The sequence below is a fragment of the Streptomyces sp. NPDC001153 genome, from assembly GCF_053598315.1.
This window is the reverse complement of sequence record NZ_JBSFJZ010000037.1, coordinates 1-56999: the sequence shown is the minus strand read 5'-3', so window position 1 is coordinate 56999 and position 56999 is coordinate 1. Positions and strand designations below refer to the sequence as shown.

Here is a 56999-nt window from a genome sequence, read left to right as displayed (position 1 = left end):
TGACGACCCCGGACCACGACGAGGAGATACCCGCGCCCGTGCCGGTGACCGAGCGCCGGCTGCACCCGGTCACGCCGTTCCGCCGGGCCTGGGCGCCGGTCGCCGTACTCTCCGGATGGGCGGTGCACGACCCGAACGGGACGCAGCAGCAGCTGGCGCGGCTGACCGCCACCGCGCTGCTGCTGGGGCTCGCGGTGCTGGTGCCAGTGGCCGGCCTCTACGGCTTTCTGTCCTGGTGGTTCACGCACTTCGCGGTCACCGACACCGAACTGCGCATCCGCACCGGCCTGTTGTTCCGGCGCACCGCGCACATCCGGCTGGAGCGCATCCAGGCCGTAGACGTCTCCCGTCCCCTCCTCGCGCGCGTGGCGGGCGTCGCCAAGCTGCGAATCGACGTCGTCGGCGCCGACGACAAGGACGAGCTGGCCTTTCTCGGCGAGCAGGAGGCGCGCGCCCTGCGCGCGGAGCTGCTGGCGCGCGCCGCGGGCTTCGCTCCCGAGACGGCGCGCGAAGTCGGCGAGGCTCCGGCGCACGAACTGCTGCGCGTGCCCCCTCGCGCGCTGGCGCTCTCCCTGGTACTGACGGGCGCCACCTGGGTCTCGCTGTGCGCCGCGCTCGTCATGCCGACCGTGCTCTGGCTCACCACCCACAACCTGTGGACGGTCCTCGCCACCGCCCTGCCGCTGTTCGGCGCGGCCGGCGCGCGCAGCGCGGGACGGTTCGCCGGCGAGTTCGACTGGAAGGTGAGCGAGTCGCCGGACGGGCTGCGCATCGACCACGGGCTGCTCGACCGTACGCACGAGACGGTCCCGCCGGGCCGGGTGCAGACCGTGCGGATCGTGCAGCCCCTGCTGTGGCGGCGGCTCGGCTGGGTGCGGGTGGAACTGGACGTGGCCGGGTCCGCCAACTCGGTGCTGGTGCCGGTCGCCCCACGCCCGATCGCCGAGTCGGTCGTCGCGCGCGTGCTGCCCGGTGTGACGGTGCCTCAGGAGCTGTCGCGGCCGCCGCGGCGGGCCCGCTGGTACGTGCCGGTGTGGTGGCGCGGCCACCGCCTCGCGGTCACCGGGGCGGTGTTCGCCACCCGGCGCGGTCTGCTGCGGCGCCGGCTCTCGCTGGTCCCGCACGCCAAGGTGCAGAGCGTGCGGCTGAGCCAGGGACCCTGGCAGCGCCTCTGGCGGCTCGCCGACGTCCACGTGGACACCGGGGCCGGCAAGACCGTGACAGCCCGTCTGCGGGACGCCCAGGAGGCCGCGCGGCTTCTGCACGCCCAGGCGGAGCGGTCCCGTACGGGGCGCCGGGACGCCCGTCCCGACCGCTGGATGACCGGATGACACCAGGCCCGGCTTCCCACGGGGGGAGCCGGGCCTGGTGTCCGGTACCTGTACGGTCTCAGGAAGCCGCGCTGCGCAGCCTCTGGACGTCGATCTGCTCGGTCTCGTCGTGCGCGGTCAGGTCGATGACCTGGCCGACGCCCTCCGACCGCGCGTCGGCGTCCTTGAACTCGGCCTCGGTCTCCGCCTTGTGCACGGCGAGGGCCTCCTGGCCGACGACGTCGGCGAGATCCTCGTTCTGCACGGACTCCAGCGCGGCCTTCGGCGCGTCCTTCTGGGTGCCGAAGAAGTCGAAACCGCCCTCGACCACCGGGCGCCGCGCGGGCGCGGCCGGTACGACGGCCACCGCGGTCGGCACCGTGAAGTGACCGGCGGGCGGCCGGCCCACGGGCTGGGCGGCCTCGGCCGGTGCCATGGGGGCGGCGGCCGCGCGCGCGTGCCCGCCGGCCGCCGGGGACTGCCCCTCCGCCTCGTCCTCCTGGCCGGCCGGCGCACCGGCCTCGCCCGCGGAGGCGCCGGCGCCGTTCGTCACGCCTTCCGCCGCGTCATCGGCCTGCGCGGCGGAGTCGGCCTCGCCCGCGTCGGCCTTGCGGACATCGGCCCTGCCCGTCGGAACAGCGCCCGCCTCGGACTCGCCCGCGGCGGACTCACCCGCCTCGGAGGCCGGCGCCTTCGGAGCCGTATCCACGGAAGCCGCCGCCTCGGAAGCCGCGGGCACGGCCGTGTCGCCGTCGCCGGACGCCGCGGTGTCCGTCGCGGAGTCGCTCGTTGCCTCGCCGTCGAACCGGGCCAGGGCCGTCAGGGCCCGCTGGTACAGCCGTGCGCCCTCGGACGAGAACACCGCGTGCGCCTTCGGCTCGTCCTCGGAGTCCGCCCCGGCCTCAGCGGCGTCGGCGGCGGGTTCCTCGGCCGCCTTCGCTTCGGTCGGCTGCGGCTCCAGCTCGGCGCGGCGCGCGGGCGGCAGCGCCGGCGAGGGCACGGCCGCCTCGATCTCCAGCAGCCGGCGCCCCTCCAGGGCGCTCGCGCGCTCGGTCTCCGCCGTGGCGTACCGGCGCAGCAGGGCCGCGTGCTCGTTGCGCAGGCCGGCCAGCTCCGCGCGCTTGGCGCGCAGCCGCTGCTCCAGCTTCGTGCGCAGCTCGCGCGACTCCTCCAGGTCGGTCTCCAGTTCGGCGACCCGCTCCTCGTACCGCCACTCGTCGCCGGCACGCGCGCGTGTGAGCTCGGCGACCCGCTTGCCCGCCTGTGTGTCCCAGCGGCGCATCACGACCGCTCCGACGACCGCCGTCGCCGCGGCGGCCGCTGCCAGGGCGCGCAGAATCATGGCCTCGGAGAACACCCAGGGACCCAGCGCGCAGACGACGGAGACGGCGGCGATCGCCGACGGAGGCAACAGCCGGTGCAAAGGCGGTGAATGGCGGTGGCGTCCACGTGGCATGGCCAGAAACTTACCGCGCGTAGGCGAATCGTGGGCCCCCGCCCCGTAAAAACACGGCCACAACACCGGCTTCACGAGAAGTCAGGATCAGGGATCAGTGCGCGACCAGCCGCGTGCTGATCCACTGCAGCATCCCCGGGATCTCCCGCTTCCAGGTGTTGAAGTTGTGTCCGCCGCTCGGAAGGATGATCGACGAAACCCTGGTCACGTTGGTGTCCTGCACGCTCTTGATGAACTTGAGCGTGTCCTTGTAGTTGTGCTCACCGACCTTGCTCGAGGTGACGAGCAGCGAGGTCTCGGGCGCGGGCAGGTGCTTGAGCACCCAGAAAAGATCGGCGCGATTGCGCAGGTTCTTGTTGCCGTGGAAGAGGTCACCGGTGGTGGGGTCGATCGGCGCCCTGTAGTACGGCGACAGACCGGCAGCGGCCGCGTACGCCTTCGGGTAGTGCATGGCGATCTTCAGCGCGCAGTAGCCGCCGGTCGAGTCGCCGACGATGCCCCAGCTGGCGGGCGTCTTGTCCACCCGGTAGTGGGCCATCACCGAGTCCCGCAGATCCTTGGCGAAGAACGTCTCGGTCTGCGGGCCGCCGGGAACGTCCACGCATTCCGTGTCCCGCGGCGGCGCCACGGCCGGCCGCAGCATCACCAGAATCATCGGCTGCATCTTCCCCGCCTTGGCCAGCTGCTGCGCCGTGCTCGGATAGTGCAGTTTGTCCACCAGCGCCTGGGCCGTACCGGGGTAACCCGTGAGGACGACGGACACCGGGAACTTGCGCGCACGGTTCTGCGGCTGGAAGTACTCCGGGGGCAGGTACACGAACGCAGGTGCCGCGATATGGGTCGTACGTCCGAGGATATCCACCTTCTGAACCTGCCCCGCCACCTGCGGCAGCCCGCTGCCCGCTCCGATGACCCGGGACGTGGAGACCACCTGGATCGGGCCGGTGCTGCCGCCCGCTATGTGGTCGACGACGACGCCCTGGTCTGTCTCCTGGCCGAACAGGTCGGCCCAGCTGGCGTAGAAGCCGAAGGCCTGGTTGGCGGCGAGGCCCATCGAGGCGACGAGCGCCAGCTGCGTGCTGAGCAGCAGACCGACCCGCCCGCTGACGGCCCGCCAGCTCCGCCGGGCCAGCCGCGGCCACAGCCACACCGTGCCGACGAACAGCATGACGGAGAGGACGATCGCCAGCACCAGCACTTTGTTGCTCGTGAGACCCATGGGCTGTTACCTGCCTGCGCTTTCTGCCCGATGTCAGCCCACGCTTCGTTGCGAGGACTTGCCCGGGGCTTTCCTTGGCCTTTGACCCGACTTTCCGGTGGGGAGTGAACCTCCCTCCCCCAGACACCGTCCTAGAGGGCGCAATGTCGCCGGATGCCCGATCGGGCCCGGGTCCAAGGTCTCTCGCAGAACTACGGGATGCGATGTCTGTCAGGATAGATGGGGAAATGTCGGACGGGGTTCCGAGCCGATCCAGCCGGGCGCGGCGCATACTGCGCGGCCCGCGCCCCGAGGCCGTCCCCGTCCTCGTCGGCAGGGCGGCCGCCCTCGTGGGCGTTCTGGACATTGCCGCGGGTGTGTTCCCGCGCTTCCGTCACAGCCGTATGCACGCCATCGCCGAGGTGCTGCCGGGCTCGTTCGGCCCCTTCGCGGCCGCGCTCTCGGTGAGCGCCGGCGTGCTGTTGCTCCTGCTCGCTCACGGGCTCAAACGGTGCAAGCGCCGGGCCTGGCGGGCCGCGGTCGCACTGCTGCCGGCGGGCGCGGCGGCGCAGTTCGCGTACCGGCACTCGTTCGTCGGCGTGCTCATCGCCGTGGCACTGCTCGTGCCGCTGCTGATCCACCGGGACGAGTTCGCGGCGCTGCCCGATCCGCGCAGCAGGTGGCGGGCGCTCGCGAACTTCGTCCTCATGAGCGCCAGTTCCCTCGCCCTCGGACTCATCATCGTAAGCGTTCACCCGCACCGGACGATCGGCGACCCGAGCCTGGCCGACCGGCTGACCCACGTCGTCTACGGCCTGTTCGGCTTCGAGGGCCCGGTCGACTACCAGGGCAACACGTCCTGGACCGTCGCCTTCTCCCTCGGCGCCCTCGGCTGGATCACCGCCGTCACCACCATCTACCTGGCCTTCCGCCCCGAGCACCCGGCCGCCCGCCTCACCGAGGAGGACGAGTCCCGCCTGCGGGCCCTGCTGGAGAAGCACGGCCGGCGTGACTCGCTCGGCCACTTCGCGCTGCGCCGCGACAAGGCCGTCGTCTTCTCCCCCAGCGGCAAGGCCGCGGTCACCTACCGCGTCGTCTCCGGTGTGATGCTCGCCAGCGGCGACCCCATCGGCGACGTCGAGGCCTGGCCGGGTGCCATCGAGCGCTTCATGGACGAGGCCAAGGCGCACTCCTGGACGCCCGCCGTCATGGGCTGCTCGGAGACGGGCGGCGAGGTGTGGACCCGTGAGACCGGCCTGGACGCCCTGGAACTGGGCGACGAGGCGGTGGTGGACGTCGCGGATTTCTCGCTCGCCGGACGCGCGATGCGCAACGTACGGCAAATGGTCAAGCGCATCGAGCGAGCCGGCTACGAAACCCGGGTACGGCGTATCCGTGACCTCGGCGTCGCCGAACTGGAGCGGATCCGCCGGGCGGCGGAGGACTGGCGCGGCACCGACACCGAACGCGGCTTCTCCATGGCGCTCGGCCGGATCGGCGACCCCGCCGACGGCGACTGCCTGATCGCCACCGCCCACAAGCAGGACGACGAGCCCGGCGAGTACGGCGACCTGAAAGCGGTCCTGCACTTCGTGCCCTGGGGCAAGGACGGCGTCTCGCTGGACCTGATGCGCCGCGACCGCAGCGCGGATCCCGGCATGAACGAGCTGCTGATCGTCGCCGCCCTCCAGGCCGCGCCGAAGTTCGGCATCACCCGGGTCTCGCTGAACTTCGCGATGTTCCGCTCCGCCCTCGCGCGCGGCGAGAAGATCGGCGCGGGTCCGGTCCTGCGCGCCTGGCGCGGGCTGCTGGTGTTCCTCTCGCGCTGGTTCCAGATCGAGTCGCTGTACAAGTTCAACGCCAAGTTCCAGCCGCGCTGGGAACCCCGCTTCGTGGTCTACCGGAACAACGCCGACCTGCCCCGCATCGGCTTCGCCGCCATGCAGGCGGAGGGCTTCGTCGAGTTCGCCCTGCCGATCCCGCGCTTCCTGCGCCGGCGCAAGGCGGCCGCCGAGCGCCCCTGCGCGCACACCGTGGCGGAACGGGACGTGCGCGCGGCCTGAGCGCCCGCGCGGCCTGAGCGTCCGGGCGGGCGCTCAGGGCAGCAGGACCGAGCGGTACGGCCGGAACGGGCCCGGGCGGGCGCCCCACCCCCTCCAGCAGGGGCTTCCGCCCGGGCCGCCGCGCGTTCCGGGCGACGTCCTGGGCCTACGCTGAACGTATGAAGAACCTCAGCGGGCGCGGCCGGGTGGCCGGCCTTCCGGTATGGGACCGGTGCGCGGTCATGGGTGTCGTCAACGTGACCCCCGATTCCTTCTCCGACGGCGGCCGCTGGTTCGACACGACCGCCGCCGTCAAGCACGGCCTCGACCTCGTCGCCGAGGGTGCGGACCTGGTGGACGTGGGCGGCGAGTCCACCCGCCCCGGCGCCACCCGGGTGGACGAGGCCGAGGAACTCAGGCGCGTCATCCCGGTCGTCCGGGGCCTCGCCTCCGAAGGCGTCGTCGTCTCCGTCGACACCATGCGCGCCTCCGTCGCCGAACAGTCCCTCGCGGCCGGGGCCGCCCTCGTCAACGACGTCAGCGGCGGCCTCGCCGACCCCGCGATGATCCCGGTGGTCGCCGCCGCGGGCGCCCCGTTCGTCGTCATGCACTGGCGCGGCTTCCTGCAGGGCGGCAACGTCAAGGGTGCCTACGACGACGTCGTCACCGAAGTCGTGGAGGAACTGCACGCGCGCGTGGAGGCCGTTCTGGCCGGCGGCATCGCCCATGACCGCATCGTCGTCGACCCCGGCCTCGGCTTCTCCAAGGAGGCCGAGCACGACCTCAGCCTCCTCGCCGGCCTCGACCGTCTGCGCGCCCTCGGCCACCCCCTGCTCGTGGCCGCCTCCCGCAAGCGGTTCCTCGGCCGTGTCCTGGCCGGGCCGGAAGGGGCTCCCCCGCCGGCCCGGGAGCGCGACGCCGCCACGGCCGCCGTCTCCGCGCTCGCGGCGCACTACGGCGCGTGGGCCGTGCGCGTGCACGAGGTACGCGCCACCGCGGACGCGGTACGGGTCGCGCGCGCCGTGGAGGGGGCGCGTAAGGCAGGCTCGGCGCCGGAGTCGACAAGTGAGCGCGGGGCGCGTGAAGCGGGCAACACGCCGAGCGCCGAGCACGAGCCCGGGGCGTGCGGAAGTGGGCGCGCGCCTGGTGTCAGTGGTGAGCAAGGGGCGGAAGGAGCCCGGTGAGCGCCCCTCATACCGATGTCGAGCAGGTGGAGGCCGCCAACACCGCCTTTTACGAGGCAATGGAACGCGGTGACTTCGATGAGCTGTCCTCCCTCTGGCTCACCCCCGCCGACCTGGGCGTGGACGAGGAGTACCACGACCCGGCGGACACCGGGGTGATCTCCTGCGTGCATCCCGGCTGGCCGGTGCTCACCGGCCGCGGCGAGGTCCTCAGGTCGTACGCCCTGATCATGGCGAACACCGACTACATCCAGTTCTTCCTCACCGACGTGCACGTCTCCGTCACCGGCGACACCGCGCTCGTCACCTGCACCGAGAACATTCTCAGCGGCGGCCCCGCCCCCGAGGACGGCGCGGAACTGGGACCGCTCGTCGGCCAGCTCGTCGTCGCCACGAATGTGTTCCGGCGCACACCCGCCGGCTGGAAGCTGTGGTCGCACCACGCCTCCCCCGTCCTGGCGGAGAGCGCCGACGACGAGGATCCCGGCGTCGACGAGGTCGAACCGGACGAGGGCCCCCTCGCCTGAGCGGGTAGACGGTCCACAGGAAGCAGAGCAAGAGGGACCAAGAAGTGGTTGGAATCACCTACCCCGGGGTAGAAGCCGCTTCCAGCCCATGACACGGCCGGGTTTCCCTGGGGAAACGCGAGATGAACCCTCGTGGTCCCGGCCGGGCCCGCGCCCCGCGGCCCGGCTTTGTCAGTGCCCGCAGGTAGATTCGTCTGAGGCCGGTGTGCCGCCCGCACGTGGTACGTACCGGTCCTTCCCGACGATTGCAGGAGTGATTCGCGTGGATCGTGTCGCGCTGCGCGGCCTCAGGGCCCGCGGGCACCACGGTGTGTTCCCCCGGGAGCGCGAGGAGGGCCAGACCTTCATCGTCGACCTCGTCCTGGGGCTGGACACCCGGCCGGCGGCGGCCGACGACGACCTGGCGAAGACCGTGCACTACGGCATCGTGGCCGAGGAGGTCGTGGCCGTGGTCGAGGGTGAGCCGGTGGACCTCATCGAGACCCTCGCCGAGCGGATCGCGCAGACCTGTCTGAAGCACGAAGGGGTCAAGGAGGTGGAGGTCTGTGTTCACAAGCCGGACGCACCGATCACCGTCCCCTTCGACGACGTGACCGTCACCATCACCCGGAGCCGAGTATGACCCGACCTTTCCTCCAGGGTCACAGCGACCCGACCGTCCAGCCGGTGCCCGCCTCGGTCGTCGAGAAGGTCGACGCCGCCGACACGACCCTGCAGAACCCGAAGTGGGCCGTCATCTCCATCGGCGCCAACCTCGGCAACCGCCTGGAGACCCTCCAGGGCGCCGTCGACGCGCTCGAGGACACCCCGGGTGTCCGCGTGAAGGCCGTCTCCCCGGTGTACGAGACCGAGCCCTGGGGCGTGGAGCCGGGCAGCCAGCCGTCGTACTTCAACGCGGTCGTGGTCCTCAAGACCACCCTGCCCCCGGCCTCCCTCCTGGAGCGGGCCCACGCCATCGAGGAGGCGTACAAACGCGTCCGCGACGAGCACTGGGGCCCGCGCACCCTGGACGTCGACATCGTCGCCTACGCGGACGTCACCTCCGACGACCCGCAGCTCACCCTGCCCCACCCGCGCGCCCACGAGCGCGCCTTCGTGCTCGCGCCCTGGCACGACGTGGACCCGCAGGCTCAGCTGCCCGGCCGCGGTCCGGTGGCCGAACTGCTGTCGGCCGTCACCCGTGCGGGCGTCGAACCCCGCGAGGACCTGGAACTCCGACTGCCCGAATAGTCGTTAAGGTCAAGACGACTCAAACGACAAGGTCGAGACGACCGCAGTCCGGACCGGTCCGGGGGAGCTGAAGGGACACCGTGAGAGAGCTGCGCATCAGGGTGCTGGCGGGCGTGTTCGTCGTGGCCGGCATCCTGTCCTGGGCGGGCGCCCGCCTCTGGAACTCGACCGGGACCCTCCCCAGCGTCCCCCTGGCCGCCCCCATCGTGCTCGCCCTGATCGCGGTGGTGCTGCTGTCGACGGCGCTCTCGCTGCGCGCCCGTCTCAAGGCCCAGCGCGAGCGCCGCCCCGGTGCCAAGGGCGTCGACCCCCTGATGGCCGCCCGCGCGGTCGTCTTCGGCCAGGCCAGCGCCCTGGTCGCCGCCCTCGTCGCCGGCATGTACGGCGGCACGGGTGTCTTCCTGCTGGAACTCCTCGACATCCCCGCCCGCCGGGACCAGGCGTTCTACGCCGGCTTCTCGGTGGTGGCCGGCATCGGTGTCATAGCGGCGGCCCTGTTCCTGGAGCGGGTGTGCAGGCTGCCGGAGGACGACGACCAGAACCCCCCGGGAGCGGAACCGGCGGCGTGACCGCCGGTTTCCCCAGGCACCGGTTCAGCGCGCCATGATCAGGCTCATGGCCTCGTTCCGCGTCGCCGCATCCCGCAGCTGACCGCGCACGGCGGACGTTATGGTCTTCGCGCCCGGCTTGCGGATGCCGCGCATGGACATGCACATGTGCTCGCACTCGACGACCACGATGACGCCCCGCGGCTCCAGGATCTCCATCAGGGAGTCCGCGATCTGCGTGGTGAGTCGTTCCTGCACCTGCGGCCGACGGGCGTAGACGTCGACCAGGCGGGCCAGCTTGGACAGGCCGGTGATCTTTCCGGTGACGGACGGGATGTAGCCGACGTGGGCGAGCCCCCGGAACGGGACCAGATGATGCTCACACGTGCTGTACACCTCGATGTCCTTCACGAGCACCATCTCGTCGTGCCCCAGGTCGAACGTCGTGGTGAGCACGTCCTCGGGCCGCTGCCACAGGCCGGCGAAGATCTCCTTGTAGGCCCGCGCCACCCGCGCCGGTGTCTCCCTCAGACCCTCCCGGTCCGGGTCCTCGCCGACCGCGATCAGCAGTTCCCGTACGGCATTCTCGGCGCGCTTCTCGTCGAAGTCACCGATGCGGCCCTCGCCGTCCAGCGTCACCGGGTCGGTCATGTGCTTCCTCGTTCCTGTACCTCTTCCGCGCGGCGGCGGCCACGCGTCTGACTGCGGACATACGAACGCCGCGCCCCCAGGCTAAAACCTGGTGGACGCGGCGTTCATTCCAGGCCGGTTGGCCGAAACGCGGTCAGCTCTCCGGGCGGTCCTCCGGCGTCTGGTCCGTCACCGGGGCCGACTCCGCGGCGGTGGACTTGACCGTGCTGATCGCGGCCGTCGCGCCGTTGGCGCCGTTCGTCAGTGCCAGCTCCTTCGGGGAGAGCACCGGCGGACGGGTGGACGGGGTGCGACGGGAGGAGCCGGTCCAGGCGGGCCGCGGGGGGCGCTTGACGATCGGGGCGAAGATCTCGGCGATCTCCTCCTTGCCCAGGGTCTCCTTCTCCAGCAGGTGAAGGACGAGCTGGTCGAGCACGTCACGGTTCTCGACCAGGATCTCCCAGGCCTCGTTGTGCGCGGTCTCGATGAGCTTCTTGACCTCTTCGTCGACCAGCGCGGCGACCTCTTCCGAGTAGTCGCGCTGGTGAGCCATCTCACGTCCGAGGAAGGGCTCGCTGTTGTCGCCGCCGAACTTGATGGCGCCGAGCCGCTCGGTCATGCCGTACTGGGTGACCATCGCGCGGGCCAGGTTGGTGGCCTTCTCGATGTCGTTGGCGGCGCCGGTGGTCGGGTCGTGGAAGACCAGTTCCTCGGCGGCGCGGCCGCCCAGCATGTAGGCCAGCTGGTCGAGCATCTCGTTGCGCGTGGTCGAGTACTTGTCCTCGTCGGGCAGGACCATCGTGTAACCGAGGGCACGGCCGCGGGACAGGATCGTGATCTTGTGGACCGGGTCGGAGTTCGGCGAGGCCGCCGCGACCAGGGCGTGACCGCCCTCGTGGTACGCGGTGATCTTCTTCTCCTTGTCCGACATGATCCGGGTCCGCTTCTGCGGGCCCGCGACCACGCGGTCGATCGCCTCGTCCAGCGCCCGGTTGTCGATCAGCTTCTGGTCGCCTCGGGCGGTGAGCAGCGCGGCCTCGTTCAGCACGTTCGCGAGGTCGGCGCCGGTCATGCCGGGGGTGCGGCGGGCGACGGCGGCCAGGTCGACGTCGGGCGCGACCGGCTTGCCCTTCTGGTGGACCTTGAGGATCTCCAGGCGGCCCTGCAGGTCCGGCGGGTCGACCGCGATCTGGCGGTCGAAGCGGCCGGGGCGGAGCAGTGCCGGGTCGAGGATGTCCGGGCGGTTCGTGGCGGCGATGAGGATCACGCCGCCCTTGACGTCGAAGCCGTCCATCTCGACGAGCAGCTGGTTCAGGGTCTGCTCGCGCTCGTCGTGACCACCGCCGAGGCCGGCGCCGCGATGGCGGCCGACCGCGTCGATCTCGTCGACGAAGACGATCGCCGGGGCGTTCGCCTTGGCCTGCTCGAACAGGTCACGCACTCGGGAGGCACCGACACCGACGAACATCTCGACGAAGTCGGAACCGGAGATCGAGTAGAACGGCACCCCGGCCTCGCCGGCCACGGCGCGCGCGAGCAGCGTCTTACCGGTACCGGGGCGGCCGTAGAGCAGCACGCCCTTGGGGATCTTGGCGCCGACGGCCTGGAACTTGGCCGGCTCCTGCAGGAACTCCTTGATCTCGTGGAGCTCCTCGACGGCCTCGTCGCAGCCGGCGACATCGGAGAAGGTCGTCTTCGGGGTGTCCTTGGTGATGAGCTTGGCCTTGGACTTGCCGAAGTTCATCACCCGGGAGCCGCCGCCCTGCATCTGGTTCATCAGGAACAGGAAGACGACCACGATCAGCACGAAGGGCAGCAGGGAGAGCAGGACGCCGACGAACGGGTTCTGCTTGGACGGCGAGACCGTGTAGCCGTCCGGGATCTGCTTGCTCTCGTACTTGGTCTGAAGGTTGGTGGCGAGCTGGGTGCCCTGCTGGTCGCCGATGTAGCTCGCCTGGATCTTCGAGCTGCCGTCGACCTTCTGGCCGTCCTTGAGGGTGACCTTGATGGTCTGCTCGTCGCCGGTGGTGAGCTTGGCCGACTGGACCCTGTTGTCATTGATCGCCGCGACGACCTGGCCGGTGTCCACCGTCTTGTAGCCGCCGGACGAGCCGACGACCTGCATCAACACGACCACGGCAAGGACGGCCAGCACGATCCACATGACCGGCCCACGGAAGTATCGCTTCACGTCCATCCATACGGAGCGGTGCCGCCCCGTCCCTCCTGCCATAGTGAGTTTGATAAGACAGTTCTTCTGACGGTACCCCAGCGCGGTGGCCCGAAGCCGCACGAAGTTCGCTTCGGACCGCCGGGGAGCCCGTCTCTGCACGCTTCAACGGCCCGGAACCCGCCGGGGTTCCCGATCGTCCTACAAGGCTTGAGCCGAGTGGCTCACACCACGCGGTGCGGCTCAGCCGCCGTAGACGTGAGGCGCGAGCGTACCGACGAACGGCAGGTTCCGGTACTTCTCGGCGTAGTCGAGGCCGTACCCGACGACGAACTCGTTCGGGATGTCGAAGCCGACCCACTCGACGTCGATGGCGACCTTGGCGGCGTCCGGCTTGCGCAGCAGCGTGCACACCTTCAGCGAGGCGGGCTCGCGGGAGCCGAGGTTGTTGATCAGCCAGGACAGGGTCAGGCCGGAGTCGATGATGTCCTCGACGATCAGGACGTGCTTGCCCTTGATGTCGGTGTCGAGGTCCTTGAGGATCCGCACGACACCGGAGGACTGGGTGCCCGCGCCGTAGGAGGACACGGCCATCCAGTCCATGGTGACGGGGGTGGACAGCGCCCGGGCGAGGTCGGCCATGACCATCACCGCGCCCTTGAGGACGCCGACGATCAGCAGGTCCTTGCCCGCGTACTCCGCGTCGATCTTCGCGGCCAGCTCGGCCAGCTTCGCGTCGATCTCTTCCTTGGTGATGAGCACCTGCTGGAGGTCGGCACCCATGTCTTTCGCGTCCACCCGCATCACTTTCGGTCGTCCCGCACTTACGGCCGTAGGTCACGGCCACCGGCTGCCCGGACCGGCCGCCGGAGGGTCGCTCCGCGGGGCCTGGATTCAGCCTTGCCGAATCACCAGTCTGCCACCCTGCCGCTGGGCGACGACTTTGCCCGGGAGATTGATGGCTCCCTGACCGCGCCAGCCGGTGATCAGCCGGTCGACTTCCTCGATGTGGCGGGCGAACAGTGAACCGGCCGGGGCACCGGCCTCGATGGCGGCGCGGCGCAGGATGCGGCGGCGTACGGCGGGCGGGAGGGCGTAGAGCTTGGCGCACTCCAGCAGGCCTGCGGCGTCGCGTACGGAGGCCTCGGCGCGGCTGGCCCAGGCGTCGAGGGCGTCGGCGTCGTCGCGGGAGAGCTGGGCGGTGCGGGCGAGCGCCTCCACGACGCCTTTGCCGAGGGCCTTCTCCAGGGCGGGCAGGCCTTCGTGCCGCAGCCGGGAGCGGGTGTAGGAGGGGTCGGCGTTGTGAGGATCGTCCCAGACGGGGAGGGACTGGACCATGCAGGCCTTGCGGGCGGTCTGCCGGTCGAGCTCCAGGAAGGGGCGCCGGTAACGGCCGCCGGCCCCCGAGACCGCGGCCATGCCGGACAGGGAGCGGATGCCGGAGCCGCGGGCGAGGCCGAGCAGGACGGTTTCGGCCTGGTCGTCGCGGGTGTGGCCGAGCAGGACGGCGGTGGCGCCGTGGCGTTCGGCGACGGCGTCGAGGGCGGCGTAGCGGGCGTCGCGGGCGGCGGCTTCGGGTCCGCCGTCGCGGCCCACGGTCACGACGACGGACTCGACCGGGTCGAGGCCCAGTTCGCGCAGGCGCAGGACGACCTCGTCGGCGCGGAGGCCGGAGCCGGGCTGGAGGCCGTGGTCGACGGTGACGCCCCCGGCGCGGATGCCGAGCTTGGGCGCTTCGAAGGCGAGGGCGGAGGCGAGGGCCATGGAGTCGGCGCCGCCGGAGCACGCGACGAGCACGAGCGGGGAGGGGAGCCGCTCGGCTGTCCGGTCCGGGTGCGTGGCGACGGCCTGCCGGCCGGGCTCGCCGGAGGTCTGCCGGCCGAGCTCGCCGTAGGGCTGCCGGCCGAGCTCGCCGTAGGGCTGCCGGCCCGGGCCGCCGGAGGTGTGGTGGTCGTTGAGGATGTCGTGGAGGACGCGGCGGACCGCCAGGCGTATCGCCGCGACCGCAGGATGGGGACCCATGTCCGGTTCCCTTCATGAAGTTTTCGGGGGTGAGCCCGAGTCGGTCACTCAGAGTGTGTAGATGGTGACAGAAGCGGGCGGTTCCCCGAGCATTGCACGCCTACGCATGCCCCACGGTCCCTCGGACGGGTGATTGGAGGGGCGTTCGCCTGCCGTCGGCCGGATTCTGTTCACGACGTGTCCATGCCGTTCACGACTCGGCCTTGCGGTGCACCCGCGCGACCCAGTCCGCCGGTTTGGCGATCTCCGCCTTGGTGGGCAGGGTGTTGGGCGAGGTCCACACGCGGTTGAAGCCGTCGATGCCGACCTGCTCGACGACGGCCCGGACGAACCGTTCGCCGTCCCGGTACTGCCTCAGTTTGGCATCCAGACCGAGCAGCTTGCGCAGGGCGAGGTCGAGGCGGGAGGCACCCTTGGCGCGGCGCTGCTGGAACTTCTCGCGGATCTCCGCCACGGTCGGTACGACGCTGGGGCCGACACCGTCCATGACGTAGTCGGCGTGGCCCTCCAGCAGGGACATCACGGCGGTGAGGCGGGCGAGGATCTCGCGCTGGGCGGGGGTCTGCACCAGCTCCACGAAGGAGCGGCCGCCGTCCTCCTCCTCGCCCTCGGGGCGGCCTCCGGCGAGAGACTGGGCGGCTTCCCTGATGCGCTCCAGGAAGGTCATCGGGTCGACGTCGGTCTCCGCCAAGAACGACTGGATTTCGCCCTCCAGATGGTCGCGCAGCCAGGGCACGGCCGTGAACTGGGTGCGGTGCGTCTCCTCGTGCAGGCACACCCACAGGCGGAAGTCATGCGGCTGGACGTCGAGTTCGCGCTCGACGTGGACGATGTTCGGCGCGACGAGGAGGAGCCGGCCGCCGCCGTTCTCGCCGGCCGGGAGGTCGCGGGTGGCGGGGGCGAAGGTCTCGTACTGGCCTAGGACGCGCGAGGACAGGAACGACAGCAGCATGCCCAGTTCCACGCCGGTGACCTTGCCGCCGACGGTGCCGAGGACCGCGCTGCCGGGGCTGCCGGCGCGCCGTTCCTGCATCTTTTCCAGCAGCGGCCTGAGGATCTCGCGGAAACCGGCGACGTTGGCGCGGACCCATCCGGGGCGGTCGACCACCAGGACGGGGGTGTCGTGGACCTCGTCGAGGCCCATACGAGTGAAGCCCCGGACGTGTTCCTCCGAGGCTTTGGCGTGCCGGCGCAGCTCCGCGACGACGGCGCGGGCCTCGTCGCGGCTGACGTCGGGGCCCGGTCGTACGAGCCGTGTCGCGGTCGCCACCGCGAGGTTCCAGTCGACCATCCCGGGAGATGCTGTGCCACCGAAGCCAGTCATGCCGTCAACCGTACGGGACCGCTCCCGCTTGGGGCAGGCCGTGACGGGCTGGCGGGGGCCGGGGCGTTGAGCGGGCACCCGATGGTGTCGGCGCGTACGACGGTGCGGCCGGCCGGGTGTGGGTACGGCGGCGCGGCCGGGCCCACGGCAGTCGGCAGGAGTCACCGGCAACCGCAGGCCGCCAGCGCCGTGGCCGTTTTGTCCAGGGCCGATTCGGCCTCCACGGGGTCCGTCGTGCCGGAGGCCATGAAGGCGAAGGCCAGCAGGCGGCCGTCGGCGTCGACGACCGTGCCGGCGAGGGTGTTCACGCCGGTCAGGGTGCCGGTCTTGGCGCGTACGACGCCTGCCGCGCTGTCGGTGTAGCGGTCGGCCAGGGTGCCGGTGAAGCCGGCCACGGGCAGGCCGGTGAGGACGGGGCGCAGGCCGGGGCGGCCGGGGTCGCCGGCCGTGACCAGGAGGGCGGTGAGGAGGTCGGCGGTGAGCCGGTCGTCGCGGTCGAGTCCGCTGCCGTCGTGGAAGGAGGCGCCGGACATCGGCAGGCCGAGCTTGGTCAGCCGGGCGGAGATCGCCTTGGCGCCGCCGTCGAAGCTGCCGGGTTCGCCGCTTGTGAGGGCGGTCTGGCGGGCCAGGGCCTCGGCGATGTCGTTGTCGCTGTTGGTCAGCATGCGCTCGACCACGTCGGACAGCGGGGGCGAGGAGACCGTGGCGAGGGTCTGCGCGCGCGTGCTGGCCTTGGAGGGGCCGGGGGACGTGGTGGTGATGCCGGCGTCCTTCAGGAAGCCCGCGAACTTGCCCGCCGCGTCCTTCGCCGGATCGCTCACGCGGGGCGCCGGGCCGCTGCTGGAACCGTCGGTGCGGCCTTCGTCGGCGATCAGGGCGCTGACCGGCGCGAGGTTGTCGTTGACGCCGATGGGGTGCAGGGCGGGGCCGGAGTACAGGGTCGTGTCGTAGGAGAGCGTGACCTTGCGGATGCCGCGCTTGTGGAGCGCCTCGGCGGTGTTCACCGCCAGCTCGCGCAGGTCGGCCCAGCCTCCCGCGGCCTTCCCGCGGGCGGTGAGGGTGGGGTCGCCGCCGCCGACCAGGACGAGTTCGCCGGTGTCGGGTTCGAGGGCGGCGCGGGTGGTGAAGCGGTGGTCGGGACCCAGGGCGGACAGGGCTGCGACGGCGGTGGCGATCTTGGTGGTGGAGGCGGGGGTGAGGGCCTTGCCGGCGTCGGTGCCGTACAGGCGCTTGCCGCTGGCCACGTCGACGACGGCGGCCGCGTGGGTGCCGCCCAGCGCGGAGGCGCCCAGGAGGGGCTTCAGGACGTCGGAGAGCGCCTTTCCATCCGGTGCGGCCTTCTTGGTGTCGACGGCGCTCGTCGTGCCGTCCAGGCCCACCAGGACGGGTTCGGCGCTGGGCGCGGGCCGGGGCAGCCCCGCCGTCGTATCCGACCGGCCGTGATCTGCGCCACCTGTCCGCTCCAGGGCGGCGGCCCGGTCCCGCTCGGCCGTACGCTGACCGTTGGCGTCCCAGGGGCCGGCCGCGGTCACCACGCCGGCGGCCAGCACCAGGCCGGCGGTGGCGGCGCCCGCGGTGTACTGCCAGGTCTGCACGGCCCGTGGCCGCGGCAGGTGCAGGGCCAGGGCCCGTGTCAACCGCGCGACCCGCGGCCTCGCGGCCGCCCCGGCCCGCTCCAGACGCGGTCGTACGGCGTTCGCGATCCGCTCCACCCGCGGTCTCGCGGCCCGCCAAGGCCTCAGCTCTGGCACGACCACCAGCCCCTTTCGCGATCACACACCTGCGTGAGGGACACTTAATCACCAGAACTATGTGCTGATCATGGAGGAGCCACCGGTGGAGTTCGACGTCACGATCGAGATCCCGAAGGGTTCGCGCAACAAGTACGAGGTGGACCACGAGACCGGTCGGATCCGCCTGGACCGTCGCCTCTTCACCTCGACCGCCTACCCGACCGACTACGGCTTCGTCGAGAACACCCTCGGCGAGGACGGCGACCCGCTGGACGCGCTGGTCATCCTGGACGAGCCGACCTTCCCGGGCTGCCTCATCCGCTGCCGCGCGATCGGCATGTTCCGCATGACGGACGAGGCGGGCGGCGACGACAAGCTGCTGTGCGTTCCGGCCACCGACCCGCGCGTGGAGCACCTGCGGGACATTCACCACGTGTCGGAGTTCGACCGCCTGGAGATCCAGCACTTCTTCGAGGTGTACAAGGACCTGGAGCCCGGCAAGTCCGTCGAGGGTGCCAACTGGGTGGGCCGCACGGACGCCGAGGTGGAGATCGAGCGGTCGTACAAGCGCTTCAAGGAGCAGGGCGGCCACTGAGCCCTGAGCCCCTTTCTTCTCGCTGACGGGCCGTACGCGCACGCGTGCGGCCTGTTCGCGTCCACGCACGCGTACGGACCGCCGGGGCACCTGTGCGCATACTGAGCCGTACGGAAGGTGTCGTTCAGGGAGCGGTGCGAGGTGTCGGAGGCGGAGGACCGCAAGCCCCGGTCGGACGAGGCGCGGTACGACCCGGAGATCACGTCCGAGTTCGCCATTCCGGAGGGCATCGAGGTCTCCGAGGGCGGTGGTGAGCCGGAGACCACCTCGGAGTTCGTCCTGCCGAAGGGCCTGGAGACACCGCAGTCGCCGAGTGCCGAGCCGGAGGGGTCGGCGTTCAGCACACCAAGCGCCTACAGCGCCAAGGACGCCCTGACGGCGTTCACCCCGGCCGCCGGCGTTCCGCTGGTCAGTCTGGTCAAGGACGCGCCCTGGCAGGACCGGATGCGCACGATGCTGCGCATGCCGGTGGCCGAGCGGCCCGCGCCGGAGCCGGTGCAGCGCGCCGAGGAGGAGGGCCCGGCCGTCCCCCGCGTGCTGGACCTGACCCTGCGCATCGGTGAGCTGCTGCTGGCCGGCGGCGAGGGGGCGGAGGACGTGGAGGCCGCGATGTTCGCGGTGTGCCGCTCCTACGGCCTGGACCGCTGCGAGCCGAACGTCACCTTCACGCTGCTGTCGATCTCGCACCAGCCGTCGCTGGTGGATGACCCGGTGACGGCCTCGCGGACCGTACGGCGGCGGGGCACGGACTACACCCGGCTCGCGGCCGTGTTCCGGCTGGTGGACGACCTGACCGACCCGGAGACCCATGTCTCCCTGGAGGAGGCCTACCGGCGGCTGGCGGAGATCCGCCGCAACCGGCACCCCTACCCCGGCTGGGCGCTGACCCTGGCCAGCGGGCTGCTGGCGGGTGCGGCGTCCGTGCTGGTCGGCGGTGACCTCATCGTGTTCGTCGCGGCGGCCGTCGGCGCGATGCTCGGCGACCGGCTGGCCTGGCTGTGCGCGGGGCGCGGGCTGCCGGAGTTCTACCAGTTCACGGTGGCCGCGATGCCGCCCGCGGCGATCGGGGTCGCGTTCGCGCTCGCGCACGCCGACGTGAAGGCGTCCGCCGTCGTCACCGGTGGACTGTTCGCGCTGCTGCCCGGGCGGGCGCTGGTGGCGGGCGTGCAGGACGGTCTGACCGGCTTCTACATCACCGCGTCGGCCCGTCTGCTGGAGGTCCTGTACTTCTTCGTGGGCATCGTCGCCGGTGTGCTGGTCGTCCTGTACTTCGGGGTGAAGCTCGGCGGCAAGCTCAACCCGGACGCGGCGCTCGTCATCGACGAACGGCCGCTGATCCAGATCGCGGCCTCCATGCTGCTGTCGCTGACCTTCGCGGTGCTGCTCCAGCAGGAACGGTCCACCGTGCTGTGGGTGACCCTCAACGGAGGCGTGGCCTGGACCGTGTACGGCGCGATGCACTACGTCGCCGGCATCTCGCCGGTGGCGTCCACGGCCGTGGCGGCGGGGCTGGTGGGCCTGTTCGGACAGCTGCTGTCGCGCTACCGGTTCGCGTCGGCGCTGCCCTATACGACGGCGGCGATCGGCCCATTGCTGCCTGGCTCCGCCACGTATTTCGGGCTGCTGAACATGGCCCAGAACGAGGTGAACAAGGGGCTGGTGTCGCTGGCCAACGCGGCGTCGCTGGCCATGGCCATCGCCATCGGGGTCAATCTGGGCTCGGAGGTCTTCCGGTTGTTCCTGAGGGTGGGGTCGGTCGGGAAGCGGCGGGCCGCGAAGAGGACCAGGGGGTTCTGAGCGGCCGCTTCTACTGCGGGCGGTAGTCGTACGGGTACTGGTGCTGCTGCTGGTACTGGTGCTGCTGCGGGTCGTACTGCTGCTGCGGGTACTGCTGCTGGTCGTAGCCCTGGTTCCAGTACTGCTCCTGCTGGTTCCAGTCCTGCTGCTGGGGCTGCTGGTACGGCTGCTGCTCGTACTGGTTGCCGTAGTGCTGCTCGTACGGCTGGTCCGGCTCGATGCGGCGCAGCTGGGTCGTCGCGGTGTCCATGGCCGGCGGAGCCGGGCGGGACGCCTCCGGTGTCGCCTGCGCGGCCTTCTTCCCCTTGCCGCGGGCCCGGAGGAACTCGATCGCGATCGGGACCACGGAGACGAGGACGATCAGGATGAGGATCGCCTCGATGTTGTTCTTGACGAAGCCGATGTTGCCGAGCCAGGAGCCGAGCAGGGTGACGCCCGCTCCCCACAGGGTGCCGCCGATGACGTTGAAGATGAGGAACGAGCGGTACTTCATGCCGCTGACGCCGGCGATGATCGGCGTGAACGTGCGCACGATCGGTACGAAGCGGGCCAGGACCAGCGACTTCGGGCCGTACTTCTCGAAGAACTCGTGCGCCTTGGTGACGTTCTCCTGCTTGAACAGGCGGGAGTCCGGGCGGTTGAACAGGGACGGGCCGACCTTCTTGCCGAACATGTAGCCCGCCTGGTCGCCGAGGATCGCGGCGAGGCAGATCAGGCCGATCGCACCCCACAGCGGGAAGTCCAGCTGGTTCGACGTGATCAGCAGGCCGCAGGTGAACAGCAGCGAATCACCCGGCAGGAAGAAGCCGATGAGCAGGCCGGACTCGGCGAAGACGACGAGCAGCAGGCCCCAGATGCCGTAGGTGCCCAGCAGATGGTTGGGATCGAGCCAGCTCGGGCCGAGGGCGAGTGTCATCACGGGTCCGGGCTCCTGAGGGGGTGAAGGCGGCTACGGCTGCTGGTCTTCGGCGAAGTGCCGCACAAAGCGAAGTGCCGCACAACGCTATCAACGTGATGTGACCGCCCCAGGTTCCAGCGGTGTCCCCGGGATGCACTGTGGGATGACTGGGAGAAAGCTGTGACTCATGGGACTCGATGACTACGGCGGCGGCCAGGGGCCCCAGCCGGACGTGCTGGTCGTGACGACGAACGACGTGCCCGGATACCGGGTGCAGCAGGTGATCGGCGAGGTCTTCGGACTCACCGTGCGCTCGCGGCACCTCGGCAGCCAGATCGGCGCCGGACTGAAGTCGATGATCGGCGGCGAGCTGAGGGGGCTCACCAAGACGCTCGTGCAGACCCGCAACCAGGCCATGGAGCGCCTGGTGGAGCAGGCACGCGCGCGTGGCGCCAATGCCGTGCTGGCGTTCCGGTTCGACGTGACCGAGGCCGCGGACGTGGGCACCGAGGTGTGCGCCTACGGCACGGCGGTGGTCCTGGCCCGGGAGTGAACCCCGCGCACTCCCGGGCCGGGCGCGGTCAGGAGGTCCGACGGTCGGCGTTGGCGAGGATCGCGTCGCGCAGGTGCTCGGCGACACCGGGTCCCATGGCGTCGTAGTACGCCTTGAAGCGCTCGTCGGAGACGTACATCTGCCCGAAGCACCGGTGCATCTCGTACGGGACCTCGAAGTACCACCTGTTCATGTGCTGGCGGTGCTCCTCCGCCATGTCCATGGCGGTCTCGTCGGACGGCTGCTCGCCCGCGGCGACCAGGGCGGCGTACCGCTCCTGCCAGTCGTCGACCTCGGCCTTGATCCGCTTCCAGTCCTCCTTGGTGTAGCGCGCGGCGCGGCGCTGGGACTCGGCCCAGGCCTCGGTGTTGCCCCAGCGCTGCTCCGCCTCCTCGGCGTACTCCTCGTTGAAGGGGTCCTTGTCCCCGAACACCTCGAACCGTTCCTCCGGGGTGAGGTTGATGCCCATCTTGCGTGCCTCCATGGCGTGCTCCACGGCCGCGGCCATCCTCTGGAGCTTCTCGATCCGGGCGGTCAGCAGTTCGTGCCGGCGGCGCAGGTGCGCGCGCGGGTCCACGTCCGGGTCGTCGAGCAGGACCGCGACCTCGTCGAGCGGGAAGCCGAGCTCCCGGTAGAACAGGATCTGCTGGAGCCGGTCGAGGTCGGCGTCGGTGTAGCGCCGGTGGCCGGCGTACGTGCGCTCGCCGGGCACCAGCAGGCCGATCTCGTCGTAGTGGTGCAGGGTGCGCACCGTGACTCCGGCGAACCCCGCGACCTGTCCCACGGAGTAGCTCACTTTTCCGCTCCTTCGGTCGGTACGCCGTCCACGCTGAGGCCTCACGCCACGTGAGGTGCAAGCCGGATTTCCTTCGGGATGTTGTGTCTGTTTTGTCCGTTTATGGTGAGCCCGTGGCCCAGGAGACCGCGCAGCAGGCGCCGACGACCGCTCACACGGCCCCGGCACGGGCCCTGCTGCCGCTCATCCTGCCCGCCGCGGCCGTGGGCGTCGTGGCCAGCCTGGTCTACGTCGGCGTGAGCGTGGCGGCCGAGCAGCTCCAGCGCGTGCTGTGGGGGCCCCTTCCGGACGCGCTCGGGGTGGGCCGGTACTCGGTGCTGTGGATGTTCGTCATGCTCGTGGCGACCGGCATCGCCGTCGGGCTGGTGGTCTGGAAGGTCCCCGGCCACGCCGGTCCCGACCCGGCCACGCTCGGCCTGGACGCCCCGGTGCTGCCGCCCGTCGTGCTGCCGGGTCTGGTGCTGGCGACCGGCCTGATGCTGGCCGGCGGCCCGAGCCTCGGCCCGGAGAACCCGATCATCGCCGCGAACGTGGGCCTCGCGGCCTGGCTCGGCGGGCGCTTTCTGCCCCGGGCGCCGGGCACCCTGTGGCCGGCGCTGGCCGAGGCGGCGACGATCGGCGCGCTGTTCGGTACGCCGGTGGCGGCCGCGCTGGTCATCTCGGAGGCCATGGCCGGACGGCCGATGCGCGGCCGGCTGTGGGACAACGTGTTCGCCCCGCTGACCGCCGGCGCGTTCGGGGCCCTGACGACCACCCTGGTGTTCCATCCGACCTTCGACCTGGGCCTGCCGCCCATGGGGCACCCGCACGCGAAGGACCTCCTGGCGGCGCTCGTGATCGCCTCGGGGGCAGCCGTGCTCGGCATGAGCGCCGTGTACGCCTTCCCCTACGTCCACAAGGCCTTCCGGCGGCTGCGGCATCCGATGCTGATGCTTCCGGCCGGCGGGGTCGTCCTGGGCGCTCTCGCGGCCGTGGGCGGGCATCTGACGCTCTTCAAGGGGCTGGCCGAGATCGCGGAGCTGGCGCACGGCCCGGAGGGCTGGTCGGCCGGGCAGTTCGCCACGATGGCGGTCGTGAAGCTGGCCGCGCTGCTCGTCGCCGCGTCCTGCGGCTTCCGCGGCGGCCGTATCTTCCCGGCCGTGTTCGTCGGCACCGCCCTGGGACTGTGCGCCCACGCGGTCGTTCCGGCCGTGCACCCGGCGCTGGGCGTGGCGACGGCCGTCCTGGGCATCCTTCTGGCGATCACCCGGCAGGGCTGGGTGAGCCTGTTCACCGCTGCCGTCCTAGTCGCGTCGCCCGACATCCTCGCCGTGCTGTGCATCGCCTCGCTGCCGGCCTGGCTGCTGGTCACCGGGCGACCGCAGATGCAACTCCGGGACGACAGCACCCCGATCCGCTGAGTCGCCGAGCACTACCTGGAGGCACGTTCATGGCCCTGCACAAAGGTCCCGAGAAGCAGCACCAGCAGCGAGTGATGTCGGTCAACCCGTTCTACGGCGAGGCCAATCCGGTCGGCGGCATGACCGAGGCCCCGCCGACCCACCGGCTCCCGGACGCGCCGCTGGCCCCGTCCACGGCGTACCAGCTGGTGCACGACGAGCTGATGCTGGACGGCAACTCCCGGCTGAATCTCGCCACGTTCGTCACCACCTGGATGGAGCCGCAGGCCGGGGTGCTGATGGCGGAGTGCCGGGACAAGAACATGATCGACAAGGACGAGTACCCGCGCACCGCCGAGCTGGAACGGCGCTGTGTGGCCATGCTCGCCGACCTGTGGAACGCGCCGGATCCGGCTGCCGCGGTGGGCTGTTCGACGACCGGGTCGAGCGAGGCCTGCATGCTCGCCGGGATGGCCCTCAAGCGACGGTGGGCCAGGCGCAACGCCGACCGGTACCCGGGCGCCCGCCCCAACCTGGTGATGGGCATCAACGTCCAGGTGTGCTGGGAGAAGTTCTGCAACTTCTGGGAGGTGGAGGCCCGGCTCGTACCCATGGAGGGCGACCGCTTCCACCTGGACCCGCAGGCCGCCGTCGAGCTGTGCGACGAGAACACCATCGGCGTCGTCGGCATCCTCGGCTCGACGTTCGACGGCTCCTACGAGCCGATCGCCGACCTGTGCGCCGCCCTGGACGGCCTCCAGGAGCGCACCGGGCTGGACGTCCCGGTGCACGTGGACGGCGCGTCCGGCGCCATGGTGGCGCCCTTCCTGGACCCGGACCTGGAGTGGGACTTCCGTCTCCCGCGCGTGGCGTCCATCAACACCTCCGGGCACAAGTACGGGCTGGTGTACCCGGGCGTCGGCTGGGCACTGTGGCGGGACGCGGAGGCGCTGCCCGAGGAGCTCGTCTTCCGGGTCAACTACCTGGGCGGCGACATGCCGACCTTCGCGCTGAACTTCTCCCGGCCCGGCGCGCAGGTGGTCGCGCAGTACTACAGCTTCCTGCGTTTGGGCCGCGAGGGGTACCGCGCGGTGCAGCAGTCGACGCGGGACGTGGCGACCTCGCTGGCGGACGGGATCGCGGAGCTCGGCGACTTCCGGCTGCTCACACGCGGCGACCAGCTGCCGGTGTTCGCCCTGACCACGGCCGACGACGTCACGTCCTACGACGTCTTCGACGTCTCCCGGCGGCTGCGCGAGGGCGGCTGGCTGGTGCCCGCGTACACCTTCCCGGCGAACCGGGAGGACCTGTCCGTGCTGCGGGTCGTGTGCCGCAACGGCTTCTCCCGCGACCTGGCCGACCTGTTCCTGGACGACCTGACCCGCCTGCTGCCCGAACTGCGCCGGCAGCCGCATCCGCTGACCCGGGACAAGGAGGCGGCCACCGGTTTCCACCACTGACGGAAGCGGTGCGCGCTGACGTCCCAGGCGCGCGAACCTCCGTACCGCCGACGGGAAGAGGACCGCCGGCAGGGCGAGGGGCCGGAGCACGCCCGGCCAGATGTGGCCCGGTTCGCCGCCGGGGCTGCCCAGGAGGTCGCGTACGGCCGTCGCCGTCTGGGACAGGGGTCCCTGCACGGCCGTGCCGAGGGCTGACATGCGGTCCAGGTCGTTGCCGTACGACCGACCGCCCCGCCGTCACCCCCAGGAGCCGCCCTGCTCCTGGGCCACCAGCTCGAAGGCCGTCCTGCCGTCCAGGGACTCGCGGATGATGTCGGCGTGGCCCGCGTGCCGGGCCGTCTCGCGGATCAGGTGCAGACACAGCCAGCGCAGCGAGACCCGGCCCTGCGGCGGGAACCAGGGGTCCGGCGGCAGCGGGAAGGTGTCGTCCAGGCTCGGCACGGAGCGGATGTACTTCTCCGTCTCGGCGGCGACCTGCTCCCAGTACGCCAGCTGCGAGGCGACCGTCTCCTCGCCGACCAGCTGGAAGCTCTCGTGCCAGTTCGACTCGTCGCGCGTGACGGCCGGGGGTTCCTGCTTGGCCCGTGCGATCCAGATCTGCTCGACCTCGGCGACGTGCTTGAGCAGGCCGCCGAGCGACAGCTCGCTGGCGCTGGGCTGGGAGCGGGCCTGCTCCTCGGTCAGCCCGAGCAGGGCCCGGCGGATCCCGCCGCGCTGCTCCTCGATGAACGCGAGCAGCGCCCCGCGCTCGTCGCCCTGCGCCTCCGCCGGTACGTGCCTGACCATGGCCGGCCGCCTTTCATCACCGTCGCCGGGGCCCTTCGCCCCCTGACACCGATGACGCTACGGGCCATTGCGGTCAGATGCTGTCCGCAATGGCCCGCCCGTCACGAAAAGCTGGGCCGGAAAAAGGCCGGCCGGAGAAAGGCCGACTAGAACGGGAAGCCGCTGCGGCCGTGCTGGACCGAGATCCACTTGACGGTCGTGAACGCCTCCATCGTCGTCTCGCCGTTGAGGCGGCCGATGCCGGAGTGCTTCTCGCCGCCGAACGGCACGATCGGCTCGTCGTGGACCGTGCCGTCGTTCACATGGAACATGCCGGTGTCGATCTGCTTGGCGAAGGCCACACCCCGCTCGATGTCACCCGTGTGGACGGCGCCGCTGAGGCCGTACGGGGTGTCGTTGACGATGCGCAGCGCCTCCTCCTCGCCGTCGAACGGGATGAGGAAGGCGACCGGGCCGAACACCTCCTGCTGGAGCAGCGCGGAGTCGGCGGGGAGGCCGGTGAGCACGCTCGGCTCGACCAGGTTGCCGGAGGTCGTGCCGCGCACGAGCGCGGTGGCACCCTCGGCGACCGCCTGCTCGACGGCGCCGGAGATCGCGTTCGCCTGCTGGGAGTTGATCACCGGGCCGATGACGGTCTGCGGGTCGCGCGGGTCGCCGACCTTCAGCGACTTCACCTTGGCGACGAACTTCGCGGTGAACTCCTCGGCGACGGACGCGTCCACGAGGACCCGGTTGGCGGCCATGCAGACCTGGCCCTGGTGGACGAACCGGCTGAAGACCGCCGCGTCCACGGCGTAGTCGATGTCGGCGTCGTCCAGGACCACCAGCGCGCTGTTGCCGCCGAGTTCGAGCACCGAGCGCTTGAAGTTCGCGGCGCAGACGGTCGCCACGTGCCGGCCGACCTTGTCGGAGCCGGTGAAGGAGATGACCTTCGGCACCGGGTGCTCGATGAACGCGTCGCCGATCTCGGCGATGTCGGTGACCACGACGTTGAGCAGGCCGCCGGGCAGCCCGGCCTCCTCGAAGAGCTTCGCGATCAGAGTGCCGCCGGTGATCGGGGTGTTCTGGTGCGGCTTGAGGACGACGGCGTTGCCGAGCGCGAGCGCCGGGGCGACCGACTTGATCGACAGCAGGAAGGGGAAGTTGAAGGGGCTGATCACGCCCACGACGCCGACCGGCACCCGGTAGACGCGGTTCTCCTTGCCGTCGGCCGGGGAGGGCAGGATCTTGCCCTCGGGGCGCAGCGCCAGGTGGATCGACTCGCGCAGGAACTCCTTGGCGAGGTGCAGCTCGAAACCGGCCTTCACGCGCGTGCCGCCGAGTTCCGCGATGATCAGGTCGGCTATCTCCTGCTCACGGTCCTCTATGAGCCGAAGCACCCGCTCGAAGACCGCGCGGCGGGCATAGGGGTTGGTCTCGGCCCACTTCTTCTGGGCACGTGCGGCGGCCCGGTAGGCCTGGTCGACCTCGTCCACCGTGGCCACCGTGATCGAGGCCAGCTTCTCGTCGTCGTAGGGATTGAAGTCGATGACGTCCCAGGAGCCGCTGCCCGGTCGCCATTCTCCGTCGATGTACTGCTGGGCCAGATCGCTGAAGTAGGACGACATGTGATCCCTCAATCACTAGCGGAGCCAGATCCTGGTCACGGTCTGATCGCACGTCATCGTACTTGCGTTTCAAGCGAGTTGGAGGGGGGTCCTCAGGACAGCTGAAGCAGTCCCCGGAGCAGATCCCGGCTCTCGTCGGCACCCGGGCTGTCCTGCTGCAGCTCCTTCAGGGCCTGCTCGTACTGGGCGACGTCCTCGCGCTTGTCGAGATACAGGGCGCTGGTCAGCTGCTCCATGTAGACGACGTCGGACAGATCGGCGTCGGGGAAGCTGAGGATGGTGAAGGCGCCGCTCTCACCGGAGTGCCCGCCGAAGCCGAACGGCATGACCTGCAGCCGCACGTTGGGCCGCTCGGAGATCTCGATCAGGTGCTGGAGCTGACCGCGCATCACGTCGCGGCCGCCGTAGGGGCGGCGCAGGGCGGCCTCGTCGAGGACGAAGTGGAACTCGGGGGCGCGGTCCGCGAGCAGGTGCTTCTGCCGCTCCAGGCGCAGGGCGACCCGGCGTTCGACGTCGGCGGGGCTCGCGCCCTTCATGCCGCGCCGGACCACCGCGCGGGCATAGTCCTCTGTCTGGAGCAGGCCGTGGACGAACTGCACCTCGTAGACACGGATGAGGGACGCGGCGCCCTCCAGGCCCACATAGGTGGGGAACCAGGTGGGCAGGACGTCGGTGTAACTGTGCCACCAGCCGGCCACGTTGGCCTCCCGGGCGAGGGAGAGCAACGACTCGCGCTCCACCTCGTCCGTGATGCCGTACAGCGTCAGCAGGTCTTCCACGTCCCTGGTCTTGAAGCTCACCCGGCCCAGCTCCATCCGGCTGATCTTCGACTCGGAGGCGCGGATGGAGTACCCCGCCGCCTCGCGTGTGATGCCGCGCGCTTCCCGCAGTCGCCTGAGTTGCGAGCCGAGCAGCATCCGCCGCACCACCGATCCGGGCTCTCCCGCGCTCACGTTCGCCAGCCTCCCCAACCGTCCTCAGGGCCCGCAGTCTGCCACTAAAACACTTCGAGCAGTACTCGTCCGGTTACGGAAACGGAAAGAGGCGGGCCGTTTCCGCCTGCGTGTGACCGGGAAGAGGTCAGGACCTCTGAAGACAACCGCTGGAAGATGGCGGAAAAAATGGCCAAGAAGCGGTACGGTCAGGGCCATTTCGGTCGCGTGCACGTGCATCTGCCCTTGCATCTGCTCTGCGCATCCGAAACCATGGTGCCGCGCCACCGCTGCATCGCAACGACCGCGAATTCCCGGGAGTGCCTCGCATGGGAACGAATGGATCGACCATGCTCAAGCCGTTACGGCAGGGCCTTCCGCCGCTGGATCCCGCGGCCGTGTCCGATGCCGCCTCCTGCGCCCTGCCCGCCCGCTACGAGGCGGTGCGCGAGGCCAGGCGCTTCACCCGGGGCACCCTCGACCAGTGGGACGTCGGCGAGCGCTTCGACGACATATGCCTCGTCGTCTCCGAACTCGTCACCAACGCCCTGCGCCACGCCCTGCCGTCCGACCCGGGGTGCATCGAGCACCAGCCCTCGGTACGGCTGCACCTGATGCGCTGGACCGAGCGGCTGGTGTGCGCGGTGCGCGACCCGAGCCATGAGTCCCCGACGCCGCGCGACTCGGACGACTTCTCCGCCGAGTCCGGGCGCGGGCTGTTCCTGGTCGACTCCTTCGCCGACAGCTGGGGCTGGCACCCGCTCGCGGGGACGCTCGAGGGCAAGGTGGTCTGGGCGCTGTTCCGGCTCCAGCCGGCCGGCTGACGCGGTACGGCACCTACGGACGCGCGGTTTCTACGCGCGTCGCGCTCCGTCCACGACCCCGTCCGACATCGTTGCCAGGGGGCCACCGAGGGGCGCCTCCCGCCGCCTCGCGCTCTCAGCTCACTATCAGGTGGTCGAACTCGCCGTCCTTGACGCCGAGGAGCATGGCCTCGATCTCCGCGCGCGTGTAGACGAGCGCCGGGCCGTCCGGGAAACGCGAGTTGCGTACGGCGACGTCACCGCCGGGCAACCGCGCGAACTCCACGCAGGAACCCTGCGAGTTGCTGTGCCGGCTCTTCTGCCAGGCCACTCCGTCCAGCTGCGCGGCAGCCATGCCGTTGTACACGTCGTACCCCCCGTACACGCCGTCAACGTCGCGGTCCACAGGTCGCTCCCCGGTGGTGCACTGGCTGTGTGGCCATAGATGCTGTAGTCAACTGACCCGGATCATAACCCTGTTCACATGCAGATGCATGAGCAAATGCACGTGCACGGGCAGTGTTCCCGTGATTACAGGCTTGACGTTCGCTTTACCCACCCGGGAGGCGCCTGTGTCAGCCAAGCTGTTCCAGCGCCTGCCCCAGAGCAGGCAGGACATGCCCCCGCCAACCCCCGTCCATGATCTTGCGTGCCATCAGCTGAGCCGGATCGTCCGGATCGAAACCTTCGTGCACCAGAAAGAGACGCGTACCGCGCCCTTCCTGTTCCAGGGTCCAGGTGATGGTCCAGTCCGCGGGATTGGCCGGATCGGCGTCGGCCCAGCGGACGGACAGCATCCGTTCGATGTCGTAGGCCAGCACCCGCACCTCCACGACCCCGGAGAAGCGGGCGTTGGGCCGCGGGACCGAGGTCATCCGGTACCGGTGACCGACCTCCAGCCGGAAGCCCTCCGCGCCGGGCATCTGCCACTGGGCGAGCAGTCCGGGGTCGGTCAGCGCGCGCCAGACCTTGGCGGGCGGGTGCGGGAAGAACTGGTCGACGCGGATGGTGGTCAGATCGTCCGCGTCGTGGTCACTGCCGGGTTCGGTGCTCATGGCTGGTCATCGTCGGGCAGACGGTCGAGCAGGTCGCCCAGGCCCTTCAGCCGGTCGCGCCAGAACCGCTCGTACGGGTGGAGCCAGTCCTGCACGTCGGCGAGGGGAGCCGCCTCGAGGCGGTAGATGCGCTGCCGCCCTGAGCGCTGTTCGGAGACGAGGCCGGCCTCCCGGAGCACCTTGAGGTGTTCCGAGAGGCTCGGGCGGCGCATGTCGAAGTGGTCGGCCAGGGCCTGGACGGGCTGTGGTCCGCGCTCACGCAGCAGCCGCAGCACCTCGCGGCGCGTGGCGTTGGCGAGCGCGGCGAAGACGCGGTCCTCGGCGGCCGTGCCCGTCCCGGTCCCAGTGCTCATGGTGCGCTCAGAAGCCTTCCTTCTCCGTCAGCAGCATCAGACCGTTGCCGTCGGGGTCCGCGAAGGAGGCCATGCGCCCCCACGGGTACTCCTCCGGACCCTGCACCTCGATGCCCGCCCCGGCGAGCCGCGCGCAGTCGGCGTCGACATCGGTCGTCACCAACATGATCCCCCGTGCCGAACCGGGCTCGAAACCGCCCATGCCGGGCCCCGAGAGCGTGAAGACGGTCTGCGCACCCTTCGGCGCGACCTGGAGCCAGCGCCCGGGCGGCATCTGCAGATCGGCGGTGACCTCGAAACCGAGGACGTCCCGGTAGAAGCGCAGGGCACGGTCCTGGTCGGCGACGGGGAGGGTGACGAAGGCGGCGTGAGTGATGTTCATGGCAACGACAATAGGTAGGTGATTCCCTACTAGTCAAGCGTAGGAAATCTCCTACCTGTGTGGCATGAGCAGGCTCACAACGGATTCCTGTGCGGCGTCCGGAAGTCCGCCCGGTCACTGCTGGTAGCTTGCTGCGGGCCGTCCGGCCGAGGACGGCCGGCCGCTAACAGCTTGGGAGCTTTCCGGTGACTACTGCGACTGGTGCGACTGGTGCTGCGACTGCCCTGCCTGCAAGGGTGCGGACCGCGATCGTGGCAGCAGGTCTGGCGGGCGCGCTCGCGGCGCTGACCGCGTGCAGCGGGGGCGGGGGCGACGGCGACAAGACCGCCGCCAAGACGACGCCGAGCGCGACCGCGTCGCCCTCCTCGTCGGCCTCCTCCTCGGCCGCCGGAGCGGAGGCCGGGGCCTCCGGCAAGCTCCAGGGCAGCTGGATCACCACGAGCGGCGGCAAGATCGTGGCCCTGGTGATCACCGGCAAGAAGGCCGGGCTCTTCGTGACCGGCCGGAAGGCCTGGTGCCAGGGTGCCGCGGGCAAGGAGTCCGGGATGCAGATGATCCATCTGACCTGCCCCGACGGCAACACGGACCGGGTCACGGGCATGGTCGACTCCGTGGACGCCAAGGGCATGACGGTGAGCTGGTCGGGCAGCACCGGCAAGGAGACGTACACCAAGGCGGAGGGCGGCAAGCTGCCTTCGACGCTGCCGACCAAGCTGAAGCGGTGAGTAGCTGTGCTGCTGTGCACCTGTGCAAGGGAGCAGCGCGGCGCGGCGGGGCGGTGAAGCAGTGCGTTGACGCGGTGCGTTGACGCGGGGACAGGTGCGGGCCCGCAGTGACGGGTGCGGGCCCGCAGTGACGGGTGCGGGTCCGGAGCGACGGGCGCGGGAGGCGCGGGTCCGGTGGGAAGCGCCACCTGAAGCGGTGATTCCGCTGGGGGTGGGGCAACCGGGCGCGAGCGCAGGCGCCATGATGCAGGGGCACCGTCACAACCTCGATGGGACCTGCCTCATGCGCGCCATTCCGCTCACCGTCACGGCCCTCGCCGCCGCCATGCTGCTCACCGCCTGCAACGGCGGCGGGAGCAAGAGCGCCGGCAAGAACGGCTCGGCCTGCGAGATCGGCGGGGTCTCCGTGCAGATCGGGTCCGCGAGCGTGGCGCCGAAGGCCGGGGACACGGGTGAGATCCCGGTCAGCATCACCAACCAGAGCAAGCCCTGCACCCTGGACCACTTTCCGGGGGTCGCCCTGAGCGCCGGCAGCACCGAGGCCAACGTACCGGCCCTCAGGGGCGCCAAGGCCCAGAAGCTGAAGCTCGCCAAGGGCGACTCGGCGTCCTTCACGATTGCCTATGTGCGCGGCAAGGCGGGCGACAAGACCGCGCTGGACGCCAAGAGCGTGAAGATCACCCTGCCCGGCACCACCGCCTCCCAGAGCTTCCCCTGGTCGTACGGCCCCGTCGCCCCCCAGACCGGCGGCACCGGCCCGAACGCCTCCGTGACCGCCTTCCAGCAGGTCGGCGACTGAGCGGTACGGCAGGCTGGGGCGGGTGCCCTCACGGCTGCGGGGCGGCTTCGCATGCGGGCGGACCGACGTCGGCTTCGGGTGGGTTCACTCAAGCCTTGGGCGGGTCCTGACCTGCGCCTGGTTCGCCGCTCGTGCGCCCTCCGTCCACCCGGCCGCGTCGCTCACCCCGCGCAGGCGGGTGGTGGTGGTCTCGGGGAACATGCGCTCCAGCCGGTCGGTAACGGCTATCTCCCTGGTGGCCAGGACAGGCAGCAGGTCCTGGCCGACCTGGGTCTCGGCGGCGGCCGCGAGCCGGTCGCCGATCCGGTGGGCGTAGGCGGCCAGGAACGACTGCCGGAAGGCCTTCGTCCGTTTCCGCCCGCCGGCTCTCTGCGCGGCCTCCGCCTTGGTCATCGCGTGCGTGGCCTGCACCAGCAGCGAGGTGTAGAGCAGTTCGACCGCCTCCAGGTCCGCCTCGAAGCCGACGACCGTGGAGAAGCCGAGCGGTTCGTTCCACACCGCGCGGCAGTTGTTCGCACCGGCCACGGCGTCGAGCAGGACCGCCTTGGCCTGTTCGTACGGCGGCTCGAGCCCGATCCGGCAGGCGCCGGGCGCGTCCGGCGCGGGCGCCTCGGCGGCGAGCAGCGCCTCGTCGACACTGTGCCGCGCCATCAGCTCCTGCGCCTTGGCGCTGAGCGCCTCCGCCTCCTCCGGATACCCGGTCGCCTCGGCCTTGGCGAGCAGCGCGCGGATCCGGGCCGGCATCCGGGAGGCAGCCTGACCGGGGGCACGCCGGGACTCCTCCTCCAGGGGTTCCAGGGCGGGCAGGCGCAGCAGCAGGCGATAGAGCTCCAGCGCGGTCGTGGCCTGGGAGAAGCGGTCGGACTCGCGGGCCGGGCCCTCGGGCAGCTCCGCCAGCTGGGCGACCCAGCGGCGCCCGCGCGGGCGGTCCCGCCCGGCCTGCGCACGGATCAGGGCGCCGGCCAGGCGCACATGCACGTCCTCCAGCTCGCGCCGCACCAGCCGTACGACATCGGCGGGCTGCCAGCCACGCCGCCAGGCCGTCGCCACGAACTCCTCGCCGCGCCGGGCGAGTTCGGCATCCGCGGCGGGGTCGGCGGCGAGCAGGGAGGCACCGGTGTCGAGACCGGTGTCGGTGTCGTCGTAGAGGGCGGCCCCGAAGGCCCTCTCGACCGTGCTGGCAGTGCTGGTCACACCGTCGATCGTGCCATGCCCCACCGACAGCGGACCGGGCTTTGTCCACAGGCTGTGGATGAAGAGGTGGCGGGGGACGCACAAGACAGTGGTCGAGACCAAGGTAGTTGCCACCGGCCCTCACCACCGCCAACTCATGGACCACTTGGCCGGCGGTTCGTCTCAGTCCCCGGAATTCCGCCACGCGCGCGTGGGCGCGGGCCAAGCATGGCGGCATGGTGGACACGTCTCTCTACGCGGCGTTCCTGATCGCCGCTTTCGCGCTCTGCGTCACTCCCGGTCCCGACATGATGTTCATCGTCGCGGTGGGCGGCCGGGGCGGCCCCCTGACGGGAATGGCGGCCGCCGTCGGGGTCGCCTGCGCCATGCTCGTGCACACGGTCGCCGCGGCGCTCGGTCTGTCGGCCCTGTTCCTGACCCTGCCGACGCTCTACGAGGCGCTGCACTGGGCGGGCGCGGCCTACCTGCTGTTCCTCGCGGTCAAGGCGTTCCGGGGCGACGGCGGCCCGGTCGAGGCGGAGGCGGCACCGGGCAACGGGCGCCGGCGCGCGTTCTGGCGGGGCGCCGTCACCAACCTCCTCAACCCGAAGGTGATCCTCTTCAACGTCTCCTTTCTGCCGCAGTTCGTGAACCCCGCCCTGGGGCACGTGCGCGAGCAGTTCCTCGTCCTGGGCTGCACGATCACGGTGATGGGCGTGGTGGTGGACGGCTCGGTCGGCCTGCTCTCCGGCAAGCTCGCCTCGCTGCTGCGGCGCAGCCGGCGCCTCGCCCGGGGCCTGGACTACTTCAGCGGGACGGTGTTCGCCGGCCTCGCGGTGCGCCTGGCGGCCGCTCCGAAGTGACCGGCGACCACATCCGAAATGGTGTCAACCATCGGTTGACAGTCAGAGGGGCGCAACCTACGGTTGACGCATGGCGACCAACCCGAACATCACGGCATCCGTACGCCTCGACGACCTCATCGAGGCCATCAAGAAGGCCCACCACCAGCCCCTCGAACAGCTCCAGGACGCGGTGATCGCCGCCGACCACCTCGGTGACGTGGCCGACCATCTGATCGGTCACTTCGTCGACCAGGCCCGGCGCTCCGGCGCGTCCTGGACCGAGATCGGCCGGAGCATGGGCGTCACCCGGCAGGCGGCGCAGAAGCGGTTCGTACCGAAGGAGTCCGCCGAACTCGACGCCGGCGACTTCAGCCGCTACACCCCGCGCGCGCGGAACGTGGTCATCGCCGCGCACAACGAGGCGGTGGCCGCCCGCAACCCCGAGGGCCGCCCCGAGCACCTGGTCCTCGGACTGCTGGCCGAGCCCGAGGGCATCGCCGCGAAGGCGATCACCGCGCAGGGCGTCCCGCTGGACGCCGTGCGGCAGGCCGCGACCGCCGCGCTCCCGCCCGCCGCGGACGACGCTCCCGACCTCGTCCCCTACGGCCCCGACGCCAAGAAGGCACTGGAACTCACCTTCCGCGAGGCCCTCCGGCTCGGCCACAACTACATCGGCACCGAGCACATCCTGCTGGCGCTCCTGGAGCAGGAGAACGGCCAGGGCGTCCTGAGCGGCCTCGGTATCACCAAGGCCGCGACGGAGGAGCACCTGGCCGAGGTGCTGTCGCTGCTGCTGGAGCAGACGAAGGCGGCGGCCGCCGGGACGGACGACCCGACCGCCTCACAGGACTGAAACCGCAGGTCAGGGCGATTGTCAGACCCGGCTGCCACACTCGCAGTCATGACCGACCGGTGGGCGCTCGCACCGGCCGAGGACACGGGCGTGGACGTCGCCCCCCTCGGCCCGGACGGCCTGCCCACCGGGCCGGTGCGGCGGGAGAGCGATCTCGCCCAGGCGGTGCGGAGCCGCCCGGAGGTGACGCGCTGGGTGTGGCGGTCCACCCCCGAGGTCTACCCGCGTCTGCTCGCCACGGGGGTGCGAGTGGAGCGGTGCTACGACATCGAGGACGCCGAGACACTCCTGCTGGGTCACGAGGGCCGGTACGGCGAGCCACGCTCGGCCGCCGCCGCCCTGGCCCGCCTCCGCGGCGGCCCCGTACCGCCCGACCCGCCCCAGCGCTCGGCCGAACCGGGCGCCCAGTCCCCGCTGTTCGAGCCCACGGGCACCCGCCTGCCCCTGACCGACCTCCTCGCGGTCTACGCCGAGCAGCTGCGGCGGCACGAGCGGACCGCCCACCCCGACCGGATGCGCCTGCTGACCGCCGCCGAGTCGGCCGGCATGCTGGTGGCCGCCGAGATGAACCACGCGGGCCTGCCGTGGAGCGCCGAGGTCCACCGCCGCCTGCTGCACGACCTGCTGGGCGAGCGGTACGCGGGCGGCGGCGAACCGCGCCGCCTCGCCGAGCTGGCCGACGAGGTCTCCGCCGCTTTCGGCCGCCGCGTCCGCCCCGACCTGCCCGCCGACGTGATCAAGGCCTTCGCCCAGGCGGGGATCAAGGTGAAGTCCACCCGCCGATGGGAGATCCAGTCCCTCGACCACCCGGCCGTCGGACCCCTGCTGGAGTACAAGAAGCTGTACCGCATCTGGGTGGCACACGGCTGGTCCTGGCTGCAGGACTGGGTTCGCGACGGCCGCTTCCGCCCCGAGTTCCTCGCCGGCGGCACGGTCACCGGACGCTGGGTGACCAACGGCGGAGGCGGGCTGCAGATCCCCAGGGTGATCCGCCGGGCCGTGGTCGCCGATCCCGGCTGGCGGCTGGTGGTGGCCGACGCCGACCAGATGGAGCCGCGCGTGCTCGCCGCCATCTCCCGCGACCCCGGCCTGATGGAGGTCGCCGGCCGCGAGAGCGACCTCTACCAGTCCGTGTCCGACCGCGCCTTCTCCGGTGACCGCGACCAGGCCAAGGTCGCCGTCCTGGGCGCGATCTACGGCCAGACCTCGGGCGACGGTCTGAAGAACCTGGCCGCCCTGCGCCGCCGCTTCCCTAAGGCCGTCGCCTACGTCGACGAGGCGGCCCGCGCGGGCGAGGAGGGCCGGCTCGTGCGCACCTGGCTGGGCCGGACCTGCCCGCCGGCCGCCGGTGCCGGCGAGGACACGGCGGGAGAGGCGGGCATCCCGATCGCCGACGACGACACCGAGACGCAGGCCGACGGCCAGACCGCCTGGGTCCCCGGCTACGCCTCCAGCAACTCCCGGGCGCGGGGCCGCTTCGCGCGGAACTTCGTCGTCCAGGGCAGCGCAGCCGACTGGGCCCTGCTGATGCTCGCCGGGCTCCGCCGGGCCTGCGCGGACCTCAGGGCGGAGCTGGTGTTCTTCCAGCACGACGAGGTGATCGTGCACTGCCCCGCCGAGGAGGCCGAGACGGTCGCCCAGGCCATCCGCGCCTCCGCCGACCTCGCCGGCCGGCTGACCTTCGGCGAGACACCGGTGCGGTTCCCGTTCACGACAGCGGTGGTGGAGTGCTATGCCGACGCCAAGTGAGCGCCGCCCGAGCGCACTTCGGTCACTCGTCCAGGGCTGCTCCCGACTCCTTCGGTCACTCCGCGAGAAGCTCCCGCAGCTCCGACACGACCGCCTGCTCGTCGGTGCCGTCCAGCGCCGCGAGCGCCGCGCGCCAGGCGTCGTACGCCTCCGCCGCCCGCCCGCGCGCGCTCAGCAGCAGCCCGTGCTGGTGCCGGGCGAGGCCGCCCATGTAGCGGTCGGCGCGGGCGTCGGCCCGGCGCAGCAGCTCGGCGCACTCGCGGCCCGCCCGTCCGGTCTCCCCCAGCTGCCGCAGCGCGCGGACCAGGCCGAGCCGGGTCTGGGACTCGCCGTGCCAGTCGCCGTGGCCGCCGAGGATGCGCAGGCTCTCCTCGAAGTGCTCCGCCGCGGCGGCCGGTTCGCCGAGGGTGAGATGGGCGTAGCCGATGTTGCAGTGTGCCGAGTGCTGCACGATGACCGCGCCGATCGCGTCACCGATCGCCAGCGAGCGCCGGTGCTGCTCGATCGCGGCACGCGGGTCGGTGTGCTCGTAGAGGTTGCCGAGATGGCTGTGGGTGACGGCCTCTCCGTAGGGGTCGTTCAGCCGGCGCGAGTACGCGAGGCTCTGCCGCAGCGCCTCCCCGGACTCCTCGAACCGCCCGAGCCCCTCCAGCAGCAGGCCCCGGTTGTTCAGGGAGCGCCGGATCCTGGAGACGGCACCGAGCCGCCGCCAGATCTCCAGGGACTGGTCGGTGAGGGCGAGGGCGTCCTTCTGGCGGCCGGTCAGGAAGTGCAGGGCCGCCAGGTCGCCGAGGGCGTACGCCTCGGCCGCCGCGTCCCCGAGCCGCCGCGCCGCCCCGAGCGCGGCCCGCCCCAGCACCTCCATCTCGGCGACCAGGCCGCCGCGCTGGACGTAGGGGAAGAGCAGCCGTGCGAGCGTCGAGAGGTGCGCGGCCCGGCGCGGTTCGGACGTGCCCGCGTTGCGTGACACCAGGGCGACGACGTTCTCCAGCTCCACCTCGCCCCAGCCGAAGGCCTGCTCGGCGGACTCGAAGGACGCCAGCGCGGCCACGTCGGCCGCGTGCTCCGGCGGCTGCGCCGAGGTGGGCCGGCGCCGGTCCTCCTGGTCGATCCCGGGTTCCACGATCGCCTCCAGCAGCCGTTCGGCCACGGCGGCGTACCAGCGCAGGGCAACCAGGTCGGGGACGGGAGCGGCGGCGAGGCCACTCCGGGGAGCGGCCTCCTGCCGCGGACCAGGGCGCTGCTCGGCCTCCGAGTCCCTGTCCGTCTCCGGAAGGGCGCTCGGCGCCCCCGTGCCGGGGTCCTTCCCCGTGTCCGTCAGTTCGCGGGCGAAGTCGCGGACCAGGTCGTGCGGGGCGTAGCGGCCGTAGGCGGTCTCCTCCAGGAGGGCGACGTCGACCAGGCGGTCCAGGGCTGCCTCGGCGCGCCGCGCGTCGGTGCCGGTGAGGCGGGCGATCAGCGGGGCGCCGTAGGTCGGCAGGTCCAGCGCGCCGATGCGGCGCAGCGCGAGAGCCGCGTCCCGGTCCGCCTCGCGTTCGGCTGCGGCGAGCGCGTCGTGGGCGACGGCCAGGGAACGCCGGACGCTCAGGTCGTCGTACTCGAGATGGCGCAAGCGCCCACCGGTCTCGGCCAGTTGGCCCGCCAGCACATCCGGGGTGAGGGCGCGGCGGGCGGCGAGCCGGGCGGCCACGACGCGCAGCGCCAGCGGAAGCCGGCCGGTCAGCTCGACCAGCGGGTGACCGGCGTGCAGCCCCTCGCGTCCGCTCACCGCGCGCAGCAGTGCCGCGCTGTCCTCGCCGGTCAGCGGGGCGAGCGGGAAACGACGGGCGCCGTCGAGGGCGGTCAGCGGCGAACGGCTGGTGACGATCACCGCGCAGCCGGGCCCGGCCGGCAGCAGGGGTCGTACCTGGGCGGCGTTCGCCGCGTCGTCCAGCACCAGCAGGACGCGGGCGGGGGCGAGCAGCGAGCGGAGCAACGCGGCTGCCGCGTCCGGGTGTTCGGGGATGCTGCGGGGCTCGGCGCCCAGGTCCCGGAGCAGCGCGGCCAGCGCCTGGGCGGAGCCGAGCGGGGCCATGCCGGGGGTGGCACCGTGCAGGTTGACGTACAGCTGCCCATCGGTGAAACGTTCCCGCAGCTCATGCGCGACGGCCAGCGCGAGCGCGCTCTTGCCGACGCCCGCCATGCCGCTGATCACGGCGACGGCCGGAGCCGGGGCGGGCGGCTCGGTGAGCGCGCGCCGCAGTTCACGGCGGGCGTCGATGCGACCGGTGAAATGGGCCGGCGGCGGCGGGAGTTGGGCGGGACGCGGGGTCGGCCGGGTGCCCGGTGCGAGACCGTCCTCGTCCGGGGCCGGCGTTTCGGCCTCCTCCTCGGCGGCGCCCTCCAATCGGCCACCGCCCGCAGGCTGTTGGCGGTGGTCGCCCTCCGCGCCCCGCCGACGACCGTCGCGCTCCCCCTCGGCGCCCTGCCGTTCCTCGCCACTCCCCCGCAACACCTCGACATGGGCCTCGCGGACCGCCGGGCCGGGTTCGATGCCGAGTTCCTCGATGAGGCGGGCACGCAGATCACGGTGGACGGCGAGGGCCTCGGCCTGACGGCCGGTACGGTGCAGGGCGAGCATGAGCTGACGGTGGTACGCCTCGCGCAGCGGATACTCGGCGACCAGCGCCGCGAGCTCCGGGACGATCCCGGCCAACCGTGCGCCGCCCAGGGCGAGTCCGGCGTCGTAGCGCCACTCCAGCAGGAGCAGCCGGGCCTCCTCCAGGCGCTGCACCAGGGCATAACCGCCGAGATCGGCGGGGAGCCCGCTGAGCGGGGTGCCGCGCCAGAGTGCGAGTGCGGCCGTGCAGGCCCGTACGACGCCGGGCCAGTCCCGCCGGGCATGCGCGGCACGCGCCGCGGCGACCCGGGCGTCGAAGACGTGCACGTCCAACTCGCCCTGATCGACGCGCAGCAGGTATCCCGGCGGTACGGCCCTGAGCCGGTCCGGGTCGTCCAGGAGCCGGCGCAGCCGGGTGACGTGATTGTGCAGGGACGCCTGCGCGGAGACGGGCGGCGCCCCGCCCCACAGGGCGTCCTTGAGCGACTCCACCGACACGACCCGGCCCGGCTCCAGCAGCAGAGCGGCCAGCAGCGTACGCACCTTGGGGCTGCCGATGGCGCGGACGCCGTTGTCGGTATCGGTGCCGTCGTGAGGAGAGTTGCCCGGAAGGGCATCGGGGATGTCGTACGAGATCCCGAACGGCTGTCGGTCGTACAGGACCGGCGGTCCCAGCAGTCCGAACCGCAGCTCGCACCGCCGCATCACGCCGCTCCACTGTCTTCCTGCGCGGTCGGGGTCGACCGCGCTGCACCACGGGCCTCAGCCCGCCGCTCCCTGGCGGAATTCCGCCCTGTCCACAACGGTTTCCCGCCACCTCCTGCCGACGGGACCGGCCTCGGAACGGCCTGTCCGAGGGCCGGTTTCGGTTACTGTCGGCGAGTTCCGGCCAACGGGTCCGTCACCTGCCGACGAACCGTTGGCCACATGTTAGCGATCCGTTGGTGAATCCTGATGTGATCATTTCCATCGGATCTGGCCCGACGGCGCGCGCGTATGTCGCGTAACTCGGGGGAGTGTCGCCGTAGGCCGGGTCCGGGGACGCAAGGGGCCCCGGTCGGCGGAGGTGAACGCCCGGGGCCCCGTCCCGTTCCCTGCCCCAGCCCCGTCCCGCACCGGCCAGGCGATCAGCGGAGGCACCCGCGCCCCCAGATCCTCCGGACCCCCATCGGCACCACTGCCGAGACGCCCCACCAGGGTTGGCGACGAGGCCCCGCACATCGGCCCACCGGCGAAGGCGCCCCAGCCTCAGCCACCGACGAAAGCCGCGAGCGAGCCCCGTGCCCCTGCCGAAGGTCCCGGGCCCAGCCCCCGGCGATCGACGGAGGCCCCCGCGATCGACGGAGGCACCCGCCCCCCGGATCCTCCGGATCCCCATCGGCACCACTGCCGAGACGCCCCACCAGGGTTGGCGACGAGGGTCCGCGCGACAGGCGGCCGGCGAAAGCCCGGAGCTCCGTGTCCCTACCGAAGGCCGAGCCCCAGCCCACCGACGAAGGCCCGAGCCGGTTCCCTGCCGAAGGCCCAGCCACAGCCACCGGCGAGGCTCCGAGCCCAAGATCCATGCCAGGGATCCCGAGCCCAGCCCACCGACGAAGGCTCCTGGCCCCAGAACCCTGCCGAAGGCCCCGAGCCCAGCCCAGCGTCAAGGCCGCCGCGCCCCAGCGACAGCGGCCCCTCACCTCAACCCACCGCCGGGCGCCCCGCGCTCAGATCACCGGCGGACGTCCCAGCCGGGTGAGCCGCCACACCGTCCGCCAGCGCATGGGCCGGCGCTCGCCGGCCGGTTTCCGCAGTCCTTCCACGAAACCGCCGAACCACGCCTTCAGCCCCGCCGGGGACCGCGTGCGGGCGAGAGTGAGCAGCGTCCACACCCCGAGGTGTACGGGGATCAGCGGCAACGGCAGCCGGCGCCGGACGAGCCAGACGCGGTTGCGGGCGTTGACGCGGTAGTAGATGGCGTGCCGGGCCGGTGAGGTCTTGGGGTGCTGGAGCAGCAGTTCGGGGGCGTAGAGGATCTTCCAGCCGGCGTCGGCGGCGCGCCACGCGAGGTCGGTCTCCTCGTGCGCGAAGAAGAACTCGGCGGGCCAGTCCCCCGTCTCGGCCAGCATCGCCATGCGCAGGGCGTGCCCGCCGCCGAGGAAGCCGGTGACGTAACCCCCGTGCATCGGATCGGACTTGCCCACGCGGGGCACGTGCCGCTGCTGGGTCTCGCCGTGCTCGTCGGCGATGCGGAAGCCGACGATGCCGAGGCGCGGGTCGGCGGCGTACAGGTCCCGTACGCGCCGCAGGACGTCGGCGTCGACGAGCAGGCCGTCGTCGTCCAGTTCCACGACGACGTCGACGTCGCCGTACTCCCGCAGGCGGGCGAGGGCGACGTTCCGGCCGCCCGGGCAGCCGAGGTTCTCCTCCACGTCGATGGTGGTGACCTCGCCGGGCAGGGAGAGCCGGCGGGCGAACTCGGGCAGTCGGCAGCCGTTGCCGACGATCACGATGCGGGCGGGGGCGAGGTCCTGCTTGGCCACGGACTCCAGCAGGGCGTCGACCTCGGCGGGCCGGTTGCCCATGGTCACCACGGCTACGGCGATCCTCGGCTCCACCACGTCCCTCACCCCATCCGGCCGACGGCGGCACCGCGCCCTGACCGCTGGGTGCCCACCGTTCACCAAGATGTTGCCTCAGGTCTGCGGGTTCACCCGACCCCGATTCACTTTGCGGCCCCTTTGCTGGGGTTTTGTCCGGGCGTTGGTGAGTGGAGCCGGCGACGGGCAGTGATCCGTGATCATGCCCGGTCGGGCTTTGCCTGGCCGGAGACTTGTCGGCATCGCCGGCCTGACGCTCGGTCCGTCCACGATCTTCAAGGTCTCCAGGCCGACTGTCACGATCCGCCCTAGGATGTCAATGATGTAGCACGGGTCGTCGGACCAGTCGTTGGGGTCGCCGAGGGTTGCCGGCGCAGGTCCAGGCGGTGGTGTCGGTGCTGCCGTGCTCGGCGGCCTTCATGGCGGCCTTCCAGGCCCCTTCGTTCCTCTTCGGTGGTGCGGGAACCCGTACTGGGCCAGTTGGGCGTCGGAGGCGCCAGCCGTACCGGGCAGCAGCAGGCACGGGACGAGGGACAGCCTGGCAACGAACAGAAATGCCTTGGACGCTCCGCACCGGTGGGAATCTTCCGCACCATGACCAGCCAGACGGAATACAGCGCCGAGAAACGGATCAAACGGGCACGCAGGTCGGCGCCCTCTCACCCCCACCTCGCGTCGGCGCGAGGCGGGAACGGGTCGTCGATCACCGTGCGCGGTGTACGGCGGACACCGCATCTGGTCGAGTCCGGAACGGCCGCAGCACTGCCATCCCCTCCTCGAGCCCGACCTTCATGGCGAAGTCGAACCGGTCGACCTCCAGACACAACTTCACATCGGCGGGGTGAGCACCGCGGCGTCGCCCACGGCGCAGGTCGTCCGCGGCCGAGGAGGTGCGGGCGCGGTGCAGATAGGGGCCGGGGTCGAGACGCTCTCCGGTCAGGAGCCGGTCCAGGTACTCGGCACAGGCCAGGTCCTCGGTGGCACGGCCGTCCTCGCCGGTGGCCACGAACGTCACCGAGTCGGCTCCGGCATCCGCCAGGGCCCGGGCCGTCGGGCCGGCCACGACGAAACTGGCGCACAGCGCCAATTTCGCCTCGACAACCGCCAGGGCCCCGACCGTTCCCGCAGTGGTCTTCTGAATCACGGTGCGGCCGGTCAAATCGGCCTCCCGGATCAGGCCAGGGGAGTTGGCCAGGTCGAACCCGCTGACGGGCGCCCCGTCCTTGAGCGCAAGCCAGCCCGGGTGACGCCCCTTGATCGCCAGCGCCTCGTCCTCGTCGGCAGCCAGAACGATCTTGTCCGCCCCGCGGTGGAAAGCCCATGCGGCGGAGGTGAACGCTCGCATCACATCGATCACAACGGCCACCTGTTCGGTGCCGTCCACCTCTGGCGTTCCGACCACTCGCGAGTCCATGGGGGGATGGTCGCAGTCAACTGCGGTGTCCACAAACCGGGTTGACGATCGTTCGGCTGCTCGGCACCTGCGTGCGGCGACTACGTGGGCACGCGCTCAAGTATCGGGCGGGCCGCCCGGCGGGGGGATCTGTTCGAGCGGCTCGTCGCAGCCTCCGGCCTCCCGCCGATCCGGCTGCACGACCTCCGCCACGGCACCGCAACCCTCATGCTCGCGGCCGCCATCGACATCAAGATCGTGTCGGACACCCTCGGGCACAGCGATACCCCAATCACGCGGGACATCTACCAGAGCGTCCTCCCCCACGTCGGCAAGAGCGCCGCCGAAGCCACCGCGAAGCCGGTCCCGCTCCAGCGGAAGGCCGAGGCGGAGGCGGAGGAAGCAAGACAAAACCCCAGATCAGCGAATATCTGACCTGGGGTCCCAGTGGAGCCGCCTTCGGGATTCGAACCCGAGACCTACGCATTACGAGTGCGTTGCTCTGGCCATCTGAGCTAAGGCGGCGCGCCGTCCGCACTATGGTGCGATCGGCAACGTCGGTAAGTCTACACAGTTTCCGGGGGTGCTCCGACCACGCCCCGGAGGTGAGGAGTCCGGGGCGGGGCACAGTGGCTATGAGCAGCGCTTTCCCGTGGCCGGCGGGGGGCCGCCGAGCAGGTAGGTGTTGATCGCCGTGTCGATGCAGGTGCTGCCGCGGCCGTAGGCGGTGTGGCCGTCGCCGACGTACGTCAGGAGGCGGCCCGAGGAGAGCTGGTGGGCCAGGGACTGGGCCCAGTGGTAGGGGGTCGCGGGGTCGCGGGTGGTGCCGACGACCACGATCGGCGCCGCGCCCTTCGCCTCGATGCGATGCGGCTCACCCGTGGCCTTCACCGGCCAGTACGCGCAGTTCAGCGAGGCCCAGGCCAGGCCGTCGCCGAAGACCGGGGATGCCTTCTCGAAGGCGGGCAGCGCCTGCTCGACCTGCTCGGGGCCGGTGAAGGCCGACGGCAGGTCCAGGCAGTTCACGGCCGCGTTGGCCATCATCAGGTTGCTGTAGTGGCCGCCGGCGCCCCGTTCGTAGTACGTGTCGGAGAGCGCGAGCAGGCCCGCACCGTCGTTGTGCCTCATCGCCGAGGCCAGCGCCTCGCGCAGCTGCTCCCACGTGCCCTGGTCGTACATCGCCGCGATCACCCCGGTCGTGGCCAGCGCCTCGCCGAGCTTGCGGCCGTCCGCGTCGCCCGCCGGGATGGGGTGCGCGTCCAGCTTCCGGAAGAACGCCCTGAGGTGGTCGCCGACCTGAGCCGGCGTCGTGCCCCTGCTGCCGAGCGAGCAGTCGGAGTGCCGTACGCAGTCCGTCGCGAACGCCTGGAAGGCCGTCTCGAAGCCGGCCGTCTGGTCGAGGTTCATCTGCCGGGCGTCCAGGGACGGATCCATCGCGCCGTCCAGGACCATCCGGCCGACCCGGTGCGGGAACAGGCCCGCGTATGTCGCGCCGAGGAACGTCCCGTACGACGCCCCTACGTAGTTCAGTTTCGGATCACCCAGTGCCGCCCGCAGGATGTCCATGTCGCGCGCCGCCTCGACGGTGGACACGTGCCGCAGCAGCCGCGCCGAGTGCGCCCCGCAGCTCGCCGCGAACTTCGTGTCCGCCGCGACCAGCGCGTTCCGCTCCTGCTGGTCGTCGGGCGTCAGGTCCGTCTGCGTGTACGCGTCCATCTGGCGGCCGTCGAGGCACTCCACGGGCTCGCTGCCGGCCACGCCCCTCGGGTCCACCGCGACCATGTCGTAGCGGGCACGGACGTCGGCCGGGTAGCCGATGCCCGCGTAGGTCTGCAAGTAGTTCACCGCCGAGCCGCCGGGGCCGCCCGGGTTGACCAGCAGCGAACCGAGCGGCCTGCCCTTGCCGGTGGCGAGCTTGCGGGCCACGGCCAGCTTGACGTCGCCCGCACCGGGGTCGGCGTAGTCCAGCGGGGCCGTCATCGTCGCGCACTGGAAACCGGAGACCCCGCAGCCGTGCCAGCGCAGCCGCTGGGAGTAGTACGACGACAGCGCCGACGGCGTCGCACGCGGCAGCGCGGCCAGCACCGTGTCCGCCCCACCGCCCGCCGACGTGGTGGAGCTCCCGGAGGAGCAGGCGGACACGAGCAGGGCGGCGGCCGTGAACAGCGCGGCCGTGAGGCGAGCCGTCGTCCGGGGGCGGACGCCCGGGTTCCGGCGGAGGGATGGCCTGGTGTGCATCAGGCGAGCGTAACGCTGTGCGACGCCTCCGATGCGATGCGTGGGCATTGTGGCCTCGTACGAGGGACAACGGCGGCGGCTTCTTACCTGTGGCATCGTCGGTCGGCCTCCCGCTTCGGTGTTCAGCCCGCGAGCAGTGCTCAGCCCGCCCGCAGCGCCATCGTCATCGCCTCCACCGCCAGCAGCGGGGCCACGTTGCGGTCGAGGGCCTCGCGGCACGCGGCGATCGCCTCGATGCGGCGCAGGGTGGATTCCGGGGTGCTGCCGCGCGCAAGCCGCTCCAGGGCGTCCCCGGCGTCGCCGTTGGCGATCGCCACGCGGGAGCCGAGCTGGAGCGCGAGGACGTCGCGGTAGAAGGCGGTGAGGTCGCCGAGGGCGACGTCCAGGCTGTCGCGCTGCGTCCGGGTTCTGCGGCGCTTCTGCATGTCCTCGAGGTCCTTCATCACGCCCGCCGTGCCGCGCGGCAGCCGGCCGCCCTGGGCCGCGCCCAGGGCCGCCTTCAGCTCCTCGGTCTCCTTGCCGTCCATCTCCTCGGCGAGCTGCTTGGCGTCCTCGGCGGCCGCGTCGACCAGCTCCTGGGCGGCCTTGAGGCAGGCACCGACCTCGTCGAGGCGCAGGGGCAGCTTGAGGACGGCCGCGCGGCGCTCGCGGGCCGCCGGGTCGGTGGCCAGGCGCCGGGCGCGGTCGACATGACCCTGGGTGGCGCGGGCGGCGGCCGCGGCGACCTCGGGTTCGATGCCGTCGCGCCGTACGAGCGTGTCGGCGACCGCGTCCACGGACGGCGTGCGCAGGTTCAGGTGGCGGCAGCGGGAGCGGATCGTCGGCAGGACGTCCTCGATGGAGGGGGCGCACAGCAGCCAGACCGTGCGGGGGGCGGGCTCCTCCACCGCCTTGAGGACGGCGTTGGCCGACTTCTCGTTCAGCCGCTCGGCGTCCTCGACCAGGATGATCTGCCAGCGGCCGTTCGCCGGGGCGGTGAACGACTTGCGGACCGTGTCCCGCATGTCCCTCACCAGGATCTCGGAGCCGACGGCGGCCACCGTGGTGACGTCCGCATGGGTGCCGAGCAGCGCGGTGTGGCAGCCGTCGCAGAAGCCGCAGCCGGGGGTTCCGCCGAGGGCGCGGTCGGGGCTGACGCACTGCAGGGCCGCGGCGAAGGCCCTGGCCGCCTGGTTCCGGCCCGCTCCGGGCGGGCCCGTGAACAGCCAGGCGTGCGTCATCTTCGACGCCTCGGGCAGCGGCTCGTCGGCCGCGGCGGCCGTGACGAGGGCGTCGGCGTCCCGCGCGGCCGCGTCGAGCACCGCGCTCACCTTCTCCTGCCCGACGAGGTCGTCCCATACGGTCATGGGTCACGCCGCCCTTCCGTCACTCTCCGCGTACTGGAGTCCATTGTGCGGGTGGGCACTGACAACGCGGTCCGCGTGCGCCTCGACGGCCGGTGGGAACGGCGAGGGCGGCACCGGTCGGTGTACGACCCGCGCCGCCCCTGTACTTACTTCGCCGCACCCGGCGGTACCGGCCGTCAGCCGCGCCGGCCCTGGCCGCGTCCCCTGCGGTCCTGCTCCTCGTCGTGGTCGCCGTGCTCCCGCTCGTCGTACGACCCCAGCAGTTCGTCCGCCAGCGACGGCAGGTCGTCCAGCGGGGTCTCCTCGGCCCAGTCGGGACGCGGCCGGCGACGCAGGGTGCCGTCGGCGTCGATCTGCGGCATCTCGCGCGTACGGTCCTCGGAGCCGTCGGGGCCCGCGGCGGGCCGCTCGTCCCGGAAGAAGCCGGACGGCATCCGGTCCGCCGGGTCGTCACCCCGTACGGGCGGCAGTACGGCCGTCTCGTCGGCCGCACCCGGAACGGGCGGCAGCACCGCCGTCTCGTCCGCCGCGCCCGGCACCTGGGGCAGCACCGCCGTCTCGTCGGCCGCGCCCGGGGCCGCCGGAGGCTGCGGCAGTTCTGCGGTCACCTCGGCGTCCGGGTGGGGGACGTCGGAGGCGGCGGCGTCCCGGGCGTGCTCGGCGGAGCCGCCCCGCTCCTCGCGCACCGGACGCAGCACCGTCGTCTCGTCCGTGCCCGCCCCGCGCGTGCCCGGCTCGCCCTGATCGGGCGACACCACCGGGGTGGGAACCGTCACCGCGTCCGGGACCGGGCCCGGCGCGGCCGGCAGGGGCGTGCCGGACCGGCGGGCCGCCGTGTCGGCCGCCGCCGCTGCCTCGGCCGCCTGCCGACGGGCCTCCTCGGCTCGCAGCAGCGCCTCCTCGGCCTTGCGCTGCTTCTCCAGACGGCGCGCCTCCTCTTCCGCACGCAGCCGGGCCTCCTCCTCGGCCTGCCTGCGGCGCCGCTCCTCCTCGGCCCTGCGGCGAGCCTCCTCCTCGGCGCGGGCCTTCTCCTCGGCGAGGAGGCGCTGCCGCTCCTCCTCAGCGCGCCGGGCGGCCTCCGCCGCCCGCTGCCGGGCCTCCTCGGCCTGCCGTTCGGCCTCGCGGCGCTGCGCCTCCTCCAGCTCGCGGCGCTTGCGCTCCTCCTCCTCGGCGCGCAGCCGGGCCAGCTCCTCCTGGCGCTCGCGCTCCAGGCGCTCCTCCTCGGCCTTGCGCGCGGCCTCTTCCTCGGCCTTGCGGCGGGCCTCCTCCTCGGCCTTCCTCCGCGCCTCCTCCTGTGCCTGGATCTCGGCCTCGGACAGGGGGAGCACGGTGTCGAGCCGGTGCCGGATCACCGTGGTGACCGCCTCGGGCTCCTGACCGGCGTCCACGACCAGGTAGCGGCCGGGATCGGCGGCGGCCAGCGTGAGGAAACCGGACCGCACGCGCGCGTGGAACTCCGCCGGCTCCGACTCCAGCCGGTCCGGCGCCTCGGTGAACCGCTCGCGGGCGGTCTCCGGGGAGACGTCCAGCAGGACGGTGAGGTGCGGGACGAGCCCGTTGGTCGCCCAGCGGTTGATGCGGGCGATCTCGGTCGGGGACAGATCGCGGCCGGCGCCCTGGTAGGCGACGGACGAGTCGATGTAGCGGTCGGAGATGACCACCGCGCCGCGCTCCAGGGCGGGCCGTACGACGGTGTCGACGTGCTCGGCCCGGTCGGCGGCGTACAGCAGCGCCTCCGCGCGGTGCGACAGGCCCGCCGAGGACACGTCCAGCAGGATCGAGCGCAGCCGCTTGCCGACGGGCGTGGCCCCCGGCTCGCGGGTGAGCACGACCTCGTGGCCCTTGGCCCGGATCCACTCGGCGAGGGCCTCGGCCTGGGTGGACTTGCCAGCGCCGTCGCCGCCCTCCAGGGCGATGAAGAAGCCGCCCGCCGCCGGTGCCTCGACCGGGTCGTCGCCGCCGAGCAGCGCGTCCTTGAGGTCCTGGCGCAGCGGGATGCCGGAGCGGTCGTCGACCTTGGCGAGCACCAGGGCCGCGACCGGCAGCAGCAGCGCGCCGACCAGCATCAGCGTGAAGGAGGCGCCGCCGTGCGCGAAGACGAACTTGCCGTTCTCCAGCCGGTGCCGGCCGATGAGCCCGGCGACCACGGGCGCGATCAGGGCTCCGAGCGCTATGAAGACCCGGACGACCGCGTGCAGGTGCCCGGTGACGCGCGACCGGCGGTAGTCCTCGGTCTCCTGGTCGAGCAGGGCGTGCCCGGTGTTCGCGGCCACGCCCGCGGTGACGCCGGCCAGCGTGACGATCAGCAGCACCGTGGTGACGTCCGGGACCAGCCCGGCGGCCAGCAGGGCGATGCCGGTGAAGGCGATCGCGAGGGCGAGCAGCCGGCGGCGCGAGAGCGAGGGCAGCAGCGCGGGCGCCGTACGGATGCCGACGGCGACACCGCCGGTCAGGCCCAGCACCAGCAGGCCGTACAGGACCGGGCCACCGCCCAGGTCGGTGGCGTGCAGCACGCACACCGAGACGGCCGCCGCGATGGCCCCGGCCACGGCTGCGCAGGCCGGGACGAGCAGCGGGATCGCGCCCGTACGGCCCTTGTCGACACCGGTGCCGGTGCGCGGGCGGCGCAGGCCCTCCAGCGGGGAGCGTGCGCGGGGGGTGCGGACCTCGGGCAGCTCCAGGAAGGTCAGCACGGACAGGGAGGCGGCGAACAGGCCGGCCGCCACATACGAGGCGAGGGCCGCGTGATGCTGGTCGAACCAGGCCACGCCGGTGCCCAGCAGGTTGTTGAGCAGGCCGGCCACGACCAGCGCGGCGGCCGCCAGCGGCACGGCCAGGAAGCTGGTGCGCAGCGAGAGGCGGCGCAGGGCGTCCATGTGGTCGGGCAGCGGCCGTACGGTGGCGCCCTCCGGGGGCGGGCCGGGCAGCAGGGCCGGTGCCGCGCTCTCCCGGCACACCGTCCACAGGCGCTCGGCGACGCCGGTGACGAAGGCGGTGACCAGCAGGACGGCCAGCGCGTTGTCCGGGGTCCAGTCGATCCACAGGGGCGCGACGATCAGCAGCGCGGCGCGCACGCCGTCGGCGCCGACCATGGTCCAGCGGCGGTCGAGCGGGCCCTCCTGGGCGGTGAGCGTGGTCAGCGGGCCGAGGAGGACCGCGCCGAACAGCAGGGCGGCGAGGACGCGCGCGGCGAAGACCATCGCCACTGCGAACGCCACACCCCGGTATCCACCGCCGAACGCGCCCTGGACGATCGCCGCCTGGAGGGCGAGGACGACCAGGACGAGGAGGGCGAGGGTGTCGCCGACACCGCTCACCAGCTGTGCGCTCCACAGGCGCCTCAGCTGCGGTCGGCGCAGCAGGGAACGGACGGCGCGCTCGCGGGAGTCCGCGACCAGGGCGTCGTCCGGGGCTGTGGTGGGGGCCGTTGGCTGCTCGGCTCGCGTCATGCGTTCAGCCTATCGGCAGCCACCGACACCACACCCCGCCTCTCCTGGCATGGGCACGCCCCGACATCAAAGTGATGCCGGGGCGTTCGCATAGCGAAGCCGAGGAGGCGCCGGCGGCGGCCCGCCGGCGGCGGCCCGCCGGAGGCGTCAGTCCTCCGCGCCGGACGACGTGGCCTTGGAAGCGGTCGCCTTCTTGGCGGTCGTCTTCTTCGCCGTGGTCTTCTTCGCGGCCGCGGTCGTCTTCTTCGCCGCCGTCTTCTTGGCGGCGGTCTTCTTCGCCGGGGCCGCCTTCTTGGCCGGGGCCTTCTTCGCGGTCTTCTTGGCGGGCGCCTTCGCACGCTTCTCGGCGAGCAGCTCGAAGCCGCGCTCCGGGGTGATCGTCTCGACGCTGTCGCCGGAGCGCAGGGTCGCGTTGGTCTCGCCGTCGGTGACGTACGGACCGAAGCGGCCGTCCTTGACCACGACCGGCTTGCCGGAGACCGGGTCGGCGCCCAGCTCCTTCAGCGGCGGCTTGGCGGCAGCCCGGCCACGCTGCTTGGGCTGGGCGTAGATCGCCAGCGCCTCCTCCAGCGTGATCGTGAAGAGCTGGTCCTCGGACTGCAGCGAGCGCGAGTCCGTGCCCTTCTTCAGGTACGGCCCGTAGCGGCCGTTCTGCGCGGTGATCTCCTGGCCCTCGGCGTCGGTGCCGACGACACGCGGTAGCGACATCAGCTTCAGCGCGTCGTCGAGCGTGACCGTGTCGAGCGACATCGACTTGAAGAGCGAGGCCGTGCGCGGCTTGACCGCGTTCTTGCCGGTCTTCGGGGTGCCCTCGGGGAGGATCTCCGTGACGTAGGGGCCGTACCGGCCGGCCTTGGCGACGATCTGGTGGCCCGTGGCCGGGTCGGTGCCCAGCTCGAAGTCGCCGCTGGGCTTGGCCAGCAGCTCCTCGGCCAGCTCGACGGACAGCTCGTCCGGCGCCAGGTCGTCCGGGACGTCCGCGCGCTGGTGCTGCTCGGTGTCCTTCTCGCCGCGCTCGATGTACGGGCCGTAGCGGCCGACGCGGAGCACGATGTCGTTGCCCACCGGGAACGACGACACCTCGCGCGCGTCGATCGCGCCCAGGTCGGTCACCAGCTCCTTGAGACCGCCGAGGTGGTCCCCGTCGCCGTTGCCCGCATCGGCCGCGGTGCCGTGGCCGCCCGCGGCGGCGCCGCTGTCAGAGAGGGTCTCGCCGAAGTAGAACCGCTTCAGCCACGGCACGGCCTTGGCCTCGCCGGCCGCGATGCGGTCGAGGTCGTCCTCCATCTTGGCGGTGAAACCGTAGTCGACGAGCCGCCCGAAGTGCTTCTCCAGGAGGTTCACCACAGCGAAGGACAGGAAGGACGGCACCAGGGCCGTGCCCTTCTTGAAGACGTACCCGCGGTCGAGGATGGTGCCGATGATCGACGCGTACGTCGACGGGCGGCCGATCTCGCGCTCTTCCAGCTCCTTGACCAGGGAGGCCTCGGTGTAGCGGGCCGGGGGCTTGGTGGCGTGGCCGTCGACCGTGATCTCCTCGGCGGACAGCGCGTCACCCTCGGCGACCTGCGGCAGCCGGCGCTCGCGGTCGTCCAGCTCGGCGTTCGGGTCGTCGGCACCCTCGACGTAGGCCTTCAGGAAGCCGTGGAAGGTGATCGTCTTGCCGGAGGCGCTGAACTCGACGTCCCGGCCGTCGGCGGCGGTGCCGCCGATCTTCACGGTCACGGAGTTACCGGTCGCGTCCTTCATCTGGGAGGCGACGGTCCGCTTCCAGATCAGCTCGTAGAGCTTGAACTGGTCGCCGGTCAGGCCGGTCTCGGCGGGAGTGCGGAAACGATCACCCGAGGGGCGGATCGCCTCGTGGGCCTCCTGCGCGTTCTTGACCTTGGCGGCGTAGGTACGCGGCTGCGGGGGCAGGTAGTCGGCGCCGTACAGCTGCGTGACCTGGGCGCGGGCGGCCGCGATCGCGGTGTCGCTCAGCGTCGTGGAGTCCGTACGCATGTACGTGATGTAGCCGTTCTCGTACAGCTTCTGCGCGACCTGCATGGTGGCCTTCGCGCCGAAGCCGAGCTTGCGGCTGGCCTCCTGCTGCAGCGTCGTCGTACGGAACGGGGCGTACGGCGAGCGGCGGTACGGCTTGGACTCGACGGAGCGCACGGAGAAGCGGGTGTTCTCCAGTGCGGCGGCCAGGGCCCGGGCGGTCGCCTCGTCGAGGTGGAGGGTGTTCTCGCCCTTGAGCTGTCCCAGGGAGTCGAAGTCGCGGCCCTGCGCGATCCGCCTGCCGTCGACGGTCTGCAGGCGGGCGACCAGCGACGACGGGTCCGACGGATCGCCCGCGCGGCCGGTCGCGAAGGTGCCCGTCAGGTCCCAGTACTCGGCGGAACGGAAAGCGATGCGCTCACGTTCCCGCTCGACGACGAGACGGGTGGCGACGGACTGGACACGGCCGGCGGACAGCCGGGGCATGACCTTCTTCCACAGGACCGGCGAGACCTCGTAGCCGTAGAGGCGGTCGAGGATGCGGCGGGTCTCCTGGGCGTCGACCAGCTTCTGGTTGAGCTGGCGCGGGTTGGCGACGGCCTCGCGGATCGCGTCCTTGGTGATCTCGTGGAAGACCATCCGCTTGACCGGGATCTTCGGCTTGAGGACCTCCTGGAGGTGCCAGGCGATCGCCTCGCCCTCCCGGTCCTCATCGGTGGCGAGGAAGAGCTCGTCGGAGTCCTTCAGCAGGTCCTTGAGCTTCTTGACCTGTGCCTTCTTGTCGGCGTTGATCACATAGATCGGCTGGAAGTCATGGTCGACGTCCACACCGAGGCGGCGGACCTCGCCGGTGTACTTCTCGGGCACCTCCGCGGCGCCGTTGGGGAGGTCGCGGATGTGCCCGACGCTCGCTTCGACGACGTAGCCGGGGCCGAGGTAGCCCTTGATCGTCTTCGCCTTGGCAGGCGACTCGACGATGACGAGTCGGCGGCCGCCCTGTGCGGTCTCGCTGGTCGGGGACAACTTCGCTCTTCTCTCCGGTCGACGCTGGGGCCTCCCCAGGCCTTTGGTCCCGGGGTCGCGGCGTACTGCTGGCACGTGTGACGCTGCGGAGTGTGACGGTACATCCCGCCCCCGTGTCAAACGGGAAAAGCCCACAACGGCCACTCGAACGGTAACCCGACTACCGCCATTCCTGCCGCCCGGACTACCGAGTACCCACTCGAGGCATGTCCGGAGCGTGACGCTCCCCTTACTCCTGCGCCACTCCTTCCCAGCGCACCTGCCGACGTCAGAGGCGGGTCAGGCAGTAGACGCCGAGGGCCAGCGCGACCGTCCCGGCCACGCTCGCAAGGGCCGCCGATGCGACCTGGTTCACACCGTGGGCGACCGGCTCACGGCGCCTGAGGCGGGTGCCGGTCCAGGCGAGCAGGGCGCCTCCGAACAGGGCGAACACCATTCCCGCGAAGATCGCCGGCCCGCTCTCCATCCCCCACCCACCTCTTCCGTGCCGTCCGGCTCCGCCCGCGCCGGGACACTGGCACGCGCGGGAGGCGGACAGGAGACGGCCGGGCAACATCGGGGTGAACGAGAAGTCGACGTGACATCGAACACACGGTCGAACAGGGCGTGGGCGGCCGCCACGCCCATATTTTTCCGGCCGTTTTCCCGGCATCGGCGCGTCACGGCACCCGCCGCCGGTCGGCACCGGGCCGCACACCGGTCCGTGCCCTCGGCATACGACGATGATCCGGACGCGGCCCACCGGGGCAACGGGGGACGGCTACGACCCCACCGGTACCGGGCATACCTCAGGCGACCCAAGCCGCCCTGGCCCACGGCACGCCGGACCGGCCGCCGTACCCCTGTCTGTGCCGGACCGGCCGCGGTACCCCGCCGCGCGCCGGACCGGCCGCCGTAGCCCCGCCGCCGTGCCCGGTCGGCTCAGTGCGCCGGGTCGAGGAAGCCCTGCTCCACCAGCAGGCGGATCTGCGCGGGCGTCCGGTCCCGGAGCACCACCGGGTCCTCGTCCATGAGCTGGGCGATGGCGTCCAGGATGCGGCCCGCGCTCAGCGTGCCGTCGCAGACGCCCGCGAACCCGGCGCCGACCGTGTCCACCTTCGTGGCCCGGCGCATCCCGCGGTGCTGGCGCAGCACCACATGCTCCGGGTCCTCGGCACCGGGCAGCCCGACCTGCTCCTGGACCACCTCCGCGGCGAGCTTGAAGTGGCTGTCGAGGAGCGCCGCGTCGTCGTGCTCCCGGAGATAGTCGAGGCGCTCGAAGTGCGCCCGGATCGTGTCCCCGAGGGGCTGCTCGACCGGGTGTGGCCACTCCTCCACCGTGACGACGGGCTCGGCGGAACCCGTCCGGCGCAGAGTGATCCAGCCGAAGCCGACCGCCCTGACCTTGCGCGCCTCGAACTCGTCGAGCCAGGCGTCGTACCGCGCCTGGTACTGCGCCGCGTCCCCGCGGTGGTCACCGGCGTCCCTCAGCCACAGCTCGGCGTACTGCGTGACGTCCTGTACCTCGCGCTGCACGATCCAGGCATCGCACCCGCGCGGCACCCACGACCTGAGTCTGTCCTGCCAGTCCTCCCCCGCTACGTGCTGCCAGTTGGCGAGGAACTGCGCGAACCCGCCCTCGTTCAGCCGTTCCCCCGCCTGCTGAACGAGCGAGCGGCACAGATCGTCCCCGCCCATGCCACCGTCCCGGTACGTGAGGCGAGCGCCGGGCGAGATGACGAAGGGCGGGTTGGAGACGATCAGGTCGAAGGTCTCGTCGTCCCGGACCGGTTCGAACAGCGAACCCTCGCGCAGGTCGGCGGAGGGGGCGGCGGAGAGCGCGAGCGTGAGCGCGGTGATGTGCAGGGCGCGCGGGTTGAGGTCGGTGGCCGTCACGCGCGTGGCGTGCTGGGCGGCGTGCAGCGCCTGGATGCCGGAGCCGGTGCCGAGGTCCAGGGCGGACGCCACCGGCGTACGGACGGTGATGCCGGCGAGGGTCGTGGAGGCACCGCCGACGCCGAGTACGACGCCCTCGTCGCGCTGCCCGATCCCGCCGGCTCCGCCGACCGCGCAGCCCAGGTCGGAGACGATGAACCAGTCCTCGCCCCCGGGACCGCCGTAGGGCCGTACGTCCACGGTGGCGGCCACCTCGTCGCCGCCCACGCGCGTGAGCCACCCGGCCTCCAGCGCCTCCTCGGCCGGCAGAACGGCCGCCACGCGCGCGTGCGGCACCGGCTGCTGGAGCAGGAAGAGCCGTACGAGCGTCTCCAGCGGCGTGTCGCCACGGGTCGCCCTCAGCGCGGGCACGGTCTCGCTGCGGGCCAGCGCCGCGTACGCGGGGGCGCCGAGCAGGTCCAGCAGCCCGTCGGCGGTGAAGGAGGCGGCCAGCAGCGCGTCACGCAGGCGCGCGGCGATGTCGGGCCGGTCGGAAGCGGGCAGGGAAGCGGGTCCGGAGTCAGTCACGCCCCCCATTGTGGCCCGCGGCACGTTCCGTAGGCGGCCTCAGCACGCCTCACCGGTACGGCCCCGGCCGGGCCCGCCGACCGGGCGCCGTAAGCACTGCCCGTCAGTCCTCGGCCGTCACCGGCGGTCGGCGGTCCGCCGTACAAGCGACCGGTCAGCCCGCCGACGGCGAGGACGAGGAGGAAGCCGTGGCCGCGACCTTCTTGCAGCTGGCCTGCTGGGCGATGGCGTTCTTGACATCGCCCTGCTGGAGCTTCTCCAGCGCGTCGGTGCCGCTCTTGTGCTGCTTCTCCAGGTCCGTCATCTGCACCGCGATGTCGTGCAGACCCGAGGCGAACTTGGCCTGGTCCTTGGTGTTCAGCGCGTCGACCTGCTTCTTCAGGCCGGCGTAGGAGGCGGAGAGCCCGTTGAAGCTCTTCACGACGCCCTGGAGCCGCTCGGCGCCGTCCTGGACACCGGGAGGCGCGCCCGCGCTGCTGACGGCGGTGGCGATCGCCTTGTAGCCGTCGGCCATGTCCTGGAAGGCCTGCGAGTCCGTCTTCTGGAGGGTCTCGGGCTTTGCGGTGTCGGCGGCCGTCGTGCTGATCGCCGCGTTCGCCGCCTTGATCTTCGCGTCCTGCGCGGGCACCGCGTCGCACACCGACTTGGCCCAGGCGACCAGCTTGGGGTCGGGGCCCTTGTCACCGCCGCCGCTGCTGGTGCATCCCGACAGCGCCGCCACCAGTACCGCACCGCCGGACAGTGCGGCCGCGAGCTTCTTGTTCACCGGATTGGTCCCTTCCATGGCTCTCGGCCCACGGACCCTACACGGCGGACCCACACCTTCCGCACCCCGAACGCTCCCTAAGGCGCCCTTTGTGACTCTTCGCACCATGAGAGAGAAGACTCACCACGTGGCCGAGCCCACAAGCGGACCGGCAGACGCCCACGGATGCCCCGCACACGACCCCGCACAGACGGCAGCGGGGGGGGGGGGGGGGGGGGCGGCGCCCCCCCCCCCCCCCCCCGGGGGGGGGGGGGGGGCGGGGGAGAG

General features: G+C 71.8%; 47 protein-coding genes, 1 tRNA gene and 2 pseudogenes (2 of these 50 only partly in view). 20 read left to right on the top strand and 30 right to left on the bottom strand.

Translation table 11 applies throughout. The features are described 5' to 3' along the window. Positions 1-3 carry the final stretch of a PH domain-containing protein gene (locus ACWDEN_RS34310; protein WP_450861765.1) on the top strand. It extends 501 nt beyond the left edge of the window, so only the last 3 of its 504 coding nucleotides appear in the window; the start codon falls outside the window, past its left edge; the stop codon is at positions 1-3. After that, a protein-coding gene (locus tag ACWDEN_RS34305; RefSeq protein WP_351622476.1) for a PH domain-containing protein crosses the window boundary here: on the top strand, positions 1-1331 show its 3' portion. 1 nt of this gene lie to the left of the window's left edge; the window shows 1331 of its 1332 coding nt (coding positions 2-1332); only part of the start codon is in view: it crosses the left edge, with 2 bases visible at positions 1-2; its stop codon occupies positions 1329-1331. The genes ACWDEN_RS34310 and ACWDEN_RS34305 overlap by 4 nt, the downstream gene beginning before the upstream one ends. Before the next feature lie 58 nt (positions 1332-1389). Here ACWDEN_RS34305 and ACWDEN_RS34300 read toward each other — a convergent pair whose 3' ends face one another. Next, entirely contained in the window at positions 1390-2766 is a 1377-nt protein-coding gene (locus ACWDEN_RS34300; protein WP_450861762.1) for a hypothetical protein, read from the bottom strand. Between the two features lie 94 nt (positions 2767-2860). Beyond that, complete coding sequence (locus ACWDEN_RS34295; RefSeq protein ID WP_351611305.1) at positions 2861-3985, bottom strand: alpha/beta hydrolase; 1125 nt, start codon at positions 3983-3985, stop codon at positions 2861-2863. A gap of 227 nt (positions 3986-4212) precedes the next feature. Here ACWDEN_RS34295 and ACWDEN_RS34290 point away from each other — a divergent pair, with 227 nt between their 5' ends. From ACWDEN_RS34290 to ACWDEN_RS34265, 6 genes are all read left to right on the top strand, one after another. Next, the gene (locus tag ACWDEN_RS34290; protein ID WP_450861760.1) at positions 4213-6027 is read left to right on the top strand and encodes a phosphatidylglycerol lysyltransferase domain-containing protein; all 1815 of its coding nucleotides are present in this window, start codon (positions 4213-4215) and stop codon (positions 6025-6027) included. 158 nt (positions 6028-6185) lie between these two features. Next, positions 6186-7190 (top strand): dihydropteroate synthase, encoded by a 1005-nt coding sequence (gene folP / locus ACWDEN_RS34285; protein WP_351611300.1) that lies wholly within the window; start codon positions 6186-6188, stop codon positions 7188-7190. After that, the gene (locus tag ACWDEN_RS34280) at positions 7187-7717 is read left to right on the top strand and encodes a nuclear transport factor 2 family protein (protein WP_351611298.1); all 531 of its coding nucleotides are present in this window, start codon (positions 7187-7189) and stop codon (positions 7715-7717) included. Before folP ends, ACWDEN_RS34280 begins: the two co-directional genes overlap by 4 nt. A 262-nt stretch (positions 7718-7979) precedes the next feature. Next, a complete protein-coding gene (folB, locus tag ACWDEN_RS34275; RefSeq protein WP_450861757.1) occupies positions 7980-8339 on the top strand; it encodes a dihydroneopterin aldolase in 360 nt (119 codons plus the stop codon). Next, positions 8336-8947 (top strand): 2-amino-4-hydroxy-6-hydroxymethyldihydropteridine diphosphokinase, encoded by a 612-nt coding sequence (gene folK, locus ACWDEN_RS34270; RefSeq protein WP_351611292.1) that lies wholly within the window; start codon positions 8336-8338, stop codon positions 8945-8947. The genes folB and folK overlap by 4 nt, the downstream gene beginning before the upstream one ends. A gap of 80 nt (positions 8948-9027) precedes the next feature. After that, positions 9028-9516, top strand: coding sequence for a DUF3180 domain-containing protein (locus tag ACWDEN_RS34265; RefSeq protein WP_351611290.1), 489 nt, complete (start codon positions 9028-9030; stop codon positions 9514-9516). 24 nt (positions 9517-9540) lie between these two features. Here ACWDEN_RS34265 and folE read toward each other — a convergent pair whose 3' ends face one another. The 6 genes from folE to dacB all read right to left on the bottom strand — a co-directional run bounded on the left by folE (position 9541) and on the right by dacB (position 17398). After that, positions 9541-10146: a GTP cyclohydrolase I FolE gene (gene folE, locus ACWDEN_RS34260; protein WP_351611288.1), complete on the bottom strand. Its 606-nt coding sequence runs from the start codon at positions 10144-10146 to the stop codon at positions 9541-9543. A gap of 133 nt (positions 10147-10279) precedes the next feature. Beyond that, on the bottom strand, positions 10280-12322 hold the full coding sequence (gene ftsH, locus ACWDEN_RS34255; protein ID WP_351611313.1) for an ATP-dependent zinc metalloprotease FtsH: 2043 nt from the start codon (positions 12320-12322) through the stop codon (positions 10280-10282). A gap of 216 nt (positions 12323-12538) precedes the next feature. Then, on the bottom strand, positions 12539-13099 hold the full coding sequence (gene hpt, locus ACWDEN_RS34250) for a hypoxanthine phosphoribosyltransferase (RefSeq protein WP_031165039.1): 561 nt from the start codon (positions 13097-13099) through the stop codon (positions 12539-12541). Between the two features lie 90 nt (positions 13100-13189). Next, entirely contained in the window at positions 13190-14317 is a 1128-nt protein-coding gene (gene tilS, locus ACWDEN_RS34245) for a tRNA lysidine(34) synthetase TilS (RefSeq protein ID WP_450861754.1), read from the bottom strand. A gap of 190 nt (positions 14318-14507) precedes the next feature. Then, positions 14508-15641: a zinc-dependent metalloprotease gene (locus ACWDEN_RS34240; protein ID WP_351611283.1), complete on the bottom strand. Its 1134-nt coding sequence runs from the start codon at positions 15639-15641 to the stop codon at positions 14508-14510. A 161-nt stretch (positions 15642-15802) separates the two neighbouring features. Next, positions 15803-17398 (bottom strand): D-alanyl-D-alanine carboxypeptidase/D-alanyl-D-alanine endopeptidase, encoded by a 1596-nt coding sequence (gene dacB, locus ACWDEN_RS34235; protein WP_450861752.1) that lies wholly within the window; start codon positions 17396-17398, stop codon positions 15803-15805. A 79-nt stretch (positions 17399-17477) separates the two neighbouring features. Between dacB and ACWDEN_RS34230 the strand changes: the two genes are divergently transcribed. Both ACWDEN_RS34230 and ACWDEN_RS34225 read left to right on the top strand, forming a co-directional pair. After that, positions 17478-17969: an inorganic diphosphatase gene (locus ACWDEN_RS34230; RefSeq protein WP_030342671.1), complete on the top strand. Its 492-nt coding sequence runs from the start codon at positions 17478-17480 to the stop codon at positions 17967-17969. A gap of 141 nt (positions 17970-18110) precedes the next feature. Beyond that, complete coding sequence (locus tag ACWDEN_RS34225; protein WP_450861749.1) at positions 18111-19766, top strand: threonine/serine ThrE exporter family protein; 1656 nt, start codon at positions 18111-18113, stop codon at positions 19764-19766. Positions 19767-19776: 10 nt separating this feature from the next. Here the strand turns inward: ACWDEN_RS34225 and ACWDEN_RS34220 are convergent, their stop codons facing one another. Then, positions 19777-20685, bottom strand: a complete 909-nt coding sequence (locus ACWDEN_RS34220) for a DedA family protein (protein WP_351611273.1) — start codon at positions 20683-20685, stop codon at positions 19777-19779. 166 nt (positions 20686-20851) lie between these two features. On the opposite strand from ACWDEN_RS34220, the gene ACWDEN_RS34215 reads away from it, so the two are divergent. Further along, on the top strand, positions 20852-21217 hold the full coding sequence (locus ACWDEN_RS34215) for a YbjQ family protein (RefSeq protein ID WP_351611270.1): 366 nt from the start codon (positions 20852-20854) through the stop codon (positions 21215-21217). A 28-nt stretch (positions 21218-21245) separates the two neighbouring features. Here the strand turns inward: ACWDEN_RS34215 and ACWDEN_RS34210 are convergent, their stop codons facing one another. Next, positions 21246-22013: a MerR family transcriptional regulator gene (locus ACWDEN_RS34210; RefSeq protein ID WP_351611267.1), complete on the bottom strand. Its 768-nt coding sequence runs from the start codon at positions 22011-22013 to the stop codon at positions 21246-21248. A gap of 113 nt (positions 22014-22126) precedes the next feature. On the opposite strand from ACWDEN_RS34210, the gene ACWDEN_RS34205 reads away from it, so the two are divergent. Then, positions 22127-23413 (top strand): ion channel protein, encoded by a 1287-nt coding sequence (locus ACWDEN_RS34205; RefSeq protein WP_351611264.1) that lies wholly within the window; start codon positions 22127-22129, stop codon positions 23411-23413. 29 nt (positions 23414-23442) lie between these two features. Next, entirely contained in the window at positions 23443-24852 is a 1410-nt protein-coding gene (locus tag ACWDEN_RS34200) for a glutamate decarboxylase (protein ID WP_351611262.1), read from the top strand. A gap of 18 nt (positions 24853-24870) precedes the next feature. Here the strand turns inward: ACWDEN_RS34200 and ACWDEN_RS34195 are convergent. From ACWDEN_RS34195 to ACWDEN_RS34180, 4 genes and pseudogenes are all read right to left on the bottom strand, one after another. After that, positions 24871-25041, bottom strand: a pseudogene (locus ACWDEN_RS34195) (ABC transporter permease); the annotation flags it as partial. 48 nt (positions 25042-25089) lie between these two features. Beyond that, a complete protein-coding gene (locus ACWDEN_RS34190; protein ID WP_351611259.1) occupies positions 25090-25638 on the bottom strand; it encodes a DinB family protein in 549 nt (182 codons plus the stop codon). 146 nt (positions 25639-25784) lie between these two features. After that, complete coding sequence (locus ACWDEN_RS34185) at positions 25785-27245, bottom strand: aldehyde dehydrogenase family protein (protein ID WP_351611256.1); 1461 nt, start codon at positions 27243-27245, stop codon at positions 25785-25787. A 92-nt stretch (positions 27246-27337) separates the two neighbouring features. Beyond that, positions 27338-28162, bottom strand: a complete 825-nt coding sequence (locus ACWDEN_RS34180; protein WP_351611311.1) for a helix-turn-helix domain-containing protein — start codon at positions 28160-28162, stop codon at positions 27338-27340. 344 nt (positions 28163-28506) lie between these two features. Between ACWDEN_RS34180 and ACWDEN_RS34175 the strand changes: the two genes are divergently transcribed. Continuing rightward, positions 28507-29001 (top strand): ATP-binding protein, encoded by a 495-nt coding sequence (locus tag ACWDEN_RS34175; protein WP_351611253.1) that lies wholly within the window; start codon positions 28507-28509, stop codon positions 28999-29001. Positions 29002-29116: 115 nt separating this feature from the next. On the opposite strand, the gene ACWDEN_RS34170 is transcribed toward ACWDEN_RS34175, so the two are convergent. The 4 genes from ACWDEN_RS34170 to ACWDEN_RS34155 form a co-directional block, all read right to left on the bottom strand. Further along, entirely contained in the window at positions 29117-29386 is a 270-nt protein-coding gene (locus ACWDEN_RS34170) for a DUF397 domain-containing protein (RefSeq protein ID WP_351611250.1), read from the bottom strand. A gap of 169 nt (positions 29387-29555) precedes the next feature. Continuing rightward, positions 29556-30035, bottom strand: a complete 480-nt coding sequence (locus ACWDEN_RS34165; protein ID WP_351611247.1) for an SRPBCC family protein — start codon at positions 30033-30035, stop codon at positions 29556-29558. Then, positions 30032-30388 carry an ArsR/SmtB family transcription factor gene (locus ACWDEN_RS34160; RefSeq protein WP_450861744.1) on the bottom strand — a complete coding sequence of 119 codons (357 nt, stop codon included), beginning with the start codon at positions 30386-30388 and terminating at the stop codon, positions 30032-30034. Before ACWDEN_RS34160 ends, ACWDEN_RS34165 begins: the two co-directional genes overlap by 4 nt. Positions 30389-30395: 7 nt before the next feature. Further along, complete coding sequence (locus tag ACWDEN_RS34155; RefSeq protein WP_450861742.1) at positions 30396-30770, bottom strand: VOC family protein; 375 nt, start codon at positions 30768-30770, stop codon at positions 30396-30398. 251 nt (positions 30771-31021) lie between these two features. Here ACWDEN_RS34155 and ACWDEN_RS34150 point away from each other — a divergent pair, with 251 nt between their 5' ends. Together ACWDEN_RS34150 and ACWDEN_RS34145 are read left to right on the top strand one after the other, a co-directional pair. Beyond that, entirely contained in the window at positions 31022-31495 is a 474-nt protein-coding gene (locus tag ACWDEN_RS34150) for a hypothetical protein (RefSeq protein ID WP_351611239.1), read from the top strand. A 283-nt stretch (positions 31496-31778) separates the two neighbouring features. Beyond that, entirely contained in the window at positions 31779-32294 is a 516-nt protein-coding gene (locus ACWDEN_RS34145) for a DUF4232 domain-containing protein (RefSeq protein ID WP_351611236.1), read from the top strand. 84 nt (positions 32295-32378) lie between these two features. Here ACWDEN_RS34145 and ACWDEN_RS34140 read toward each other — a convergent pair whose 3' ends face one another. Beyond that, the gene (locus ACWDEN_RS34140; protein ID WP_351611233.1) at positions 32379-33488 is read right to left on the bottom strand and encodes a DUF2786 domain-containing protein; all 1110 of its coding nucleotides are present in this window, start codon (positions 33486-33488) and stop codon (positions 32379-32381) included. A 215-nt stretch (positions 33489-33703) separates the two neighbouring features. Here ACWDEN_RS34140 and ACWDEN_RS34135 point away from each other — a divergent pair, with 215 nt between their 5' ends. The 3 genes from ACWDEN_RS34135 (at position 33704) to ACWDEN_RS34125 (ending at position 36914) form a co-directional block, all read left to right on the top strand. Next, complete coding sequence (locus ACWDEN_RS34135; protein WP_351611230.1) at positions 33704-34330, top strand: LysE family translocator; 627 nt, start codon at positions 33704-33706, stop codon at positions 34328-34330. 70 nt (positions 34331-34400) lie between these two features. Continuing rightward, complete coding sequence (locus ACWDEN_RS34130; protein WP_351611227.1) at positions 34401-35165, top strand: Clp protease N-terminal domain-containing protein; 765 nt, start codon at positions 34401-34403, stop codon at positions 35163-35165. 48 nt (positions 35166-35213) lie between these two features. Continuing rightward, positions 35214-36914: a bifunctional 3'-5' exonuclease/DNA polymerase gene (locus ACWDEN_RS34125; protein WP_351611225.1), complete on the top strand. Its 1701-nt coding sequence runs from the start codon at positions 35214-35216 to the stop codon at positions 36912-36914. A gap of 55 nt (positions 36915-36969) precedes the next feature. Here ACWDEN_RS34125 and ACWDEN_RS34120 read toward each other — a convergent pair whose 3' ends face one another. From ACWDEN_RS34120 to ACWDEN_RS34110, 3 genes are all read right to left on the bottom strand, one after another. Further along, the gene (locus ACWDEN_RS34120; protein WP_351611223.1) at positions 36970-40218 is read right to left on the bottom strand and encodes an AfsR/SARP family transcriptional regulator; all 3249 of its coding nucleotides are present in this window, start codon (positions 40216-40218) and stop codon (positions 36970-36972) included. Positions 40219-41222: 1004 nt separating this feature from the next. Continuing rightward, positions 41223-42116, bottom strand: coding sequence for a glycosyltransferase family 2 protein (locus ACWDEN_RS34115; RefSeq protein ID WP_351611220.1), 894 nt, complete (start codon positions 42114-42116; stop codon positions 41223-41225). Positions 42117-42798: 682 nt separating this feature from the next. Beyond that, positions 42799-43509, bottom strand: a complete 711-nt coding sequence (locus tag ACWDEN_RS34110; protein WP_450861738.1) for a 2-phosphosulfolactate phosphatase — start codon at positions 43507-43509, stop codon at positions 42799-42801. A gap of 126 nt (positions 43510-43635) precedes the next feature. On the opposite strand from ACWDEN_RS34110, the pseudogene ACWDEN_RS34105 reads away from it, so the two are divergent. Then, positions 43636-43923, top strand: a pseudogene (locus ACWDEN_RS34105) (tyrosine-type recombinase/integrase); the annotation flags it as partial. Positions 43924-43936: 13 nt separating this feature from the next. On the opposite strand, the gene ACWDEN_RS34100 reads toward ACWDEN_RS34105, so the two are convergent. From ACWDEN_RS34100 to ACWDEN_RS34065, 8 genes are all read right to left on the bottom strand, one after another. Next, positions 43937-44013 (bottom strand) — tRNA-Thr (locus ACWDEN_RS34100). Between the two features lie 108 nt (positions 44014-44121). Further along, on the bottom strand, positions 44122-45726 hold the full coding sequence (locus ACWDEN_RS34095) for an alpha/beta hydrolase (RefSeq protein WP_351611214.1): 1605 nt from the start codon (positions 45724-45726) through the stop codon (positions 44122-44124). Between the two features lie 140 nt (positions 45727-45866). Then, complete coding sequence (locus ACWDEN_RS34090; protein ID WP_351611211.1) at positions 45867-47072, bottom strand: DNA polymerase III subunit delta'; 1206 nt, start codon at positions 47070-47072, stop codon at positions 45867-45869. Positions 47073-47248: 176 nt separating this feature from the next. Continuing rightward, positions 47249-50521 (bottom strand): dTMP kinase, encoded by a 3273-nt coding sequence (gene tmk / locus ACWDEN_RS34085; protein WP_351611208.1) that lies wholly within the window; start codon positions 50519-50521, stop codon positions 47249-47251. Between the two features lie 147 nt (positions 50522-50668). Beyond that, complete coding sequence (gene topA, locus ACWDEN_RS34080; RefSeq protein ID WP_450861736.1) at positions 50669-53524, bottom strand: type I DNA topoisomerase; 2856 nt, start codon at positions 53522-53524, stop codon at positions 50669-50671. 268 nt (positions 53525-53792) lie between these two features. Beyond that, a complete protein-coding gene (locus ACWDEN_RS34075) occupies positions 53793-53990 on the bottom strand; it encodes a hypothetical protein (protein ID WP_351611202.1) in 198 nt (65 codons plus the stop codon). A 455-nt stretch (positions 53991-54445) separates the two neighbouring features. Continuing rightward, positions 54446-55966, bottom strand: coding sequence for a DUF7059 domain-containing protein (locus tag ACWDEN_RS34070; protein WP_450861735.1), 1521 nt, complete (start codon positions 55964-55966; stop codon positions 54446-54448). Positions 55967-56120: 154 nt separating this feature from the next. After that, the gene (locus ACWDEN_RS34065; RefSeq protein ID WP_351611196.1) at positions 56121-56750 is read right to left on the bottom strand and encodes a small secreted protein; all 630 of its coding nucleotides are present in this window, start codon (positions 56748-56750) and stop codon (positions 56121-56123) included. Positions 56751-56999 lie beyond the last annotated feature (249 nt).

Bases quoted from the DNA above. Each gene is read 5' to 3' on its own strand.
- ACWDEN_RS34300 (WP_450861762.1), bottom strand. From the start codon at position 2,766: ATGCCACGTGGACGCCACCGCCATTCACCGCCTTTGCACCGGCTGTTG.
- ACWDEN_RS34295 (WP_351611305.1), bottom strand. From the start codon at position 3,985: ATGGGTCTCACGAGCAACAAAGTGCTGGTGCTGGCGATCGTCCTCTCC.
- ACWDEN_RS34290 (WP_450861760.1), top strand. From the start codon at position 4,213: ATGTCGGACGGGGTTCCGAGCCGATCCAGCCGGGCGCGGCGCATACTG.
- folP (WP_351611300.1), top strand. From the start codon at position 6,186: ATGAAGAACCTCAGCGGGCGCGGCCGGGTGGCCGGCCTTCCGGTATGG.
- folK (WP_351611292.1), top strand. From the start codon at position 8,336: ATGACCCGACCTTTCCTCCAGGGTCACAGCGACCCGACCGTCCAGCCG.
- folE (WP_351611288.1), bottom strand. From the start codon at position 10,146: ATGACCGACCCGGTGACGCTGGACGGCGAGGGCCGCATCGGTGACTTC.
- ftsH (WP_351611313.1), bottom strand. From the start codon at position 12,322: ATGGACGTGAAGCGATACTTCCGTGGGCCGGTCATGTGGATCGTGCTG.
- hpt (WP_031165039.1), bottom strand. From the start codon at position 13,099: ATGCGGGTGGACGCGAAAGACATGGGTGCCGACCTCCAGCAGGTGCTC.
- tilS (WP_450861754.1), bottom strand. From the start codon at position 14,317: ATGGGTCCCCATCCTGCGGTCGCGGCGATACGCCTGGCGGTCCGCCGC.
- ACWDEN_RS34240 (WP_351611283.1), bottom strand. From the start codon at position 15,641: ATGACTGGCTTCGGTGGCACAGCATCTCCCGGGATGGTCGACTGGAAC.
- ACWDEN_RS34215 (WP_351611270.1), top strand. From the start codon at position 20,852: ATGGGACTCGATGACTACGGCGGCGGCCAGGGGCCCCAGCCGGACGTG.
- ACWDEN_RS34200 (WP_351611262.1), top strand. From the start codon at position 23,443: ATGGCCCTGCACAAAGGTCCCGAGAAGCAGCACCAGCAGCGAGTGATG.
- ACWDEN_RS34190 (WP_351611259.1), bottom strand. From the start codon at position 25,638: ATGGTCAGGCACGTACCGGCGGAGGCGCAGGGCGACGAGCGCGGGGCG.
- ACWDEN_RS34185 (WP_351611256.1), bottom strand. From the start codon at position 27,245: ATGTCGTCCTACTTCAGCGATCTGGCCCAGCAGTACATCGACGGAGAA.
- ACWDEN_RS34180 (WP_351611311.1), bottom strand. From the start codon at position 28,162: ATGCTGCTCGGCTCGCAACTCAGGCGACTGCGGGAAGCGCGCGGCATC.
- ACWDEN_RS34175 (WP_351611253.1), top strand. From the start codon at position 28,507: ATGGGAACGAATGGATCGACCATGCTCAAGCCGTTACGGCAGGGCCTT.
- ACWDEN_RS34165 (WP_351611247.1), bottom strand. From the start codon at position 30,035: ATGAGCACCGAACCCGGCAGTGACCACGACGCGGACGATCTGACCACC.
- ACWDEN_RS34160 (WP_450861744.1), bottom strand. From the start codon at position 30,388: ATGAGCACTGGGACCGGGACGGGCACGGCCGCCGAGGACCGCGTCTTC.
- ACWDEN_RS34155 (WP_450861742.1), bottom strand. From the start codon at position 30,770: ATGAACATCACTCACGCCGCCTTCGTCACCCTCCCCGTCGCCGACCAG.
- ACWDEN_RS34145 (WP_351611236.1), top strand. From the start codon at position 31,779: ATGCGCGCCATTCCGCTCACCGTCACGGCCCTCGCCGCCGCCATGCTG.
- ACWDEN_RS34135 (WP_351611230.1), top strand. From the start codon at position 33,704: ATGGTGGACACGTCTCTCTACGCGGCGTTCCTGATCGCCGCTTTCGCG.
- ACWDEN_RS34130 (WP_351611227.1), top strand. From the start codon at position 34,401: ATGGCGACCAACCCGAACATCACGGCATCCGTACGCCTCGACGACCTC.
- ACWDEN_RS34125 (WP_351611225.1), top strand. From the start codon at position 35,214: ATGACCGACCGGTGGGCGCTCGCACCGGCCGAGGACACGGGCGTGGAC.
- ACWDEN_RS34120 (WP_351611223.1), bottom strand. From the start codon at position 40,218: ATGCGGCGGTGCGAGCTGCGGTTCGGACTGCTGGGACCGCCGGTCCTG.
- ACWDEN_RS34110 (WP_450861738.1), bottom strand. From the start codon at position 43,509: ATGGACTCGCGAGTGGTCGGAACGCCAGAGGTGGACGGCACCGAACAG.
- ACWDEN_RS34095 (WP_351611214.1), bottom strand. From the start codon at position 45,726: ATGCACACCAGGCCATCCCTCCGCCGGAACCCGGGCGTCCGCCCCCGG.
- ACWDEN_RS34090 (WP_351611211.1), bottom strand. From the start codon at position 47,072: ATGACCGTATGGGACGACCTCGTCGGGCAGGAGAAGGTGAGCGCGGTG.
- tmk (WP_351611208.1), bottom strand. From the start codon at position 50,521: ATGACGCGAGCCGAGCAGCCAACGGCCCCCACCACAGCCCCGGACGAC.
- ACWDEN_RS34075 (WP_351611202.1), bottom strand. From the start codon at position 53,990: ATGGAGAGCGGGCCGGCGATCTTCGCGGGAATGGTGTTCGCCCTGTTC.
- ACWDEN_RS34065 (WP_351611196.1), bottom strand. From the start codon at position 56,750: ATGGAAGGGACCAATCCGGTGAACAAGAAGCTCGCGGCCGCACTGTCC.